Genomic DNA, 57,339 nt, shown 5'->3' with positions numbered 1-57,339 from the left:
CCCATACGGCACGCGCCGCGCCAGCAGGCGGGTATCGCCGGCCAGATGCACCAGCCCGCGCACCACCCGCCAGCGATGCAGCGAGGCGGGAAGCCGGTCCAGCTGGCTGATGAAGACGAGACCGGCGACACCGATCACGGACAGCAGGGGAAACACCCAGGTTCCGGGCACATCGGGCACCCGGGCCAGCAGAAGCGGCTCCATGGCGGCGACCAGCAGCACGAGGCCTAAGATGGTAACCAGACGCTCCAGCATCACGGAATTGACGCTGGTCTTGAGCGACAGCCCGGAATGATGGGCCTTCCACATGCGGACCGCGTCACCGAGAACCGGGGTGACGATGGAAAAGCAGACGCCGATATAAAAGACCGGAAGCGCCTGGATCGCCGAAAAGGTCGATTTGAGGGCGCGCAGGACCAGCCACCAGCGCCCCGCCCCGATGACCACTTGCGCGATTCCCAGAGCCAACGCCGCGCACAGCATCACCGGATCAATCGTCTTGGCGCGACTCCAGGCCTCGGCCAGATCGATATTCCTGAACGCGAACCAGATCAATGCGACCGACAGCCCCCCCTTGAGGACCCACGGCAACCAGCGCTTCACCATCTATCTCGGAATCCATCAGGTCGAGAGGCGGCAAGCTTTACCATATCCGGCGGGAAAGGGAATACCTCAGCGCTGGAACCTTACCGGCTGCCGCTTCCGCCCCCAGGTCCCGGGCGCCGCCTCGAAACGCCCGGGCAAGGGCGTGCCGCAGTGGCGGCAATGGCCCTCTGGCGTCAGCGCCCAGGTGGAAAGCTCGTACCAGTCGCGCCCGATCAGCAGCGCGCCGCAGCCCGAGCAATAGGTCCCGCCGCCGGCCGGATCGTGGACATTGCCGGTATAGACGTATTTCAGGCCGTTCCCCATGGCGATGTCGCGGGCCCGGGTGAGCGTCGCGGGCGGTGTGTGGGACTTGTCGGTCATCTTCCAGTCGGGATGGAAGGCGGAGAAGTGAAGCGGAACGTCGGGTCCCAAGGCCTCCATCATCCATCGGCTCTGGGCGTCGATCTCCTTTGGCGAATCGTTCTCGCCGGGAATCAGCAAGGTGGTGACCTCGAACCACACATCGGTCTCGTGCTTCAGGTAGACCAGGGTATCCTTGACCGCCTCCAGATGGGCACCGCACAGGCGATGGTAGAAATCCTCGGTGAAGGCCTTCAGGTCCACGTTGGCGGCGTCCATGTGGGCGTAGAACTCGGCCCTGGCCGCGGGCTTGATGTAGCCCGCCGTCACCGCCACGGTCTTCAATCCCCGCGCATGGCAGGCCTTGGCCACGTCCACGGCGTATTCCAGGAAGATGGTCGGATCGTTGTAGGTGAAGGCCACCGAGCGGCAGCCCAGCTGCAAAGCGGCGCGCGCGATCATGTCGGGATCGGCGTAATCGTTCAGCCGGTCGATCTCGCGCGCCTTGGAGATGTCCCAGTTCTGGCTATCCTTACATATTGTATCTATTTGATTTTGCGTGATATTTTCGCTCAATAACTGTGTGTAAACTGTGTGTGAATTCTGCGCTTCGCGGACAAGCGTTTTCAATAAGTTATCCTGGTCTTTTGAAATACTCCAATTTTGGCAAAATTTGCAGGTTAGATTGCAGCCGATGCTTCCTAAAGACAGGATCGGTGTTCCTGGTAGAAAATGATTTAAAGGCTTCTTTTCAATGGGATCGATGCAAAACCCACTGCTGCGTCCGTATGTCGTCAGAACAATTTCGTCGTGTATTGCCGCTCGGTTGAAGCAGAGACCAAGCTGCCCATTATGGAGCTTGCACTCTCGGGGACACACATCACACTGGATGCGACCGTCACCCAGCCTCGTCCAGTACTTGGTTCTGCGAAACATTTGGAGACAAGCTCCCGCTCGGAAAGAGAGGATTCGCCATCGCAAAAGTCTACCACATTCTGAATTCGCTCTGACCTTAAATCCGCTTTGAAAGCCCGCGATCAAATCCTCGAAAATTGATATCCTGCTCAAAATTCTGAAAATCACGACGCCATGAAAGCCAAGCTGGAAGCCAAATACACCATCATGATCGTGGCCGACAATTTTTTATGATTGGCGCTGTGTCCGTTTAACGGACAAATTCCGTCACCGCTTCCTGGCCAGCTTCTTTAATTCGTCAATGGACGGAATGGTTCCCCTGCTGGACCGCGAGCGCAACGATCCCGCATTCCATTCGGTGTAGTCGGTGCCGGTCAGGGCATATTTTTCGTCATTCAGTTTCTTGGCAATGTCCGTCCAGGTGATGGCGCGCGTGATTGTCCAAGCCGAGGCTATTGCGCCAAGCTTGGCGCCGAGTTCCGCCGAACGTTCAGCATGAAGTTGGGCGGTCTTTCTCGCCCCTTCCTCTCTGGCGTACTGCGGGAACCCCACCACATTCTCGACGTTTGCATTTCGGGCCAACTGCTTGCGCTGGCTTTTATGCAGCTTTCGCATTCGATTGCTTCGTTTGCGGTTGGATATCGCCTTTTGGTAAGCCTTTTCAATCTTCACCACCCAGGCTTCCGTATTGATCGTATCCGTGATGTCCATATTGTAGGAAACCGCTTGAGGCTTATCTTGAGGGGCCTCGGACCGACTTGGAAACAAGGTTGGATGAAGCTGTTTATAATGGGCGAACCGACATTTTGGTCGGGTCATTTTTCGCCATCGCCCAATATAGGAAAACGGCGACACGAAGATGTAGCGCCGAGAGCTGTCGGCCGACGCCTCCCGCACATAATGCTGGAACACCTCGTCCTGTAGGTCATCGTCCGCCCCTTCGCTATAGGCGTATTCAATCAGCGTATGCCCGCTTAGTTCATCAATCAGCCCGTTCCGCACCAATTTACGGACCAATGTGTCTGCCATGGCCTTCTGTGTGGTCATCACAAGGCTTTTGCTGATTGCAGCTTCAACGTCATCCCCAGGCCTAGCGCATACAGGCCTCTCCACTTCCTGCTTGGCGGTCCAATAGAAGGTGAACAGCATGACATGCATGAATTTTACCATTGCATTGCTATAGAGAGACGACACTATAGCAGTGCGTCACTCGCGTCACACCATTATGTTTTTATTGTATTAATTTAGTGTTTTGAGGCGTCAAAATTTCGTCAAGTCGATCTGCGTTGCTTAGAAAATCCCCTTCCGAAGGCGTACAAGTGGCGAAATTTCGGAGCCCACGCAAATGCACAAACGCCAATCCTGCACGCACTACACCGCACAACAAATTGCTGCTTACGCTAACGCTAATTGCAGCACCGAAGTTGCAGCTAACACTGCTGCTTATCACGCACAAAACAAGCGTAACACCCCTGTTAGCAACGCTCAGTATGTTGCTAAGCGCAACAAAGCCAACCAGCAAACCAACGCCGACCAGCAAGCGCAACGCACTGCTAATGCACAGCACTTGGCGCAGGTGCTTGCTGCACAGGAAATGCGCGTCAATGCACGCCTGCAGCAGCTTGCCACTCAGCGCAAAGCCGAACTTGCTGCAAAACGTAAAAAGCAGCGCACCCCGACCAAAACGCAAAAGCCTGTGGCCAAGCCCGCGCTAAGCAAGGTGTCCAAGGCCCGCCTGCAAAGCGTTGCCAAGCTGGTTAAAACGCCTCCGTCGGCGCACTACATGCAAACCCTTGCTGTCACCAACAAGCTCCGCGCTGCCATCGCTCTGCCGCCTATTGATGCTGACGATTTCGGCGCAACCTACGCTTGTTTTATGCTCAACCGCTTCAAGCAAGTCGCATCGCGCAGCACCGTTGTGTCGCTGTTCATGCAGGCTTTCACTCCGGCCCGCCACACCCTGGGCCTAGCCGCCTAATTCTCGATTTAGCAGTGCCGAAAAGCACTTCTATGCGCCCGGCAACGGGCGATCGGTCGAACACGCCCAAAAGCGTTCCGACCACCCTTGTCCGCAACGGTTATGTGCCGCGTCTGTTGCGAACAAGTCAAACCAAACGTGTGCACGAGAAGACATAACGAGGAGAAAATCTATGTCTAATTTTAATGAAACCGCCGCTGTCGGTGAAAACAGCACCATCATCACCACCGTCCAAACCGACTTGGACAAAACCGTTGCCGAACTCGATGCGGTTAAAGCCGCTTATGCGAGCGACACCAGCGCTTATCACCTCAAGGTCTACGCACATTTGGCTAAATGCTGGTCTATTTCCAACCGGATTACCGGCAACAAAAACCTCCGCATCGCATTCAACAATCTTTGCGACAAAGAGAATATCGCCGCTCAGAAAAGCAATCTTCTCACCAAGGTTGTGCGCTGGGTGTTGGGAAAGGACAGCAAACAAGCCAGCCCTTACGTAAAACTCATCAAAGCTGCGGATAAGGATGGGGTTCTTCCTTCCGGACTTTCTGATTGGGCGATTGCCAACGGCGGCATCGCCGGCGTTAACCGCAAGAAGACTTCGGAAAAGCCCAAAGTTACGAGCAATCAGCTGGAAAATGCGGCTACCAAGGCGATTTACAAACCCGCTAAGCCGATTACGACCATCAAGCACTCCGTGCCCGGTGCGTCGAAGGCTGGCGCCTATGTGGTTGGCTTCTTCAAAGTCGGCAACGCCGGTGAACTGGAACTGATGGTGCTTTCCGCCAACGATGAAATCGTCGGTGCGGCAGTGCAAGCCTTGGGAAAACAAGAGCTTAGCTCGGAAAGTTCTGCTGAGCAGAACTCTCAAGATCCAGAACAAATCATCAAAAACGATCTGGCCTCCGCCTGATCTTTGTGGGGGCGCATTTTTGCGCCCTCAACAACCCACCAACAAAAGGAAAAAGAAATGAACTTAACTGAAAAATACACACCTAAAACGTGGAGCGACATTGTCTACCCAAGCGATTTCACCAAGGCTTCAATCGAGAACTATGCACTCGGGAAGACATCCGCTCCACTGATTTTGTGGGGCAAACCGGGCAACGGAAAAACCACTTGCGCCAACCTCATTCCACTCGCAAGAGGCGACACCGGTCAAAGCATCGTGGATATCGACTGCACAGCCGAAATGACATCGACGAAATTCCAAAAGAAAATGGACGATGTCAGCCTTGTGTCGGGATTAGGTCCAAGAGGCGAGCGCTTCGTCATTCTTAATGAACTGGACGCATTGTCTAGACGAAACCAGATGATGCTGCGGGGAGTTATCGACAGAGCACCTCACTCAACGCTGTTTTTGGCGACGACGAACAACCCGCGAGAGCTCGATCCTCCTTTGAAAAATAGGTTTTCAACGGTTTGCTTCGATCATACGGACACATACACAATGGAGACGTATGCCCAGAGAATTTCTCTGATCGAGTGCCTTCCATTGTCGGCGGAGGTAATTAAAAACATCTGTGTGTCGGTGGACGGAAGCTTTCGAGAGATGCTGATTTTGTTGGAGCGCTATGGAAACAGCATTCGTTCTCAGAAGTCTGCAGAGCGGAATCCCCCTTAATTGGACGAAGCTACGGGTCGCGCGACACAAAGTCGCGCATTCGCATCCCCAAAATTCAAACGAGTAGCTATGCGGTCTTTCAGCAAGAGCGCGTGCATGGCCTTGGGCGCAATAAAGGAGCACATACATGTTAAGTGATCTATTACACGATGCCGAACGTTAAATTCGGCGATACCAGCTTGATTTCCCAGATACATACGGGGATGCTCGCGCTGAGATTGATGACCTTCGATGCCGCTTAAATCTACTGCGACTAAAGTACGATCTGCCGTTCGGAAATCTGGCGGACCATCCGTTTTACAAAGCCGCGTCGCGAGGTGATATCACGCCTCACGATAGATTTATGGCGGGTGAAAGCATGGAAGAAATCTTCAGCGACAAGGAGTTGAAGGAATGGAAGGAAAAATCCTTTCTAAGCTTGACGCCGGGAGCGGGTATTTCCAACATCATAGACTAAATTAAAGCGAGGTCCGTATGGGCCTCGCTTTTGTCTGTTTAACAGACATTTCAAGCCAACTCAGCCGCCTTCACCATCATCTCTTCGTTGACCGTGACGTAACGCTGGGTGGTTTGGATGCTCCGGTGTCCAGCAAGCTGTTGAAGCACGAACACGGATACGCCCTTGTTCGCCAGCGTCGTCAAATACGACCGACGCCCACTGTGTGAACGCGCATCCGTCAAACCAGCCTCGTCATAAATGCGGCGGAACAGCATGACCATAGTAGTCGGCGTGAAGTGTCCACCCTTTTGACTGCGGATCAGCGGCTTGCGCTCGTCGGTCCATTCACGTTGTTCAAGATAGCGAGCGATCTCGCGCTGGAGCTTGGTGTTGATGAACACCGTCCGCCCACGCTTGCCCTTGGTTTGGGTGGCTGCGAGGTGGACGCGATCACGGACAGCACCGCCTTCATTAACCACGTCCATAATTCTCAAGGCCGCGATTTCACCGGCCCGCATGCCAGCCCAGTGCGAAAGCAACACTGCAAGGCGATTACGGGTGGAAAGTACGCCTTGCTGGGCGACCACAGCCAGGACGCGCTTCATCTCGGCTTCGGACAGGACTTTGGCTTGCGACATGACGAACACCCATAATGTTATGTTTTCATCCTATGGGTAGTGTCACATCACCTTTTGCCGAGGTCTCCCCTATATCGGGCTTTGAAAATGGCAGAAATCCGCGCTTGGTTATGGTTTTGCTATTCCATAACTTTAAGGGCGCTGGTGTTCAGGCGCGAGGATGATGAGTTCCGATAAATTCTAACCTCGCCGCAGCAGTTCCAAAGATCACCTGTTCTGGATTCCGCCTCTAAGTCCGCTTCGCGCCCAACTTCGTCATCCAATCGCCTGAGCGTAGCGCTCGAAAGCGGCCATTGGGATGAATGCCACAGATGACTGATGCGTGCCACAAGTCGTCACTTACCAACCCTGTTGGGGGCTATCGGCTTTTGGCATGGGCGGTAATACCGGATGTGCTAAACTGAGTGGATATGGCCGTTAGCCATTTGGGGGGGATTATGCCGATACTTCTTATCGCTCTGTCAGCGTGTGGTTTTTTGGCCGTCATGGTTGGTGTGTCCAAACTGGCTGATCGCAACAAAACAAAACCAGTCCCCAAAGATAGCCGCACAATAAATTTTCAGGGTATCGATGACGCTGGGAAACTGGCCCGGCAGAAGGCCGAGCTTCAGCTTCGGGTGACTGCGCTTGCCGCAAGAGAAGGTACGCTTCTCGCCTCTATCCATGAATTTGAGCAGGAAGTGGATGCCCGTAAAGCCGAGAAGCTGGCTGCCGAGCAAGCAGAAATCAATGCTGCAATCACGACAAAGGTTGCGGCTGAAACCCGTGTGAGAGAGCTTCGCGAGGTTGAGCAGAAGCTGGTAGAGCAAGTCTCCGACCTTCAGGAGGAGGCCGACCGCAAGAGAACGCATGTGATTGAATTGTCCTCTGATGTCACTGACCTCACCCGAACAAAGGACGCTCTCGACGAGAGCATCACCACTCTCTTGGCTCGGCAGCGTGAGATTGAGGCTGAGATGGCCGAGTTGGATCGGGATATTGACCAGCGCCGCCGGGAAAAAGTAGCCGAGATGGAAGAGGCCGTCGCCGCACAGAAGGAACTGGCACTGTCCAAGATCATGGCGTGGACGGAGTCCGAGAAATCGCGGCTTCAGGAACGGTTTGAGAGCAGCTATCAGACCGAGGTCACTGACTTGCGGCGTCAGCTGATCGAGAAAGTTACAGCCGAATTTGACAGCATCCATGAATATTTCTCGACCTTCGCCTCGGAGCGGAAGCTCATGGCCGAGACCGAGATCAAGGACTTCCTTGCGGAGAAGCGTTCGACCATTCTGTCCAACCTAGAATAGACGGGAGGCGGACATGCTTGCTCGCATCATTCTGGCTGCCGCCCTGATTGCCAGTGTTGTTCTTGGCCCTATTCGCCCTGTTTCAGCCCAAGAGCAGCCGGACATTATCATCTTGTTCGATCAATCGGGATCGGTTGGAAAGCACGATCCAAAACTTGCCTCCAAGGCATGGCTGCTTACCTTCCTGAAGACCTTCGACAATCCCTATAAAATCGAAGTCGTCGGCTTTGCTGAAGCCCTATACCGCCATCTTGCCGTGGAGCGCGATACTGCCACCGACATCAAGGCCCTGAACCAGGCGATCGACGAAATCGAGATGGCTGGCAAGGCGACCGACCTGGAGATGCCCTTTCGATATCTTTTGAATTTTGCCAAACCCTCCACCAAACTGGCGATCATCATATCCGATGGCGAGCCGGAAATTTGGGATGCCAAGCTGGGCTATCTCAGCAAGGAGGTTCAAGCGGACACCCGCTATGAAGACCTGAACCGCCAGTATCAGCAGATGAAGGATGCCGGGGTCTCGAAGCGGAAGCGGTTTGAAAAACTCGGCGCTCTTTACCACGCCCGCAATATCGATCTGATCGAAGGCCAGATGCCGGGCATCGCCAAACTGATCGGTGATCGGCTGATCATCTGGGATTTGTCCGGAACCTCCTATTATCTAAAGACCTGGGCCAAGGCAGCAGGTGCCCAATATCTGCCGATGCGGGTGGCTGCTCAGGAAAATCCCGTTGAGCAATTGCAGAAGGCCATGACGGCCTTGCAACAGCATTCCAGTGCTATCGTCAAGGAAGCCCTACCGGACGACCACGAGCATCGAGCCGCCATAGCCCTTACCACGATTCCCGAGATCGCTACGAAGGTTCAGCCGAGGGAGCAACCCGCCCCCAAGCCGCTATCTCCTCCCGTCGAAATAAGGGCGGCTGAGCCAGTTACCCCCCAGCCCGTAGCTCTTGTGGAGACGCAAACCAGTCAGTCACCCATATGGGGGATTGTTCTTGTGTTGTTGGGCGGTGTTACTGGAGCTTTGATCGTCTATCGGCGACGAGCGGCTGCCAAGGCCGAACCAGCCGTTCCGGTGGACCTTGCCTCCCAATACATTGACGCCAAGGTCAAAGGTGCCCTTGATGATGCGGAGAAATTGCGGCGGAAGCTTCTTATAGCGGAAAGCGAAGCTGTCAAGGTCGAGCGACGGTTCTCATTGCGTGTTGCTGTGCCTTCCGGAGCCATGGAGATTCAATGGATTAGTGCTGATGGTGAGAAGCGGGAAACGCCAGCAATCGATATTTCCATGCACGGCGTCAAATTCGAAACTCATGGAGCCGAGGTCAAGGCCGTCACCAAGATTATCTGCCCGAATATGGATGTGGTTCTGGGGGTGAAGAAATCTCAGGAAATCCGTCGTGATGGTAGTCGCTCCGTTGCCCTTTTGATCGAGTTTGAAAACAATCTCGACGACTGGATGCGGTGGGTAGAAATCATCACTCGGATCGACCAGACGGCCACAAAGCCTTGAGCAAGGGACAGGAGGTTTCCATGAGCAATCTGATTGATGACACCCTGGACTTCGTGGGACACGAACTTCAGGTTGCTCGAGATAGGGTTGAGGACTTCGCACATGCTCTCAGTGCTTCCGTCCTCCCATCTGCCCCCGAACCGAAGCAGAAGCCACCGACAGTCAAGCAAGTTCATCAGCTTGAAAAACGCATCCATGAGCTTGAGGAGAAGCTTAAGACCACGCAGCGTGAGTTGGGGTTGAAGAAGGCTGCGAACGAGGGGCTTATGGCCCAAGCAAACGCTCTGAAGGCTGCCTTGAAAGCCGCATACCCCAAGTGTCCATTGTTGGGGCCAAGTGGCAAAGTTTGGAACAGCGGTCCGATGGCTGGGAAGCAAAAGTCCCGACTTCGTGTTGTCTGGGAACAAGCCTTCGACGTAGAGGCCAAGCGCCTTGGCGCAGTTGACCCGATGAAAATCCGCTTATCCTAATTGACGGTGCTGCTCATCTCTAGAGGAACAGAACCGCTTGTGGTGAAGTTCTGATGCCATGTTGCGGAAAATCTTTCCGCAGGAATCGCAAAAGAACAGATGGACGAGGGAGGGTAGTGACTCCCGGCATCTGATTTCACTGGGTGTGCTGCCACGAGCCGCAGCGACTTTCTTGGGATTTGGGTCGAGAATGTTACACATCGACTGCGTGATGACATCATTCAAATCGAGGAGATTATCGCCGGAAATCCCATTCCGGCGAGACCATGCAATCACTATTTTTGATGCAAGCCACGCCAATTCGTCCTCATCCATGGGACATTGCATCCTAGATGTGGAATGTGTGCGACATTATGTGATGGGTTCGGCCGCACCGGACAACTTGCGGCAGACATAGAAACCGCCCGCAGCGGTCGCCAGTGACAAGCCGATCAAGACCCCGACACCCATGCTGGCGCTCAAGATCAGGACGGCGACCTTACCCAAGCCAGGAGCACTGGCGGCAGCGATTTTCGATCCAGTCATGGTGCTTGTGATCATGATATCCTCCCAACCCTCTGATTTAGCGAAGAGCTTCCAAGATCGGATCATCTTCGCCGCGCGAGCGCCTAGCTTTTTTAGGGCGTTTGACCGTGCTGGTAGGCTTACTCGTTTTCACACTCGACCATGTCGCTGTTGTTCGTGACAAAACGCTCCAAAGCTTGAGAAATAGACTTTCCCGACCATCCCAAAGGGTGGCGGTTTGCTTGTGATACTGAACCTGGGACATCTGTGGGCTGGGGGGTAGATGGGCCGAGGAGCTTTCTACGCCAACGCTCATGCCCGATTGGTGTGGTGAGTTATCCGCCACCTTATCCACAATTTGGTCCAGCGGGCTGGCGGCGATCATCAGGTCTGCGACTAAATCAATGTCCCAATCGGAGTTCCAGGCCGCCCCGGCTTTAGCCACCTCCAGATGAAGCGACAGCATGGCGAAGCTCTTCTCGGAAACTTCGGTTAGACTGTCCGACCATCCCTCCGTTTCCCCATAAAGTAGGGCCGCTTCAAACGCCGTCGCAAAACATGCCAAATCCGTCAGGGTATGGGCAGTTGCACCATTGGCCATGAAACGAATGATGCTACTTGGGGGGCTTTCGGGATGGGCAATTGCTGATGATCGAAATGCACTCAGACCAGCTTCAACCTTGGGCATGAGGGCGAGGCATTCTTCAATGAATGTGCCTCGTTCTCCACGCTCTACGTCGTTGTCATTACGCTCCGATGGGGGCGTGACAATGCTTGAACACGCAGCAGCGCAGGGTGTTTCACCTGATGCATTGGAACAGAAACCTGCCCGCTTTCGGCCTTTTTTAGGGACATTAGTCACAGACCAACGCCCTCCTGTCCATGCCGAGCTTACACCGCACGAAGTGTGAACACGTAAGGGGCAAGCATATCGTCTTGCCTAAGCCGTCACTGCGTCCGAGATCGCGTCATCAACCTCGGATGCTGCCGAGGTGGTCCGGGCCTTGCGGTAGCGGTAAATGCCGTAGCCGGCTGCGGCGATGACGCCACCTAGGATGACAGGACCAGCCGCGCCGAGTCCCAAGCCAAGGCCCAAGCTCATGCCGGTACCAGTCCATAGAGTGCCGACAGCAGCGGCACCCTTGGTGGCGGCGCCCGCAGCGGCACCCTTGGCAACCGAACCCGCCACAGCAGTTTTACCGGCGGTCTGCAATGCCACAGTCTGCATGGCACCCTTGGCGGCGATTGCGGTTCCGGCCGCGCCCTTGGCGGCGACACCAGTCACAGGATTGAGAACCAGGAACTTGCTCGTCGTACCGGCCATCATCGGAGATTCGCCAATAGCGAAGGTCTTGCCGACCAGCCACGGCATCTGCCCAGCACCATGTTGAACCTTGAGGACCACCAGATCCTTCATGGTGGCAGCGGTTTCACCAACGGGCTGAAGGAAGAGCCAATTGGCGGCTCCATTCCCGGCGGCAGTGGTCTTCGCCACCATGAAAGTCTTGCCGGTCATCATCTGGACCTGCCCGGCCTGTCTTGCGCCTTCGAGCTTCATCATGATCATGCCGTTCCCGCCGCCCTGGGTGGCGGCAGCAGTCAGACCACCAGCACCGGCAGCGCCCGCAGCAACGGCAGCGCCCTTTGCCGCGATACCGGCTTTGGGGCACAGCACAAGCCATTTGCTCACGCCGTCTGCAACGAGGGGGGCTTTTCCGATGGTAACGGTCTTGCCCACCATCCCCGACAACTGTGCGACCTGACGGGCACCTTCAAGTTTGAGGGCGACGGCCCCTTTTCCAGCGGTAGCTCCTGCGGGGTTCAGGAACAACCAGTGTCCCATTCCATTTCCAGCCGCAGTAACTTGACCGACCGTGTAGGAATTTCCAGTCATCGACGACAGGAGAGCTGCCTGGGTGGTTCCCTCGACCTTGGCCATGATCATTTGGTCAAGCATGCTAACAGCTCCCTAAACAATGACGCAGAGCGACAAACCGTTCTGCTGAAGATACCCCGAGCCCCTTCGGAGAGATATAGGCTGGTATGCACATATGTCATAACACGCCTCATTCTCGCAAGCTGAGGCGAAATCTGTCCAGAGAAATTTATTGTGGATACTGATTTGCTCTAATAGTAAGAGGCGCTCGCAGCTAAGTACCGGGGGGGGGTCTGGCTGTGAGTTTTCTTATTTCTGAAAATAATGCTTCATGAAAATGGGCTACACGTTGGCGGCAGCTTCCTTCCGCTTTCGCGCCCGAGTAGCCGCCAGCTTGGATTCTGTTGAATGCTGAAGGTCCAAAGCAGCTTTTGCCCTCCGCTTGGCGGCGGCTGCTAACTTGATGGCCTGCTTGGCATTGGCACCAGCTGCTAATGCACGCTTCTCAGCTTCGTTGGCCTCGGCGATTAGCTTCTCGGCGGCTGCAATTTCGGCGGCAAGCTCCGCAGCAAGGGCCGCTTCGTCATCAGGTGAGGATACCAGCTTTCTAAATGCTCCGTATCCTGCGGCGAAAACAGCATCAGCCATTGACGCGACCTGGGAGACTAGTGTGGCGGTCTCTTGACCACTCTTGGTCCGAGAGCGGGGATTGCCCTTTGGGTTGGCAGCATACATCCGATAGGCCCCATACCCAGCAACGCATACGGTTCCCGCAAGCAATGCAGGACCCCAAGCGCCGAGACCCAAGCCGATGCCGAGGCTCAGCCCTTTTCCGGAAAATATGGATGAAACCAGCTTGGTCCCGTTCGCAATACCGGCTGAGGTCACGTTGATAGTTCCGGAGCCGACCCCAGTAAGGTGGGTGTAGGGGATGCTGATCTTGCCGAGAGCGATGCTGGTGGAGGAAGCCTTGGCAGCCCCCGAACTCATCCCGGAAAGTTTGGAAGTCGGGGTGGCCAGCTTTACAGCGGCAGTGCCTGCAGATTTGACTTTCGACGCACCTACGCCGCCCCCGCTGAGATGGCCGAGCTTGCCCATGGCGTCAGGTGAACTCATGCAGCATCCCCAATGCTTCGGACGGCTATAACGACGGTGCGGTTTGCGCAAAAAGTGCTAATAATTTAAAGGTTATCTTATCGAGACGCCGTCAACAAGACTCCTCCGTTGGAATCCGATTAGAATGGCAAATATGGGTCACAAGCAGCCGGATCACCGCTTGACGGCACCGTCCGCTTTACCTGTTCCACGCTAGAATGCCGGCCATCTGCTTCCGGCCCGATATTGTCCAAGCGAGTTGGCGCGCTCAAAGATAGTATATCTCTGGTTTTAAAAATGATGTTTACAGCAAACCAGATGGCTGTATCTGCATAAATACTCTCAAACCGAGGGTATCAACATGCGTCTTTATGAAATCATCCAAACACCACTGTCTGCCGATCTGTCCTATGACGTGAAATTCAACAGGCTGAAAGTCTGCAAGAAGCCAAGCCGGTCTGTCGATCACGAAAATGAACGTGTTGTGGCCATACCCAACCAGCCCCCAGCGCTGACATTGAAGCACCTCCACAGAATGAAGCTGTTGCGTCGTCGCTACCTGAAAGCGCAGCAAAAGCTGACAGCATTTCGTGGGTTGATGTATGGGGGAAATGGACAAGCCGAGCAACGTGATCTCGGTGACATGCAATCCCGCATATCTCGACATGAAAAGCTTCAGGCCAAGCTGGACGACATGGCTATTCGTTATGTGAAAAGGACGGTTTGAGGCCGTCCTTTTCGTTGCTTGTCAAACCGTTACGTCCACTCGCCAAATCCGCTTGATGCCCAAATGGCGCATTTTGAGGAGCAGGATGTTTTTCTCGGGCAAATGGCCCAAGTAATAGCTGCTGTTGGCATATTGGTCGGGGTCAACCTCATGACCGAACATCCCCATTAGCTCTCGCTTATAAATTGGACACCACGTTTTCTTGTATCCGCGAGGAACCACTTCATCCATGAACTCCTTGTGGAAGCGCACTGCGGTAAATTCAATGAGGTAGCCGTAACTTTCCTTGGATTTCATAGTGGCGACCTCCCATATGGTGCGGCTTGGGAGCCACGTTCCGCTTGAAATTTATTGGATACAATCCCATCAACCTGTGCACCCTGCTGCTTGCGAACGCCGCCGATTCCCAAAGCGTTGTAGTCGTCCTGCCAAACGTGGGTGTTGCGGCGATTGCCTCCTCGGTTGAGCTCCCGGCACATCAACCACTGAATGCTGAGTTCGTCGTCCCAGCTGACAAAGATCAGCTCAGGCAAACTGCCTGCCGGATCAAGCAAGCACGTCCATCGCGGTATGTGCTGGCCATACAGCTTGGGTTTGAAGTCAGCGAGCACCATGTAATCAGCGTCGCGCTCACCGTTGATTTGCGGGATTTTGTCCATCAGCTCGGCTGTGACGTGAGCCGGGGCGCTGGTTTGCAGGTACCAATGATCCGGAGTGTGGAAATTTAGATAAAAAGCTTCAACGGCATCAACCTCAACAGATATGCTGTAGCCTTTGTGGAATTTTGAGCCCTTTTTTGGATTGGCGTTATACCAAAGTTTGAATATTTGTTTCATTGAAATTGCCTCCTTGTAATTCAAACGTGGAAAAGGGCGACGCTGGAAACGTCGCCCTTGGTTTGATTAACTGGCAGGCAATGAAACTGGCCTTGCTGGCACTTGTATTTATCTGTGGATGCAATTCCGCATGCATGAAATCTGCGGGTTGAGCTGAAAATTTATCAACACCTAATTCCCCTACACATTCACGTCCTGTGTTCCCGTCGCGTGTTCCTGTCATGTGTTCCGAAGGAACATCCCGTAGGGAAGCGTCATGTGTTTGTCGTCGTGTGTTTATCCATGAGGCCCAGGCCTGCACCAAGGCAGAGTGGTGGGCTCCAAACACCCGACTTTGGGCTTCCGCCCTGTTCAACACATGACGAACACGCGACTGAACACCTGACGTAAATTGCTCTTTGAAATAAATTAAATTCATTTCCTTATCCAGTTAATCAAGCAGGTCAATGCGCTATATTCAACACTAGACATCCCATAAAGGCACGTCGACTGAACCACATTGACCTACATGTATATTTAGCTTTCGATGCGGGAATTAGGCCAATTGAATTCGCCATGATCAGCATTATTTTTTGATTTCGGGAAAATGGTGGCCAATTGGCCACCATTTAAACTCATGCTTGGAGCCGGTTAGGCTGATATCTCTAAAATTATCTTCACGCATGAAGGTAATTCCCTTTCAGGGGAGACCCATGAATCCAATTGGGTGACGTTAGCTCCAGTGCAATCACGCCCTGGAGGCAATCATGTCCATCAAGAACCTCGAATTTTCCACCATTGCTCCGCCCAAGGTTTCGCGGAATGCGATGAATACCAAGACCCGTGCCCGCTCCAAGTTCATCGCCGCCGTGGTCAATCAGATCGGTGCCGTTGAAGCGGCGATTTCGGGTAAGAGCTTCGCCGTCCAGAAGGTGCGTCGCATCACTGGTGAAGATGGATCGCACCGTCAGGTGAGCCATGATGTGCAGGTGCGTCCCTGGTGGTTCCTCCAGGGTGATGTTTTCTATCTGGCTCCCAAGTACGCCAATCAGCCGCTGACGCTCGGTGCGAACAAGTCCAAACCCACGGTGGTGTGCGGCAAGAGCCTGTCCGATGTGGCCGCCACGCTGAACACCGTCAAGGCCGCTGCCGAAGCGGGAGAGCTGGATGGTGTGCTGGAAGCTCAGGCAATCACCGCTCGCAAGCGAATGACTAAGAAGTAGAGGAACCATAGGGGGCTTCGGCCCCCTTTTCTTTTTGGAGCCATCGCATGCAACGCACCCGAATCATCCGCGAACTGAATGACCAGCTCCGACAGCACGGGATCGGCGGCAAGGTCTACATCACATCCGGCATACAGGCCCTTGAGGAGTGGCTGGGCCGCGCCATTATCACCGCCGTCCGTGAATTCGATCAATTCGATCAAAGTAACGATCCATATGGCGAGCATGACATGGGTACGGTGGATGTCGCAGGTACAAAGGCCATGTGGAAAATCGACTACTACGATGCGTCGATTGCCTACGCCAGCGATGATCCTGCTGATCCGCAAAAAACCGTTCGCGTACTCACGATCATGCTGGCCGATGAATATTGATTGGCGCCGAAAGAGCAGATCAGAAAATTTTAATACTTAAAATTCATGAAGCGCCGCTGTTGCGGCGTTTTGTGTTTTCACCGGACAGTGCATCCCCGCCGCACAGCCTCGCTCAAAAACGCGTTTTAACGCTCATACAACGCGATTTGCGAAGGGCCCGCCGCCAATCCATCTTCGATAGCCGATGTCGCTGTATGAGCGTTAAAACGCGCGAACTCGAAATCTGCGGGGCGCCCGCTAGCGATGAGGCATCAAGGCAAATGCCAGGCACTTGCAAAGCTGCTGCACTTATTTTCGGGTACGGACATCTGGAACGTCATTTTCGATTCGAATGAAGTATTCGCCATCCTTCGGTGAACCTCCAGCCTTCTTGTCCACCTTTTGCAGCCTGACTAGCACCGGTGCAGTTTTCTCTTTATTGACCCGTGTGATCATGCGTGCCTGGAAGCTATCCAAGCCTTCCGGGATATTCTTCCTTACGGAAGTGAGCACAGTGGCTTTTTGCATATTAGAGACATGACCATAGTGCTTCTCGATCATCTCCACGCTGGTTCCCATGTTTTTTGCCAGCGTGTAAGCATCCACATTATCCCCATACAATAGGCGGAAGGTCGCGTAGGTGTGCCTGAAGGAATAGGCTGAAAATTTCCTGCCGAATCTGTCATGGGTTATTTTCGAAAACTCAAAAGCTTTTTCGACAGGCCTCTCTATTGCGCCTAACTGGGTTCCGTTGAAATTGCAAAACACCCATGAATCTGGCTCACAAGGCAATTGATGTTTCTTTTGAAATCGGATCAATTCCTCAACCACACTCCAGCACACAGGCATTGGGACGGTATCCCTCTCACCGGTCTTTCTCGCGGGATTGACGTGTATGACAAGTTGATTTTGGCCGTTTTCGTCCTTAAATGCGGAAAAGTCCCTCCACCGCAAGGTCTTGGCCTCTAGCGGACGAAGCCCGCTATGCACTAGCAACTCACAAAAAAGGCGAGCCATCGTGCGGGGGACAAAGTGCTGTGGGCGAGGCGATTCCCGCTCCCATTCTTTGGCTTTCTTTAGAAATTTGACCCACTGCTGGTGTTCCAGAGCCGGGCGGCGATTTCTTTCCAGCTTTACCGGAACCTCAAGCTGTGGCTTGCGGGCAATAAACTTATTGCGCTCCGCCCACTTGAAAAATTGGGAAAGCGCATCTTTTTCGGCATACAGCAATGCCGAGGATGGCTCGACCGCAACCTTACCTGAAAGACGCTGAAGTTCGTCCGAATGACTGCGCCAGTAATTAATCCTCCAGCTCCAATATTTTTCCACATACAGGTCATCAATGAGATCGAATGCCCTTTCATCGAAATACTCGAAGAAATACCTCCGAGCAAATCCCTCGAATGTTTTAATCCTATTTTGCGTATAGTACACACCTCGCTCATCCAGCCATTTCCTCCAGATTCGGCTGAATTTGTGCCTCCCGTAAGGGATGCCATGTCTCTCTTTGATCTCCACTTCTCGCTTTAAGTCCCTTGCGGCACTTAAAGCCTCAGCCAGATCATTGTGGCGCGTACTTTTTACAAGCCAATCCCCTTTGGGAGTTTTAATCCGAGCTTGCCACGGCCCGTTCACCGTATCGGTGCGCCGGTAGAGCAGTATGTCGCCATTTTCGAATGAATGTTTTTCCGGGGATACGACTTGGTGCTCAGCCAGAACTTCAAAACTGTAAAGCTCAAGAGCGAATGCCTTGGCGGCGTCAAGGTCACTAGACTTGGTGGAGCGCCGCAATGAGGCCCCACCCTTTAAGCGAAGCTTGCACTGCCATACGCCGCGCTTGCTAGCATCCGGACGCCTGTAAAGCGTTATCTCACCATCGTTTAGAACGACCTGCTCCATCCCCGTCCCGCACACCTGTGTCAAAAACTGTGTTGGCGCAAAACGAGCATATTGGATCTGACTGAATTTGCAAAGATAAATCTGTGTGTAAAACTGTGTGTTGAAATTTTCATCCACACACAAAATTCATAACACACTGATATTAATAGATTTTATATGTCAATAATAATCTGCCAGGATTTTCTGGCAGAACTTGCAGGTCAGGTTGCAGCCCGCAGTGCCAAACGACAGGATCGGCGTGCCGGGCAGGAAGTGGTTGAGCGGCTTCTTCTCCACCGGGTCGACGCAGAACCCCGACGAGCGGCCATAGGTGGTCAGCACCATTTTGCCGCCGTCATTGGCGCGCACGAAGCACAGGCCCCGCTGCCCGTCGTTCAAGCGGCACTCGCGCGGGCAGACGTCGCACTGCACCCGCCCATCAGGCAGGCGCTGCCAGTAGCGTCCGGGAAAATGCGAACCCTGGATGGCGTCGTTCATGGGGGAAGAGTACCATATCCCCACCACGTTTTCGCGCCCGAGGCCGCCATGACCGCCATTCGCCCCACCGCCGTGGCCGGACAGTTCTATCCCGCCGATTTCGCCGAGGCCAACCGGCAGCTCACCGCCTTTCTCGACGGCGCCGTGCACGCGCCGTGCGCCGGGCGCAGGCCCAAGGCGCTGATCGCGCCCCATGCCGGCTGGGTCTATTCCGGCCCGGTGGCGGCCGCCGCCTATGCCCTGCTGCGGCCCTTCCGGGGCAGCTGGTCACGGGTGGTGCTGCTGGGCCCCAGCCATCGGGTCGCCTTCCAGGGCATGGCCCTGTCGTCCGCCGACCAGTGGGCCTCGCCCTTGGGCGCGGTGCCGCTGGACAAGGACTGGTCGCGGCTGGCGGGCGTCCATGGCGTCGGCGTGCTGGATCAGGCCCACGCCCAGGAGCATTCGCTCGAGGTGCATGTCCCCTTCCTGCAAGCCACCCTGGGCGAGTTCACCCTGCTGCCGGTGGTGATCGGCGATTCCAGCCCCGACATGGTGGCCGGGCTGCTGGACGCCCTGTGGGGCGGGGACGAGACGCTGATCGTCATCTCCACCGACCTGTCCCACTACTTGCCTTACGATCAGTGCAAGGGCACCGATTCCCGGACGGTGGCGGCCATCGAGCACATGGAGCCCACCGCCATTTCCCGCGAAGGGGCCTGCGGCCGCATTCCGGTGGGCGGGCTGCTGACCGCCGCCAAGCGCCGGAATCTGGAGATCGTCACCCTGGACGTGCGCAATTCCGGCGACACCGCCGGGCCGAAGAACCGGGTGGTGGGCTATGGGTCCTGGGCCATGTTCGAGACGGAGAAGAGCATGAGCGAAGCCGACGAGATCAAGACCGCCGGGCAGACGCTGGTGGAACTGGCCTGGGCCTCCATCCGCCACGGGCTGGAGACCGGCGCGCCCGCCGCCCCGCCTGCGGACCGGCCCGGCATCCTGGCCCGGCCCGGCGCGGTGTTCGTCACCCTGAACCGCCAGGGAGCCTTGCGCGGCTGCATCGGCTCGGTGATCGCCTGGCGGCCGCTGGCCGAGGACGTGGTGGACAACGCCTTCAAGTCGGCCTTCAAGGACCCGCGCTTTCCGCCCTTGCGTCCCGAGGAGCTGGAGGGCCTTTCCCTGTCGCTGTCGGTGTTAACGCCCCCCGTTCCCATGGCCTTCAGGGACCAGGAAGACATGCTGGAACAGCTTCGTCCCCGCATCGACGGCCTGGTCATCGAGGATGGGGCTAAGCGCGCCCTGTTCCTGCCCTCGGTGTGGGAACAACTGCCCGACAAGCACGCCTTCCTCGCCCATCTCAAGGCCAAGGCCGGCATGCCCAAGGATCACTGGTCGCCCGGCTTCAAGGCGTCCCGCTTCCAGGCGGTGGAGATCGGCAAGTGAAGCGCTTCGGCTTCGGACAATCGCGCACCCGGGTCGAGGATCAGCGCTTCCTCACCGGGCGGGGATGCTATGGCGACGACATAAACCTGACCGGTCAGTCATACGGCATGGTGGTACGCTCGCTGCTGCCCCATGCCGACATCACGGTGGATACGAGCACCGCACGCGAGATGCCCGGCGTGCTGCTGGTCCTCACCCATGCCGAGATGGCGGAGCAGGGCGTGGGCCCCATGGTCTGCGGCTTCCTGCCCGAAGGCGCCAAGCCGCCGCCGCCGCGCCCCGTCATCGCCGGTCCAAGGGTGCGCCATGCCGGCGAGCCGGTGGCCTTCGTGGTGGCCGAGACCCTGGCCCAGGCCCGCGACGCCGCCGAGGCGGTGCTGGTGGACTACCACACGCTGCCGGCCACGCCCCACGACGCCTTCGTCTGGGAGATGGGCGACGCGGCCGGCGTGGCCAAGGTCTTCGCCCGCGCCGCCCGGGTGGTGGAACTGGACCTGATCAACAACCGCCTGGCGCCAACCGCCATGGAGCCGCGCGCCTGCCTGGCCCGGCCGCTGCCCGGCGGACGGCTGGAGCTGACCTCCGGCAGTCAGGGGGTGCACGAGATCAGGGACCGCCTCACCCCGGTGCTGGGCATCGCGCCCGGAACCCTCGACGTCATCACCCCCGACGTGGGCGGCGGCTTCGGCCTGAAGATCAGCCCGTTCCCGGAACAGGCCATGGCGCTGGTGGCGGCGCGTATCCTCGACCGACCGGTCAAGTGGACCGCCGAGCGCACCGAAAGCTTCCTCACCGACACCCACGGGCGCGGCCATGTCAGCACCGCCCGCCTGGCCCTTGACGCGGATGGACGCTTCCTCGGCCTTCAGGTGGAGACCGTGGCCGACCTGGGGGCCTACATCTCCAATTACGGCGCCTTCGTCCCCACCCTGGCGGGGACCGGCATGCTGACCGGGGTCTACCACATCCCCGCCTTCCACGCCCGGGTGCGCTGCATTCACACCCATTCCACCCCGGTGGACGCCTATCGCGGCGCCGGGCGGCCCGAGGCCGCCTATCTGATCGAGCGGCTGGTGGACGCGGCGGCCCGCGATTCGGGCCTTTCGCCGGTGGAGATCAGAAAGCGCAACTTCATTCCGCCTGAATCCTTCCCCTACGCCACCGCCGGCCGCCACACCTATGATTCCGGCGAGTTCGCCCTTGTCATGGACCGGGCGCTGGAACGTTCGGACTGGGCGGACTTCCCGGCGCGGCAGGCGGAAAGCGAGGCGCGGGGAAGGCTTCGCGGCATCGGGCTGGCCACTTACATCGAGATCTGCGGCGGCACCTCGGGCGAGGACGTGACCCTGACGCTTGCCCCCGACGGAACGGCGGAAATCCTGGTCGGCACCCAATCCACCGGCCAGGGCCACGAGACCGCCTACGCCCAGATGGTGGCCGCCGAACTGGGCCTGGACATGGCGAACATCCGGGTCATCCAGGGCGACACCAGGCGCATCGCCGATGGCGGCGGCACCGGCGGCTCGCGCTCGCTGTCGCAACAGGGCGGCGCCATCGCCTCGGCGGTGGAATCCTTCATCGAGCATCTGCGGCCCAAAGCCGCCGGATTGCTGCAGGCCGAGCGGGCCGAGTTCGATTCGGGCCGGTACCGCTCGGCCGGGGGCTCCATCAGCTTCGCCCAGGTGCTGGCCGAGGCCGGAACGCCCCTTTCCGCCAGCTTGCGCTTTAAGCCCCCGGCCTCGACCTTTCCCAACGGCTGCCATGTCTGCGAGGTGGAGGTTGACCCCGAGACCGGCGAGACCGAAATCCTGCGCTATACCATCGTCGATGACGTGGGCACCGTGCTCAATCCCCTGCTGCTCAAGGGCCAGATCGTCGGCGGCGCGGTGCAGGGCATCGGCCAGGCGCTGCTGGAGCACGCCGTCTTCGACCCCGAAAGCGCCCAGCCGCTGACGTCGAGCCTGATCGACTACGCCCTGCCCAGGGCCGCGCACATCCCCGACATCGACTTCTCCACGGTGGAGGTGCCCTGCCGCACCCATCCCCTGGGCCTGAAGGGCGCCGGCGAGGCCGGCACCATCGGCGCGGCGCCCGCCGTGATCAACGCCCTATGCAACGCGCTCCATATCCGCCATATGGACATGCCCGCCACGCCGCTGGCGGTGTGGAACATCCTTGCCGGAAAGAGCGCATGAGCCTGCCCCAAGACCTGTCGCCCCTGCTTCGCCCTCTGGAAGACCTGGCCCGCCGGGCCGGCGTGGTGGTCATGGAGGTCTACCAGTCCGACTTCGCCGTCCGCGGCAAAAGCGATTCTTCCCCGGTCACCGAGGCCGACGAACGGGCCGAGGCCATCATCCTGCCCGGCCTGGCCCTGCTTACCCCCGGCATTCCCGTGGTGGCCGAGGAATCCGTGGCGGCCGGGCGCATCCCCGACATCGGGTCCGGCCCCTTCTGGCTGGTGGACCCGGTGGACGGCACCAAGGAATTCGTCAAGAGAAACGGCGAGTTCACCGTGAATGTCGGCCTGATCCGGGACGGCGTGCCGGTGCTGGGCGTGGTGCTGGCCCCGGCGCGCGGCGAGCTGTGGTCGGGGACCGGAACCACCGCCTTCAAGGAAGACGCCCAGGGCCGCCGCCCCATCGCCTGCCGCCCGATTCCCGCCTCGGGCGCCGTGGTGATGACGTCGCGCTCCCACCGCGAGCCCGAAGCCCTGGCCAAGTGGATGGAGCAGTTTCCCGGCGCTTCGCTGGATTTCGCCGGCTCGTCGCTGAAATTCTGTCTGGTGGCCGAGGGCGCCGCCGATCTTTACCCCCGCTTCGGCCCCACCAGCGAATGGGACATCGCGGCGGCCAGCGCCGTGCTGCTGGCGGCCGGCGGCAGCGTCACCGACTTCGACGGCCGCCCCATGGGCTATGGCAAGACGCCCACGTTCCGCAATCCCGACTTCATCGCCAGGGGAAAAGGCTAATTCCCCCAATGAGGGCGCGCACCCGACCATGGACATAGGGAAAAGACCTTGCTTTTTTGGCTGCTTTGCGCCATTCTTTTTGGGTGACGGGGGTTCCCGCCACCTAACAGCCGCCGTAATGCACGTACGGTGACTTGGAGATGGTTCACAACCCAAAGGGGTTGTGGCGGCGCGCGACGCCGCCCCTGGGACCGTCCCTGCAAGAAGCGTCAGAAAAGGCCGCCGGCTCGTCCGGCGGCCTTTTCGCTTAGGGCGATATTCAGCCGCCCCCCCACCGACGCGAGGGTAGGAAAAGACCACCAAGAGAACAGAGCAGGTCGCACCGTCCAACGTCCCCGTCATCACCGGGCATGCCCCGGTGATCCACGCGGTTCCGCCCGGACATCGCAAGAAGCAACGGACTTGGCGGAAACATGTGGATGCCCGGATCAAGTCCGGGCATGACGGCGCCTGAAACACCCTCTTGATGTCCTTGGCAGTGAATCAGCGCGTCCGCATGGCCCCATGCATCCCTGACACATAAGTTTATGTTGCGCTGCAGCATAAACTTCCCATCTCATGGTCAGACCATGTGATGGAGGTCGGCCATGCTGATCCGCAGACTCTATCTTCACGAACGCCCCACCTATGCCGCCCACCTGAAGCGGCTGTCGGCCGAGGACCGCCGCCTGCGCTTCGCCCGCTCCGGCGTGTGCGACCAGGTCATCGAGGATTATGTCGCCGCCATCGCGGTGGGCGACCTGATCCTGGCCGCCTTCGCCGAGGACGAAATGGTGGGCGCCGCCCACGTGGCGCTGAACGGTTCGCTGGCCGAAGTGGGGGTGAGCGTCGACGAGGGGCACCGAACCGACGGCATCGGCTCCAAGCTGCTGCGCCAGGCCGCCGCCTTCGCCCGCAACCGCCGGGCCGAGAAGCTTTACACCCTGTGCCTGTCGGACAACCGCTCCATGGTCGCCCTGGCGCGGCGCAGCGGCATGACGGTGCATTTCGAAGGCGGCGAGGCCGAGGCCTTCCTGGACCTGCCGCCGCCCGACCCGGTGACGGTGACCGAGGAAATCAGCACCGGCCTGTTCGCGGTGTTCCACGACTGGGCCGAGATGATGGATTCCTACAGCACCATGCTGGTGGGGCACTCGGCCGTCGAACCGCTGCTGGAAGCGACGGGGCTGGCGAAGAGCGCTTGACAGGGAGGCCGCCTCGGATACAAATTGCGAGTCATTCGCATTTGCATCTCAGGAGCCCGTCCCATGTGCGAGCAATGCCACCCCGCCCTGGCCGCCCCCGTCGACACCACCCGCCGCCGCGCCCGGCTGTGGGAAATCGACAGCCAGTGGCACTGCACCGTCATCGGCACCTGCCTCAGCCTGGGCGAGCTCAAAGGGGCGGCGACGCGGCTCAAGGTGCAGATGCGCTCGGCCAAGCCCAGCCCCTACGAGATCCATACCGGCATGATTCATCTGGCCTCGCGGGAAAGGCTGGTGGGCAAGGCGTTGACCAAGATGCTGGACCGCAAGCACGCCGCCGCCATCAACCGCGCCAAGCCGCTGGACGGCGAGGACGCGCTGGCCGAGTTGTGGGAGGAAGCCCTGGCCAAGGGTGACGTAGCCTCGGCCTGCTGGGCGGTGATGAGCCATCCCGACGCCACCGACGGCTTGCGCAGCCGCATCTTCGGCGACATCCACATGCTGTCCCATCAGGTGGGCGCGGCCGCCCGGGCCGACCTTAAATCCATCCACCAGTTGGAGCGCGAGAAGGCCGAACTGGAGGCCAAGGTCGCCCGCCAGCAGGAACGCATGAAGACCGAGATCGGCCGGCGCAACACTGAAATCCGCGAGCTGCGCCAGTTGCTCGACCAGGAGGCGTCGGAATCGCGCCGCCTCGCCCATGCCGCCAGCGCGGCGCGGGAAATGGAGCAGCTGCAGCGCGAGCTGGGCGAGCTGCGCCATCTGCTGGAGGTGGAAACCGCCTTCCGCCAGGTGGCCGAGGACGAGAGCCGCCGGCTGCAGGCCCAGGCCCGCGACCGGGAGCAGGAGACCGAACGCCTCGAGCGCGAGCTGCGCGACATGCAGGGCGAACTGGCCGCCTCGGAAGCCCGGCTGGCCGAGACCCTCTCTCCGCCTTCCGCCGCCGCCGACGGCCTTGGCCAATGCGACGAGGATTGCGCCCGGCTGGATCTGTGCGGCCGCTGCATCCTGTTCGTGGGCGGGCGCAACCAGCACCTGCCCCATTTCCGCCGGCTGGTGGAGGAGGCGGGCGGCACCTTCGCCCACCATGACGGCGGCTTCGAGGAAAGCATGGGCCGCCTGCATTCCCTGTTCGGCCGCGCCGACGCCGTGCTGTTCCCGGTGGACAGCGTCAGCCATTCCGCCCACGACGAGGTCAAGCGTTTGTGCCGCCGTTGGGAAAAACCCTTCGTCCCGGTGCGCCGCTCCGGCCTCGGCGCCTTCATCCGGGCGCTCAACACGGTGGCGGGAGCTCCTTGACAGTATGGGCACGTATATACATTATATAAATACAACCGCCAAGGAGGGCCTGATGAGAGGGGGGCGGAAACATGCTGGAATTCGATTGGGACGACGCCAAGAACGCGTCGAACCTGGAGAAGCACGGCATTAATTTCGAGGATGCCATCGCCATCTGGGAGGGACCTGTGCTGGTCAACCCCAGTCCTCGCGATGGCGTAGAGATCGCGGTGGTCTATACCGAGCGCGGAACAGCCAAGCGCTTGATCTCGGCGCGAAGGGCACGGACAAATGAGCGAAGAGCGTATCATCAGGCGCAGTCTCACTGAGCGCCGCAAGAGCAAGACCGACTGGGCGCGGGTCAAGGCGCTGCCCGATTCCGCCATCGACGCCGCCATCGCGGCCGACCCGGACGCCGCCCCCGTCCTGGACGAGGAATGGTTCCGCACCGCCGAACTGGTCATGCCCCAGCCCAAGGCCCCCATCTCCATCCGCGTCGACCGAGAGGTGCTGGACTGGTTCAAGAGCCAGGGGCCGGGCTATCAGTCGCGCATGAACGCGGTGCTGGCCGCCTATGTGAAGGCCCACGGCAAGAGGGACTGAGAGTGCTCCCCCCTTCCCCGCCGGACCGGGAATGGCTTATGGTCCGGGCATGAGCAAGCCCGTGCCCGTTTCCGTCCTGCCCGCCGATCCCGCCGCCATCGCCCGGGCCGGGCGCGTGCTGGCCGAGGGCGGGCTGGTGGCCTTTCCCACCGAGACGGTCTATGGGCTGGGCGGCGACGCCACCTCGGATTCGGCGGTGGCCGCCATCTTCAAGGCCAAGGGCCGCCCCAGCTTCAACCCGCTGATCGCCCATGTGAGCAGCCTGGACCAGGCCGCCGCCCTGGTCGAACTGTGCGACGACGCCCATCGTCTGGCCGAACGCTTCTGGCCCGGCCCGCTGACCCTGGTGCTGAAGCGCCGCGCCGATTCGCCGGTGTCGCTGCTGGCCTCGGCCGGGCTGGATTCGGTGGCGGTGCGCATGCCCGACCACCCCGTCGCCCTGGCCCTGATCAAGGCCGCCGGGCGCCCCCTGGCGGCGCCGTCGGCCAACCGTTCGGGCCGCGTCAGCCCCACAAGGCCCGAGCATGTGGCCCAATGCCTGGAAGGCCGCATCGCTATGGTGCTGGACGGCGGCCCCTGCCGGGTCGGGGTCGAATCCACCGTGCTGGACCTGTCGGAGCAGCCCCCCACCCTGCTGCGCCCCGGCGGCATCACCGCCGAGGAGTTGGAGGAGGTGCTGGGCCACCCCATCCGCCGCGCCCTGGAAACGCCGGACGCGCCGCGCTCGCCCGGCCAGCTGGAAAGCCACTACGCCCCCGCCTTGCCCGTCCGGCTCAACGCCCAGGGGGCCGAGCCCGGCGAGGCGCTGCTGGGCTTCGGCGCCGCCCCCGATTGCGTGCTGAACCTGTCGCCCAAGGGCGACCTCTCCGAGGCCGCCGCCCATCTGTTCGCCATGCTGCGCGCGCTCGACCGCCCCGATTACCGGGGCATCGCCGTGATGCCCATCCCGGAAAAAGGATTGGGCCTGGCCATCAACGACCGCCTGCGCCGCGCCGCCGCGCCACGGAGCCCATCGTGAGCATTCTTGACACTCTCGCCGCCATCGTCGGCCCCGGCAACGTCATCACCGAAGCAGCCGACCTCGCCCCCTATCTGGTGGAGGAGCGCGGCCTGTATCGCGGCGCGGCGCTGGCCGTGATCCGCCCCGGCTCCACCGCCGAGGTCGCCGAGGCGGTCAAGGCCTGCGCCCAAGCCGGCATCCCCATGGTGCCCCAGGGCGGCAACACGGGACTGTGCGGCGGCGGCGTGCCGTCCGAGGATGGGCGAAGCGTGGTGATCTCCACCGAGCGCCTCACCCGTATCCGCGCCGTCGATCCGGTGGACTTCACGCTCACCGCCGAGGCGGGCTGCGTGCTGGCCAGCCTGCAGCAGGCGGCGGAAGAAGCGGATTGCCTGTTCCCCTTGAGCCTGGGAGCGGAAGGATCGTGCCGCATCGGCGGCAACATCTCGACCAATGCGGGCGGCACCAATGTGCTGCGCTACGGCAACACCCGCGATCTGGTGCTGGGCCTGGAGGTGGTGCTGCCCGACGGGCGGATCTGGAACGGGCTGAAGCGGCTGCGCAAGGACAATACCGGCTACGCGCTGCAGCACATGTTCATCGGCGCCGAAGGCACGCTGGGCATCGTCACCGCCTGCGTGCTGAAGCTGTTCCCCCGCCCGCGCGAAGTGGCCACCGCCATGGTGGCGCTCGCCGACCTGGAAGCCGCCCTGCCCTTGTTCTCCCGGGCGCGCAAAGCCAGCGGCGATTCGGTCACCGCCTGCGAACTGGTGCCACGCATCGGCCTGGAACTGGGCATGCGCCATGTGCCGGGCGTGCGCGATCCCTTCGCCGCCCCCCATGACTGGATGCTGCTGCTGGAGCTGTCGTCTTCTCGGCCCGGCGGCCTGAGGGAGGCGTTGGAGGAGGTGCTGGCCCAGGCGGTCGAGGACGGGCTGGCCCTGGACGCGGTGATCGCCGAAAGCCAAAGCCAGCGCGCCGATTTCTGGCGCATCCGCGAGGCCATCCCCGAGGCCCAGAAGAAGGAAGGCGGCTCCATCAAGCACGACGTCTCGGTCGCCACGTCGCGCGTGCCCGAGATGATCCGCCGCTGCACGCACGCGGTGGAGGCCGCCATGCCCGGCGTGCGGGTGGTGCCCTTCGGCCATCTGGGCGACGGCAACACCCACTTCAACCTGACCCAGCCCCAAGACGCCGACAAGACCGCCTTCCTGGCCCGCTGGGAGGAGATGAACCGCATCGTCCACGACATCGTGGTGGGCATGGAGGGCTCCATCTCGGCCGAGCACGGCATCGGACGGCTGAAGGTCGAGGAACTGGCCCATTACAAGCCGGGCGTCGATCTGGACCTGATGGCCCGCGTCAAGGGGGCGCTCGACCCCAGGGGTCTGATGAACCCGGGCAAGATCCTGCGCTGAATCGTCGACAGGCCCTCACCTTTCGCTGTTCCGCCGCAGGCCACGTGTCTATAATCCCGCGCCATGTCGGGGATCACGCGATACATGATGCGCCAGATGCTGGTGGGGATGATTTTCGTCTCCGCCGCGCTGGCCTGCGTCCTGTGGCTGACCCAGTCGCTGCGCTTCGTCGAGATGATCGTCAACAAGGGACTGTCCATCGGCGCCTTCCTCAAGCTCACCATCTTGCTGATGCCGGGCTTCCTGGTGGTGATCATCCCGATTTCCCTTTTCGCCGTAGTGCTTTTCACCTACAACCGCCTGATTGCGGACCGGGAGCTGGTGGTCCTTCGCGCCGCGGGCCTAAGCCATCTGGCCCTGGCGCGGCCGGCGATCATCCTCGGACTGGCGGTGGGCGCCGTGGGCTATCTGCTCAGCTGCTGGATCATCCCGATCACGGTGCGCAGCTTCCACGAAATGCAGTGGACCATCCGCAACGACATCGGCAACGTGCTGCTGCAGGAAGGCATGTTCAACAAATTCGGCGAGGGTCTGACCATCTACGTCCGCTCGCGCACGCCCAACGGCGAGCTCACCGGCCTCTTGGTCCACGACAAGCGCCACCCGAACAAGCCGGTCACCCTGATGGCCGAGCGCGGCGCCATAGTCTACACCGAACAGGGCCCCCGGGTGCTGATGGTCAACGGCAACCGCCAGGAAGTGACGCCCGGCACCGGCAAGATGTCGCTGCTCTATTTCGACAACTACACCGTGGACTTCAACACCGCCACCGGCAACAAGCCCGACCGCTTCCGCGACGCGCGCGAACGCCCGACCCTGGAATTGCTGGCCATGGACGACAGCATGGAGAACAAGGGAGACCTGCGCCGGTTCAAGTCGGAGCTCCATTCCCGCCTCGCCTCTCCCCTTTACAGCCTGGCCTTTCCGTTGCTGGCCGCCGCCGTGCTGCTGACCTCGGGATTCGACCGGCGCGGCCAGACCATGCAGGTGATGGTCGCCACCGCCCTGATGGTCGCCGTCCAGGCCCTGGCGCTGGGCGCATCGAACCTGTCGGCCGGCAACCTGGCCTTCGTCCCGTTCATCTATATCAACGCCGCCCTTCCCATCACGCTTAGCCTGTGGGTCCTGGCGCGCCCGCCGTGGCCGCGCCGCCGGACCGCGCCGGTCCCCAGCGCCGCGTGACGGAACGAAAGAGTGACCATCGTGCCGTCGTCCCGCCACCTCCTCCTCATCACCTTGCTGTCGGCCACCACGGCGCTGACCGCACCGGCGCGCGCCGACGTGGTGACCGAGCAGAAGGCCTGGCCCGAAGCGGGAAGCTGGGGACAGGCCTGGGGCGACGACGACCCCGCCGCCGCGCCCTCGCGCCCCCGCGCCCCCGCGCCCCAGACGGCGCCCGGCTACGTCCCGCCGCCGCCCGCCGCCGCCCTGCCCAGCCGCCCGGCCACGGCCGCCGCCCCGGCCCCGGTCCCCGCCGCCCAGCCCTTGCCGGTCACCGAGATGGGCGCCGCCTATCCCGAAACCGGATCCTGGGGACAGGCCTGGGGCGACGACGAGCCCGCCGCGCCGCCACCGGTCCGCAGCCGCTCCATTCCTTCGACCATCGTTCAGCCCGAGCCCGTTACCGCCCAGGACGCGCCCCGGCCCGCCCCCGCCGCGACCCAGCCGGCCGCCCCCCAACCGGCCATCCGGGCTGACGCCACACCGGCGGCCAAGGTCCAGCGGTCGGCTTCGCGGGCCATGGAACGCGCCTCGGTGATCATGCGCGGCGAGGATGAAAGCGGCGACGCCGTCGGCCTGAAGCGGCCGCCCAGGGTCATCCCCCGGGCCATGCGCGGCCTGAAGACCACCGAGGACGGCGTCGAACCGGTCCACATGGTGGCCGACCAGGTGATCTACGACCGCGAATTCAACGTGGTCACCGCCAAGGGCCGCGTCGAGATGATGCATGACGGCCGGACCATTTCCGCCGACACCGTCAGCTACAACATGAAGCAGGACGTCATGGGCGCGTCCGGCAACGTGGTGCTGACCGAACCGTCGGGCGAGGTCACCCATGCCGACTATTTCGAGCTGACCGGCGATTTCAAGAACGGCGTGGCCAGGGACATCCGCACCATCCTGGCGGACAATTCCCGCGTGGCGGCGCAAAGCGCCCAGCGGGTGGGCGGCGACCGCACGGATTTCGACCGCGCCGTCTACACCGCCTGCGAGCCCTGCAAGGACAAGCCGGACGCCGAGCCGCTGTGGCAGGTCAAGGCCCAGCGGGTCACCCACAACCAGGCCGAGGCGCAGGTGGAGTACCGCGACGCCTGGCTGGAGATCAAGGGCGTCCCGGTCGCCTACACCCCCTACATGTCCCACCCCGACCCGACCATCAAGCGCCAGAGCGGCATGCTGGCGCCGGTGTTCGGCATGAACAGCACGCTCGGCGCGTCCATCGCCACCCCCTATTACCAGGTGGTTTCCGAGGGCGAGGATTTCACGCTGACGCCGCGCTTCATGCTCGACCAGATCAGCAAGATCGACTCTCCGGACAAGGATGTCCCCAGATCGGTGCTGCGACGGATGCAACTGTCGGGTCAGCACCGCTGGCGCGGCATCCACGGCGAGTCGGTCACCTCGGGCAGCATCACCGCCGACAAGACCACCGGCGACATCCGCGGACACCTGGAATCCAAGGGTCTGGTCGAACTGGACCGCACATGGCGGACCGGCTGGCAGATCCAGCACCAGTCGGATCTGAATTACCGCTCGCTTTACCGGGTCCGCACCGAGGAAGACCGCCCCTGGCTGATGAACCGCCCCTATGTGGAAGGGTTCAGCCGGCGCGGCTACGCCATGATGGAAGCCATGTCCTTCGAGGGCAAGCGGGTCGTCGAGGATTCCAGCAAGTCGCCGGTGGTCCTGCCGCACATGGTCTACAGCACCATCAGCGCGCCAGGCTGGGCGGGCAGCTATTGGTCCACGGAATCCGACGTCCTGGCCTATACCCGCGATGTGGGCACCCAGGCCCAGCGCCTGTCCACCAAGGTGGCCTGGAACCTGCCCCTCATCTCGCCCGATGGGCAAGTCTATGCCATTACCACCTCGGTGCGCGGCGACGGCTATCACGCCGACCATCTGACCAATACCAGCAAGAGTTCGAGCAGCAGCGGACGCGCCATTCCGGAAGTGGCCGTCAACTGGCGATACCCCTTCACCCGTCCGGGCCGTACCGTCACCCAGGTGGTCGAGCCCCTGGCCATGGTGGCGGTAAGTCCCAATGCCGGCACCGATGCCCGGATTCCCAACGAGGATTCCATCAGCTTTGAGTTGGACGAGACCAATGTGATGCGCCCCAACCGTCTGCCCGGCCTCGATCAGGTCGAGGGCGGCGTGCGCGGCGCCTACGGCCTGCGCTGGGCGGCCTATCCTGCCCGGGGCGGCGCCATCGTCGCCCAGGCGGCCCAGGGCTGGCGCCAGCACAAGACATCCACCTTCGGCACCGGCAGCGGTTTCGCCGACACCCTTTCCGATTACGTCGGCCGCGTGGACATCACGCCCATCGGCTATTTAATGCTGCGCGACCGGGTCCGTCTCGACAAGGACACGCTGGAAGTGCGCCGCAACGAAGCCGGCTTGTCGATCGGACCGCCATTGCTGACCTTCAGCGCCGATTACGGCATGATGTCGCCCAGCGCCAGCAACACCAGCGCCATTTACCCGAAGCGGCAATACGTCAATTACGGCCTGACGTCGACCACGACGCAGCATTGGCGGAATCAGTTGGCCCTGCAGCAGGATCTGGCCAGCAATGGCGGCACCGTCAGTTGGAGCGCCAATTCCATGTACAGCGACGAATGCATCGCGATCATCGGCGCATTCACCCGCTACCACTCGGACGTCAGCGGTCTGCTGTCCGGATATCACTTGAGTCTGACCGTGGTCCTGAAGTCGCTGGGCGAAGCGCCCGTCAGCGTCTTTTAGTGGGAGGTAACCCGAGAATGCTGGCCCGCGCTGCAATCGTCCTGACCTTAGTCCTGATCTCGCATCTCCCATTTGGCCAGGCCTCGGCCCAGGACGTGGACCGCATCGCCGCCGTGGTCAACGACGAGATCATCTCGCTCCGCGACCTTGACGCCCGGATGAAGCTGGCCATCACCGTCTCGGGCCTGCCCGACAATATCGAGAACCGGCGGCGCGCCGTGCCCCAGGTGCTGCGCAAGATGATCGACGAGCGCCTGCAGTCGCAGGAAGCCGCGCGCCTCAAGGTCTCGGTCGGCAGTGACGAGGTGATGCGCGGCCTGGCCAATATCGAGAACCAGAACCGCATGCCGCCGGGTTCGCTGCTGCCGTCGCTTATCAAGGCCGGCGTCGATCCCGACGCCGTCAAGGATCAGGTCAAGGCCGACATCACCTGGGTCAAGCTGATCATGCGTTCGCTTCAGCCCACCATCCGGGTCGGCGAGGACGAGATCACCGACCGCATCGAGGCCATCCGCCTGCAATTCGGCCAGCCGGAATTCATGCTGGCCGAAATCTTCCTGCCGGTGGAATCCCCGCGCCAGGAGGAAGAGTCGCGGCGCCTGGGCGAACGCCTGATCGAACAATTGCGCGCCGGCGCCCCCTTCCAGGCCCTGGCCCGCCAGTTCTCCCAAAGCGGCACGGCCGCCAATGGCGGCGTGCTGGGCTGGACGGCCCCCGCCGCGCTCGATGACGACATCCGCGACGTGGCCATGCGCCTGGACAAGGGACAGGTCAGCACCCTGGTCCGCACCGGTTCCGGCTACGCCATCCTGGCCATGATCGACAAGCGGGTGACCGGCGAGAGCACCACGTCCGAGCCCAAGTTCACCCTGGCCCAGGTCTTCTTCCCCGTGCCGCCCGGCGCCCCGCCGATCCAGCAACTGGCGGCCAAGGCGGCGGAACTGACCTCGCCGCTGAAATCCTGCACCGAGATGGAGGACATGGGGCGCAAGCTCAATTCCGAGCGCTCGGGCATACGCGAGGGCCTGACCCTGTCGGTCCTGCCGCAGGCCATGCGCCCCGTGGTGAGCGCCCTTGCCATCAACAAGGCCAGCGCCCCCATGAATATCGGCGACGCCCTGCTGGTTGTGATGGTCTGCGCCCGCGAGGAGGCCGTCACCAACAAGAGCGGCCTGCCCTCCCGCGAAGCCATAAAGCGCGCAATCGAGGACGAACGTCTCGACATGATGTCGCGCCGCTATCTCCGCGACCTGCGCCGCGCCGCCTTCATCGACTTCCGGCTGTGAGCATTCTCGCCCTGACCATGGGCGAGCCCGCCGGGATCGGAGGGGATATCGCGCTCAAGGCCTGGAGCCAGCGGACCGATGGCGGCACGCCGCCCTTTGTGGTGATCGACGATGCCGGACGGCTGCGGCAACTGGCGGCACGGCTGGGGATCGCCGTTCCCATTCAGGAGGTGTCGTCCCCCGCCCAGGCCGAAACCGTCTTCGCCGCGGCGCTTCCCGTCCTGCATCAGCCCCTGGCCGTTCCGGTCGAGCCGGGCAAGCCCGATCCGGCCAATGTGCCGGCGGTCAAGGCGGCCATCGAGCGGGCCGTCGCCCTGGCCCTGGCCGGCGAGGTGGCCGGGCTGGTCACCAATCCCATCCACAAGCACGTCATGTACCAGGGCGGCTTCGCCTTTCCCGGCCACACCGAGTTCCTGGCCGCCCTGCTGGGCCGCCCCGGCCTGCGCGAAGTGATGATGCTGGCCTGCCCCCAGTTGCGGGTGGTGCCGGTGACCATCCACCTGGGACTGGCCGAGGCCATCCGCACGCTGACCCGCGCCGACATCGTCGAAATCGGCCGCGTCACCGCCCGGGCGCTGGAAGTGGACTTCGCCATCCCTAAGCCCCGCCTCGCCGTGGCCGGGCTCAACCCCCATGCCGGCGAGGGCGGCGCCATGGGCCGCGAGGACGAGGACATGGTCGCCCCGGCCGTGGCCGAACTGCGGGCCTTAGGCATCGACGCCTTCGGCCCCCTGCCCTCGGACACCCTGTTCCACCCCAGGGCTCGGGCCGGCTACGACGCGGCGCTGTGCATGTATCACGACCAGGCGCTGATCCCCATCAAGACCATCGATTTCGATGGCGGCGTCAACGTCACCCTCGGCCTGCCGGTGGTGCGCACCTCGCCCGACCACGGCACCGCCTTCGATCTGGCGGGAACGGGCAAGGCCAATGCCGGCAGCCTGCTGGCCGCGCTATCCATGGCCGCCGCCATCGCCGCCAACCGCGCGGGGCACCATGGCTGAGCTGCCGCCGCTCAGGGAGGTCATCGCCCGCCACGGGCTCGACGCCCGCAAGTCGCTGGGCCAGCACTTCCTGTTCGACCTCAATCTGACGGGGCGCATCGCCCGGGCGGCGGGAGACCTCTCTGTCGGCTCGGTGATCGAGATCGGCCCGGGCCCCGGCGGCCTGACCCGCGCCCTGCTCGATGCCGGAGCCCGCCACGTCATCGCCATCGAACGCGACGACCGCGCCATCGCCATCCAGAACGAAATCGCCGAAGCCTTTCCCGGCCGCCTGGAGATCATGGCCGCCGACGCCATGGCCATCGACGCCGCCGGTCTGGGCGAGACGCCGCGCCGCATCGTCGCCAACCTGCCCTACAACATCTCCACCGCCCTGCTGCTGGGCTGGCTGAAGCGCGCCGAGGCGTTCGAACGCCTGATCCTGATGTTCCAGAAGGAAGTGGTGGACCGCCTGGCCGCGCCGCCCCGGTCAGACCATTACGGCCGCCTGTCGGTGATCACCCAGTGGCTGTGCGAGGTGCGCCCGCTGTTCAACGTCGACCGCCGCGCCTTCACGCCGCCGCCCGCCGTCACCTCGACGGTGGTGGAACTGGTGCCGCGGTCCGAGCCCCTGGCGCCGGCCCGGTTCGCCACCCTGGAACGGGTCACCGCCGCCGCCTTCGGCCAGCGGCGCAAGATGCTGCGCTCCAGCCTGAAATCCCTGGGCGACGCCGAGGAACTGCTGGAACGCACCGGCCTTGCCCCCACCGCCCGGGCCGAGGAGATTCCGGTGGAGGGATTCTGCGCCCTGGCCCGCGCTCTTGATGAGCGTCAGGGTTCCTGAACGCCGACCGTGCTATCGTGCCGTTCTTGCCAAGAGGAGGGCCACATGAGCGGATGGGGCTGCGCCCACGATGATCACGGCACCTGCACGCGGGTGGCCGGAAGGCCCTGCGATCCGGGCATGAAGGGCTGCGTGCTGGCCGGACGCTTCCGCTTTTCCAATCCGGCGAAGAACCGGCCTGTGAAATCGCAAGGTGAGTACACAACGGCCGAGCTCGCCGATGAGGATGGCGAACCCCCCGCTTAGCTCCCATATCTCAACCAAATGGCCTGCTGTCCTATGAACGCAGGCGTTGACGCATCCCCTGGCAATAGGTTTTAGTGAATCCCAACAAACGAAGGCGCCCAAAAGAGGTGCCGTAAAATGGGTGAATTGTACTCTGGGAGAAAGCGGAATGACGGCTGAGCGCGGCGGGGCCTCCCCGACGGCGGAGAGCGTTGACTCGTTCGCCACCGAGGTTTTGAAGCAAATCGACAGTCTCAGCCTCGAGGTCGCCGACATCGCCGGCACCATGGACGGCCTGACCCGCTTCGTGAAACACCAAGAAGAGCTGTTCGGCCATCTGAAGATGATCGCCCACACCATGGCCGACACCATCGGGCTGATCGACGCCGCCGGCCGCGAAACCCGCGACATGACCATCCAGGCCGGGCACCAATCCTCGGAATCGCTACGCACGGTGGAAGAGGCCCTGTCGGGCGTCAACCAGCTGGTCGGTGCCGTCCAGGGCATCGAGGAACGCCTGGAGGGCCTGGAGGGCGCGCTGGGCGAGGTCAGCACCATGTCGCGCAACATCCAGAAGATCGCGCGCCAGACCAACCTTCTGGCCTTGAACGCCACCATCGAGGCGGCCAGGGCCGGCGAGGCCGGAAAAGGGTTCGCCGTCGTCGCCACCGAGGTCAAGACCCTGGCGCGCCAGACCGCCGACGTCACCAGCGGCATCGACGACACCGTCCACAAGCTGTCCGGTTCGGTCACCGACCTGATCGAGACCTCCACCGACACCCTGAAGATGGCCGATTCGGTCGGTTCCGGCGTGGGCGTCATCAACGAGGCGGTTTCGGTGTTCGGCAACGTCATCGAATCGGTGGAAAGCAAGGTGGGCGACATCTCCCAGGCGGCGTCCGCCTCGCTCACCCAGTGCGGCGACGTGATCGGCGAGATCGACAAGTTCTTCGAAGGCATCGCCATGACCAGCGAAAGCCTGCGCAAGGCCGACGAGCGCATCGCCTCGCTCTTGGGCAGTTCGGAAGAACTGATGGGCTATATCGCCGCCTCGGGCTTCCGCACCGCCGACACGCCGTTCATCGAGGCCATCCAGGAGGCCGCCCGCAAGGTATCCGCCCTGTTCGAGCAGGGAATCACGTCCGGCCGCATCTCGGTCTCCGACCTGTTCGACGAGGCCTACCAGCCCATCGCCGGCACCAATCCGCAGCAGCACACCTCGCGCTATGTCGCCTTCACCGACCAGATGCTGCCCGACATCCAGGAACCGCTGCTCGGCCTCGATTCGCGCGTGGCCTTCTGCGTCACCATCGACCGCAACGGCTACATCGCCACCCACAACAAGAAGGTGTCGCACCCCCAGGGCGCCGACCCGGTGTGGAACAACGCCAATTGCCGCAACCGGCGCATGTTCAACGACCGCACCGGCCTGTCGGCGGGACGCAACACCAAGCCGTTCCTGCTGCAGACCTATCGCCGCGACATGGGCGGCGGGCAGTTCATCATGATGAAGGACGTCTCCGCCCCCATCACCGTGCAGGGCCGCCACTGGGGCGGCATCCGCCTGGGCTACCGGATTTAGTCATCGCCGATACGGTCACGGCCGGGCCCGCCCCGGCCGTGACGCGCAACCATTCGGCGGCACACCGTTGCCAAAGCCGCTTTTTTGCCGGGGCCGCATTCTCCACGCGGGGGATGGCGGCCTCTTCGTCTTGGGCGTATCATTGCCGATAGGTAGGCATTCCGCAGGGAGGCTTCCATGACGACCAATATCCTTTCCGTAATCTCCGCAATGGCCGAGGTAGCAACCGTTCCTCGTCAGGGAGAGCACTTGCGCCCCCGCCAACCGGTGATCACCTTGTCGCGCGATTTCGGCTCGGGCGGCGACGTCATCGCCACCCGGCTGTGCCAGCGCCTGAAACTGCCCCTTTACGACGAGGAATTGCTGCGCGAGGTGTCGGGCCGCCTGAACGACGACCCCGCCATCGTGCGGCTGCTGGACGAAGGCTTCGGCCGGGCCAAGGACATGTGGCTCTACCGCCTGTTCTCAGGCAAGGACATCAGCCCCGACGCCTATCGCGACACCCTGATCAAGGTGGTGATGAGCCTGGGCCGCCTGGGCGGCGTCATCGTCGGGCGCGGCGCCCACATCATCCTGGCGGGCGAATGCGCGTTGCGCGTCCGGGTGGCGGGCAGCCCCGAAGTCTGCGCCAAGCGCATGGCGGCGGCCGGTCACGGCAACGAGGCCGACCTGATGGCCCAGGCCCAGGAATTGAACCACCGCCGCGGCAAGTTCGTGTGGGAGGCCTTCGGCTCGCGCCTGTCCGACGCCAGCCAGTTCGACCTGACCATCAACACCGACCGTATGGATGATTTCGAAGACGTGGTGGAGACCATCATCGTGATGGCCGAAGCCGTCCATTCCGGCCGCGTGCTGCGCGGCGACCTGGTCCACGCCCAAGTGTAAGGTCCGGCGCCGGGGGGACGGCTAAACGCCCCCCCGGCTAAAGCTCACCGTCCCGGCAGCATGCGGGCCATGATATCGTCCTTGAGGATGAAGCGGTGGCGAAGCGCCGCCGCCACATGCCCGACCAGCACCGCCGCCAGGATCCAGCCGAGCGCCACGTGGCCGCCCTTCAGCACTTCCTTCAGGGCATCGTCCTTGCCCACCAGGACGGGCAGCGCCAGGCCGAACACCGACACCTCGCGGCCGGCGCTCTGGCTGAGCAGGATGCCGTCCAGCGGAATCAGCACCATCAGCAGATAGAGCCCCACATGTCCGGCCGAGGCCATCAGACGCTCGATGGCGGGCATGGACACGGGCAAGGCCGGCTGCGGCCGGGTCAGGCGCCAGGCCAGACGGGCCACCGCCATCACCAGCAGGATCACGCCGATGGCCTTGTGCAGGCCGATCACCTCGGACCGCACCGGCCCCTTGGGCAGGGCGTCGATCATGTGTCCAACCACCCACAGGGCCAGGATGGCCGCGGCCATCACCCAGTGAAGTATCCGCGCCACGGCGTCGTAGCGCGCGGGAACAGCTTCAGTCATGCCACTTCCCCAACTGAAATCAAAGCGTCCGCCACCCTAGCACGCCGTACCGGAGGTTGACATTGCCGACCGAGCGCATACCCTTCATGCATGGGATATCAAGGGGAACGGTAATGTCGCGTGGTGCATCGCGTATCGCTTCGCTTCTGGCGATGCTTTCGGCGCTGGCGGCATGCGGCGGCATCGTCGGCGTTCCGCCGCCCGCCGAATCCTGGCCGTCGCCACCCCAGGAAATGGCGCGCGAGCCCGTCCGCTATCCCGAAATCCGCCTCAACGTTCCCGCCTTCATCGCCTCCGACCCCGAGGCCCAGCGCTTCCTGCTGCTGCGCCAGCTGGTGGAGGCCGGGCTGGTCACCCCCGAGGAGGCCGGAACCCGGCGTGCCGCCAATATCGGCGCCCTGCTGCCCTTTTCCGCCCCGCCGCCCGCCGCCGGCCTGAGCCGACCGGTGGCGCTGCGCGACATCGCCGACCGGCTGTCCCGCCTGTCGGTGCCGGTTGCGGGGCAGCCGGCCTCGGTCCGCCAGGCCGAACGCGACTTCCTGATGGACACCCTGCTGCCCGCCGAGCCCCTCCTGCGGGCGCCGCCGGCGCGGCAGGAAAAGGAAGCCCTGGCCACCGGCCGGCGCCGCGCCGAGGATCTGGGCCGTCTGGGGCTGCTCGAACACGACGAGTTCCAGCGCGAGATGGCCGCCATCGTCGCCGCCGAACGGACTCTGGCCAACGCGCCGCCCCCACCTCCGCCGCCGCCCAAGAAAAAGCCGAGGAAGAAGCCGCCCGTCCCCGACGGCGGCGTCCCCGGCGCCACCAAGCCCGGCGACATCCCGGGCGGAGTGCAGCCGTTCAATCCCAAGGGAACGCTGGGGCTGCACCTGCTGTCCATGGCGTCGCCCACCACCACCGACAAGGCGGTCGAGGCCCTGAAGAAGGAATTTCCGGAACTGGCGCCCCTGGAGTTCAAGGCGGTCAAGACCGACATTCCCGACCTGGGAACGACCTACCGCCTGATGGCCGGCCCGCTGTCGGGGGCCGATGCCGAAACCCTGTGCCGGGCGCTGCGCGGCAAGGGCCAGTCCTGCGCCATCGCCAATTACTGACGACATCATCGTCATATTTCGTCCGACAGCCGCCCATTTCGCGACAACCCCGGCCGTTCGTACGTATATTCCCTTGCCCGCGTCAGGCACACACCTTATGCTTTCATCCAGACCTGTATGGCGTTTGGCATAATGTCACTCCGGCCCAAACAAAACCCTGGCGTTCATATTGCGCCGGAACAATCTCCCGGAACGCACGCGCCGCAGACAGGGAAGATCGCCTTTCGCCTGTTCGCAGCCGTTCTGGCCCTCAACCTCGCCATCGCCGCCGTCGTGGCGACCATCATCTCCATCGGGCAGGAGCAGCACCGGCAGATGGCCGACCAGCAGGTGGAGAACCTGTCCACCGTGCTGCGGACCAGCCTGCTGGGAACCATCACCAAGATCGACATCACCCTGCAGGCCGTGGCCGACGAGATCGGCCGTCAGGAGCGGACGGGCGGCATCGACACCCCCCAGTTGGAGGAGGTCCTGCGCCGCCACGACGCGCGCATGCCCGAGGCATTGGGATTGCGGGTGGTGGACGCGGCCGGGATCATCCGCCACGGCGTCACCGGCATCAAGGTGGCCCAGGCCAGCATCGCCGACCGGCCGCAATTCATCAAGATGCGCGACGATCCCAACGCCGGGCTGGTGATCTCCAAGCCGGTGCTGGGCCGCGCCGCCCAGACCTGGATGATCACGCTGAGCCGCCGTCTCGACCACCCGGACGGCTCCTTCGCCGGCGACGTGCATGTGGCGGTGCCGCTGGACCGGCTGACCGAAAGCTTCAACAGCGTCAATGTCGGCCCCCGCGGCGTGGTCAGCCTGTGGGACGACGGGCCGTCGGCCCTGGCCCGCGCCCCCGATATGGACGGTCCCGGCGGCGTGCTGGCCAAGGCGCCCAAGCCATCGGCGGAACTGCGCGCCGTGATCGAGTCCGGGGCGGACAATGCGGCCTATAGCGCCCATTCCGGCATCGACAACATCAAGCGGAGCGTCCACGTCAACCGCGTAGGCAAAATGCCCCTGTGGGTCGTCGTCGGCCTGGCCGAGGAAGACTATCTCGCCGACTGGAACCGGCAGGTCCGCATTCTGGTGATTCTGGCTTCCGCCTTTTCATTGCTCAGCCTGGCGATGGCGGCGATGTTCCTGCGCGGCTGGCAAAACCGCCACCGCACCGCCCTGGCCGTCGCGGAAGCCCATGCCCAGACCGAGGAGGCCCGCCGCCGCCTGGAGCTGATTCTCGGCTCGGCCGGCGAAGGTATCTGCGGCGTCGACACCGAGGGGCGGATCACCTTCATCAACCAGACGGCGCGCCGCCTGCTGGGTTGGGGCGAGACCGAGGGTATCGGCCTCAACCTGCATGAAGAGGTTCATCACCACCGCGCCGACGGCAGCGAATTTCCCGCCGTCGCCTGCCCGGTGTGGCAGACCCTGCACGACGGCAACACCCGCCACATTCCCCGCGACGTCCACTGGCGGCGCGACGGCACCTCCATCCCGGTGGAGTTCACCAGCGCCCCCATCATCCAAAACGGCCACATCACCGGCGCGGTGACCCTGTTCCGCGACATCGCCCGGCGCATTCGGGTGGAAAGCGAGGCGGCCCGCAGCCTGGCGGTCACCACCGCGCTGGGCGGCATTCTGCGGCATTCCCTCGAGGACCGGCCGCTGGCCGACATCCTCCATGATTCCCTGGTGGAAATCCTCAGCCTGCCCTGGCTCAACCTGGAAGAGCGGGGCAGCATCTTCCTGACCGAGCCCGGGGGACAGACCCTGCGGCTGGCGGCCGAGCACAATCTGGCGCCGAGCATCGCGCAGAGCTGTGCGACCATCCGCCTCGGCCAATGCCTGTGCGGCACCGCCGCCGAACGGCGCGAGGTGATCTTCGCCGCCCATGTGGACGAACGCCACCACATCCAGGTGGCGGACATGCATGCGCACGGTCACTACTGCGTCCCCATCATGAACGGCAGCGACTTGCTCGGCGTGCTCAACACCTATGTGGGCCACAATCACCAGTGGCTGGAAGAGGAGGAGCGTTTCCTCAAGATGGTCGCCGACACCCTGGCGGGCATCATCCGGCGCAAGCAGATCGAGCAGACCCTGAGGGACAGCGAGGAACTGTCCAAGACGCTGCTCAACGCCACCATCGACGGTGCCCTGGTGCTCACTCCCGAGGGGCGCATCCTGGCCGCCAACGAGTCCCTGGCCGCCCGCTTCGCCCGCACGCCCGCCGCCATGGCGGGAACCAGCTTCTTCGACTGGCTGCCGCCCGCCCTGGCCGAAGCCCGCCGCGCCCAGCTCAGCCAAGTGCTGGAGGCGAAGGCGCCGCTTCACACCCACGACGAACGGGACGGCGCCATCTTCGACAACCGCGTCTATCCCATCGGCGATGCGGACGGAACCATCGGCCGGATCGCCGTGTTCTCCCGCGACGTCACCTTGCAGCGCAATGCCCAGAAGACGGTGGAGAAGGCCCTGGCCGACCTGGCGCGCTCCAACGCCGAACTGGAGCAGTTCGCCTATGTGGCCTCCCACGACCTGCGCGAGCCGCTCCGGGCCATCACCGGGCATCTGCAACTGCTCGAGCGCCAGTTGAAGGACAAGCTGAACGACGACATCGCCGAATCCCTGCATTTCGCCGTGGATGGCGCCCGGCGCATGGACATCCTGATCCGCGACCTGCTGGACTATTCACGCATCGGCCACGCCGACCGCGAGATGGAGGACCTGGAACTGGGCGAGGTCATCGCCGACGCCCTGGCCAACCTGTCGGCCACCATCGCGGAAAGCCGCGCCTCGGTGAGTTGCGGCACCGCCATGCCCATCGCCCACGGCAACCGCATGGAACTGACCCGCCTGTTCCAGAACCTGATCGGCAACGCGCTGAAATACCGCTCCGCCGACCGCGCGCCGGTGGTGACCCTGAACGCCACACGCTCGGAAAACGTCTGGGACATCGCCATCCGCGACAACGGCATCGGCATCGAGCCGGAATATTTCGAACGCATCTTCATGATCTTCCAGCGCCTGCACGGACGCGGGCAGTACGAAGGCACCGGCATCGGCCTGGCGGTGTGCCGCAAGATCGTCGAGCGCCACGGCGGCTCGATCCGGGTGGCCTCCACCGCCGGCGAAGGCAGCACCTTCACCATCTCGCTGCCCGCCATCGGGACGTAGCCCCTTCCCTTCCCCCCCCTTGCGTCATGGCCGGGCTCGACCCGGCCATCCGCGCCGTCCGCACAGCAAAAAAGGCGGCCCCCGCAGGAGCCGCCTTTCTCTAACGTTCGGCCGAGACCGGTGGACTACACCGCCTTAACCCGGACATAGGAGCCCGGAGCGGCCTCGATGGCCTTGAGCTTGCCCGAGCCCGGCACGCGGGCGGGAACCTGCTTGCCGGCGAACTTCTCGACCCACTTCTGCCAGTCGGTCCACCACGAACCGTCCACCTGGGTGGCGCCGGCCAGCCAGACTTCCGGGTTCTTGGGCTTCTTGGTGTTGGTCCAGTAGCAGTACTTGTTGGCCGCCGGCGGGTTGACCACGCCGGCGATGTGGCCCGAGGCCGACAGCACGAACTTGATCGGCCCGGAAACATGCTGGGTGAGCGCGTAGGTGCTCTGCCACGGCGCGATGTGGTCCTCGCGCGTCGACAGCATGTAGATGGGGGTCTTGATGTTGCCGAGGTCGATCTTGACGCCGTTGAGCTCGATGCCGCCGGCCTCGATCAGCCGGTTCTCCTGGTACATCTTGCGCAGGTAGAAGCTGTGCATGGCGGCGGGCATGCGGGTGGAATCCGAGTTCCAGTACAAGAGGTCGAAGGGGAACGGATCCTTGCCCAGCAGGTAGTTGTTGACCACGAACGACCAGATCAGGTCGTTGGCGCGCATCATGTTGAAGGTGGTCGCCATGTCGCGGCCGTCCAGGTACCCCGCCTGGTTCATGCGGGTTTCCAGCGCCGAGAGCTGCTCCTCGTCGATGAACACCCCCAGCTCGCCCGGCTCCTTGAAGTCGGTCATGGTGGTGAAGAAGGTGGCCGAGGCGATGCGGTCCTCGCCCTTGGCGGCCAGATAGGCCAGGGTGCAGGCCAGCAGCGTGCCGCCCAGGCAGTAGCCGGCGGCGTTGACCTGCTTGGAGCCGGTGGCCTTCTCGATGGCGTCGATGGCAGCCAGCGGGCCTTCCAGCATGTAGTCGCCGAAGCCCTTGTGGGCCAGCTTCTCGTCCGGGTTGACCCAGGAAATGACGAACACCGTGTGGCCCTGGTCCACCGCCCACTTGATCAGCGAGTTCTTGGGCCGCAGATCCAGGATGTAGAACTTGTTGATCCACGGCGGCAGGATCAGCAGCGGCTTTTCCAGAACCTGTTCCGTGGTGGGATCGTACTGGATCAGCTGCATCAGGTCGGTCTGGAAGACCACCTTGCCCGGGGTGACGGCGATGTTGTCGCCCACCTTGAAGGCGTCGTAATCGGTCATCTTGATGGCCAGGTTGCCCTTGCCGCGCTCAAGATCGTCCAGCAGGTTGTTGAGGCCCTTCAGCAGGTTCTCGCCCCGGCTCTCCACGGTGGCGCGCAGCACCTCCGGGTTGGTCAGGACGAAATTGCTGGGCGCCATGGCGTCCACGAACTGGCGGGTATAGAAGTCCACCTTCTTGGCGGTGTGGTCGTCCAGGCCCTCGACGTTCTTCACCATGCCCTGCATCCAGCGGGCGGACAGCAGGTAGGACTGCTTGATGAAGTCGAAAATCTCGTTTTCCTGCCACATCTCGTCCTTGAAGCGGCGGTCGCCGGAATCGGGGGCAACCACCGGCTGGGTCTCCTCGCCCATCATGCGGCGCGCCGTGTTCTGCCACAGCGACATGTAGTCCTGCCACAGGTTGAGATTGGCCTCGACCAGCTTGGCCGGGTCGCTCATCAGCTTGGCCGTCATCTCCATGAAGGCGTTGCCGATGTTCAGCGGATCGGCCGTGGCCGCCGAGGGGTCCGCCGCCTGACGGGTGAGAAAGTCGGTCACGATGCGCTGGGACCGTTCGGCGATGTTGGTCATCGCCTTGGAGAGTTCCGCCGGATCGATCATCTTGGAATCGGCGCCCGTCTGCTCAGCCATCAGCTTCCCCTTAATTTACGGTGCATCCAGAGTGCAACCATACACGGCTATGGGGAGCTTGTCCCCTCGCCCGGCGGTCCGGCGGATGCACGCCCATCCTTTCCGCCCGTTCCATAGACCTATATACTTTCGAACCATGGCCTGATAAACGTGAACTTGCCGTAAAAATCGGTCCAGACAAAAATAGTTTCTCGATACCGGGGGCAGCAGTTCGTCCATGTTCGATTGCATCGAGGCTTGGCGCCGTCGTCATGAGCGCCGCACTCTGGCCGTTGGCCGGAGCGTCGCTATCGCCGCTCTGATTGCCGGCTGCTCTTACGTTCCCGACGCCCTTAATCCCGTCGAGTGGTACAAGGGCGTCGCCGGCGTGTTCGAAGGCGACGAGCCCCCCGTGGTGGCCGCGCCCCGCCGCCCCGAAGGCTCGTTCCCCAACGTCAACGAGGCCGGCGCCAAGACCGCCCCGTCGGGCAAGGGCCTGGCCGGAGACAAGGGCAACGCCAAATACGCCGAATCGGTGCGGCGCGAACCCGCGCCCACCAAGCAGCTTGCCAAGAAGACCCAGCCCACCCAGACCCAGGTGGCCGAAGCCCCCGCCCAGGCGCAGCCCCCCCAGGTGGCCCAGGCTCCCGCCGCCGCCCAGGACGCGTCGGGCAAGGGCTCCTACCAGCCGTCGCTCGACCGCCGCATGCAGGCCGCCCGCGACGAAGGCCCCAGCGCTCCGCCCCGGACCGCTCCCGGCGGCCCGCCGGCCCGCGCCGAAATTCCCGACAGCGTGCCCACCCGCCGTGGCCTGCTGGCCGAGCATTTCCAGAAGCGTCTGGCCGAATCCGCCGTCGCCACCAACAAGGGCGACCCCTTCACCGGCGTTCCGGCGCCCCGCACCCAGGCGTCGTACAACCAGCCGGCCCATACCTACGCCGTGCCGGCCCAGCCGCCGGTGGGCATGAGCCGTTCACCCCAGTTCGCCGCCGACACCGGCGAGCGGGCCGTCAACCTGACGCCCCCCAAGGGCCTGCGCGGCGCCAAGGGCATGGTGGCTCCCAAGGGCCCCGCCGCCCAGTTCGAGGTGGCCTCGCTGCAATTCGGCCCCAGCGGCGCGCTCACCGCCGCCGACGGCGCCCAGCTGCGCGAAGTGGCGTCCTTGCAGAAGCAGACGGGCGGCGTGGTCCGCATCGTCGGCTATCCCTCGCCGGGCGCCGTGTCCTTCGTCGGCCAGGACGACGCTTCCGTCGCCATGGGCCGCGCCAGGGCGGTGGCCAAGTCGCTGGCCAGCCTGGGCGTGCCCGCCCGCAAGATCATGGTGGCCGCCGACCCGGTGGCGCCGTCCGCCTTCGACGACAGCGGCGCCAAGGTCTCCATCGAATACTGATGGCCCGGCTGAATTGAACGGATTCCAGGCGTGCATGTCTGGGTCCGTTCAAATAGCCATCGATTCTTAACCGCTGCCGCATTAGGGTCCCCTTCGAGGGGGGCCTCGCAGCAGATTAGGTTCGGCCCATGAGCAGCCAGCAGCACGACTTCCATCGGATCAAGCGCCTTCCGCCCTATGTGTTCGCCGAGGTGAACGCCATGAAGGCCCGCGCCCGCGCCGCCGGCGAGGACATCATCGATTTCGGCATGGGCAACCCCGACCAGCCCACCCCCGCCCACATCGTCGACAAGCTGGTGGAAGCCGCCCGCAATCCCCGCGCCCACCGCTACTCCATGAGCCGCGGCATCCCCGGCCTGCGCAAGGCGCTGTCGGCCTATTACCAGCGCCGGTTCAACGTCGACATCGATCCCGAGGCCGAGTGCATCGTCACGCTGGGCTCCAAGGAGGGGCTGGCCAATCTGGCCAACGCCATCACCAGCCCCGGCGACATCGTGCTGGTACCCAATCCCAGCTATCCCATCCACCCTTACGGCTTCATCATCGCCGGCGGCTCGTGCCGCTTCGTGCCGGTGACCCCCGACGCCGAATTCCTGAAGGCGCTGGACCGCGCCGTGCGCCATTCGGTGCCCAAGCCCATCGCCCTGGTGCTGAACTATCCGTCCAACCCCACCGCGCTCTTGGCCGATCTCGACTTCTACGGCCAGGTGGTGGAGTTCTGCCGCCATCACGGCATCTGGATCCTGTCCGACCTGGCCTATTCCGAGATCTATTTCGACGTGGCCCCGCCGCCCTCGATCCTGCAGATTCCCGGCGCCAAGGACATCGCGGTCGAGTTCACCTCCATGAGCAAGACCTACAACATGCCGGGCTGGCGCATCGGCTTCGCCGCCGGCAACAAGACGCTGATCGCGGCACTCGGCCGCATCAAGAGCTATCTCGATTACGGCGCCTTCACCCCCATCCAGGTGGCGGCCACCGCCGCGTTGAACGGTCCGCAGGATTGCGTCGACGAGATCCGCGCGCTGTACAAAGGCCGCCGCGACGCCCTGATCGAGGGATTGAGCGCCGCCGGCTGGGACATCCCCAGCCCGCCCGCCACCATGTTCGCCTGGGCCCCCATCCCCAAGGCCTTCGCCCATCTCGGCTCGCTGGAATTCTCCAAGCTCCTGATGCGCGAGGCCCAGGTGGCGGTGGCGCCCGGCATCGGCTTCGGCGAATACGGCGATTCCCACGTCCGCATCGGACTGGTGGAAAACGTCCAGCGCACCCGTCAGGCGGTGCGCAACATCAAGACCTTCCTCGGCAACACCGGACAGGTGCTCGAGGCTTCCGAAAAACAGCGCATGGCAGGAACGGAACGATGACCAAAGCCAATCCCCTCAAAATCGCCATCGCCGGCTTGGGCACCGTCGGCGGCGGCACCGTGCAGCTGCTGCACGACCAGGCCGAATTGCTGGCCGCCCGCGCCGGGCGCCCGCTGGCCCTGGTGGGCGCCGCCGCTTTGGTCAAGCCGCCGGAGTTGCCGCTGGACGGCGTGGCCTTCTTCGCCGACGCCCGCGACATGGCCAAGACCTGCGATTACGACGTGCTGGTCGAGCTGATCGGCGGCGCCAAGGGCATCGCGCTCGACGTGGTCAGGACGGCGCTGGAACGGGGCAAGAGCGTGGTCACCGCCAACAAGGCGATGATCGCCCACCATGGGCTGGAACTGGCCCGGATCGCCGAGGCCAAGGGCGGCAATATCGGCTTCGAGGCCAGCGTCGGCGGCGGCATCCCGGTGATCAAGTCCCTGCGCGAAGGCCTGGCCGGCAACCGCGTCACCAAGGTGATGGGCATCCTCAACGGCACCTGCAACTACATCCTCACCACCATGCGCGAAACGGGGCGCGACTTCTCCGACGTGCTGGCCGAGGCCCAGGCGCTCGGCTATGCCGAGGCCGACCCCAGCTTCGACATCGACGGCACCGACACCGCCCACAAGCTGGCCATCCTGGCGTCGCTGGCCTTCGCCATGCCGACCAATATCGACGGCGTGTCGTGCGAGGGCATCCGCAACGTCAGCGCGCTGGACATCCGCTATGCCGACGAGTTGGGCTACCGCATCAAGCTCCTGGGCGTCGCCTCGGTCTCGGACCAGGGCGTCGAGACCCGCGTCTACCCCGCCATGGTGCCGCTGAGTTTCCCGCTGGCCCATGTGAGCGGCCCCTTCAACGCCATCGTCACCGAGGGCGATTTCGTCGGCCGCACCGTGCTGGAAGGAAGGGGCGCGGGTGCGCGCCCCACCGCCTCGGCCGTGGTCGCCGACCTGATGGACCTGGCCTCGGGCCGGACCATGCCCACCTTCGGCCTGAAGGTCGAGGCGCTGAAGCCCCGGCCCGCCGCCCCCTCGGGCGCCCATCGCAGCGCCTATTACATCCGCCTGATGGTCAGGGACGAGCCCGGCGTGTTCGCCGACGTGGCCGCCGCGCTCAAGCAGGAGAAGGTCTCCATGGAGCAGATCATCCAGCGCGGCCGCGCGCCGTCCGAGGTGGTCCCGGTGGTGATGACCGTGCACGAGACCGACGAGGCCTCCATGCTGCGCGCCGTCGAGCGCATCCGGGCGCTGGTCTCGGTCACCGACCTGCAGCTGATCCGTATCGAGTCCCTGTGAAGGCTTTGGGCTATGTCCATTTATTCCGCCACCCTGCCCGTCCTTGACCGCAACCTGGCGCTGGAGGTGGTGCGCGTCACCGAATCCAGCGCGCTGGCCGCCGCCCGCCAGACCGGACGTGGCGACGAACGCGCCGCCGACCAGGCCGCCTGCTCGGCCATGCAGCACGCCCTGAACGGCCTGGCCATGGAAGGCGTCATCGTCAACGGCGAAGGCGACGACCCCAGCCAGCCGCTGCACACCGGCGAGAAGGTGGGCAACGGCAAGGGCCCCAAGGTCGACATCGTGCTGACCGCGCTGGAGGGCCGCTCCATCTGCGCGCGCGGCGCCCACAACGCCCTGTCGGTAGTGGCCATGACCGAGGAAGGCAGCTTCCTCAAGGTGCCACAGCACTCCTACATGGAAAAGATCGTGGTCGGCGCCGGCCTGCCCGCCGGCCTGCTGGACCTGGATTCCACGCCCGAGGAGAACCTGTCGCGGCTGGCCGAGGCCAAGGGCCTGACCATCTCGGAACTGACCGTCAGCGTTCTCGACCGCCCCCGCCACGCAGAGCTGATCGAGCGCCTCTACGCCGCCGGCGTGCGGGTCACCCTGTTCGATGACGGCGACGTGTCCGGCGCGCTGGCCGCCGGCCTGCCCGGCTCGGGCGTCGACGTCTACATGGGCTCGGGCGGGGCCGCCCAGGGCGTGCTGGCCGCCGCCGGGCTGAAATGCCTGGGCGCCCAGATGCAGTGCCGCCTGCTGTGCCGCTCGGAAGCCGATCACGCCGCCGCCCGCCGGGTCGGCATCGGCGACACGCGGCGCAAGTGGAACATCGACGACATGGTGCGCGGCGAAGTGATGTTCGCCGCCACCGGCATCACCGACGGCCATGTGCTGAAGGGCGCCCGCCTGTTCCCCGGCAACCGGGCGGAAAGCCATTCCCTGGTCATGCGCTCGGCCACCGGCACCATCCGCCACTTAAGCGTCCAGCACGACCTCAGCCGGAGCCATCTGCCCGCATGAGCCATACCCAGCCCGCCTTCCTGGGGGTGGAGCGCTCGCTGTCCGGGCGGCGCTGGCTGGCGCGGCCCGGCGACGAACGCCTCGCCCTGGCGCTGTCCCAGCGCCTCGGCCTGCCGGAACTGGTGGGCCGCGTCCTGGCGTCGCGCGGCGTGGGCCTGGACGAAGCCGAGCGCTTCCTCAACCCGACGCTCAAGGACCTCCTGCCCGATCCCGGCCATCTGAAGGGCATGGAGCAGGCGGTGGAGCGGCTGGTCCGGGCGGTGACCCGGGCCGAGACCATCGGCATCTTCGGCGATTACGACGTGGACGGCGCCACCTCGTCGGCGCTGCTCAAAAACGCCATGGACGGCATGGGCGCCCGCACGCGGGTCTACATCCCCGACCGCATCAAGGAGGGCTACGGCCCCAACGCCCCCGCTTTGCTCCGCCTCAAGGACGAGGGGGTCGGCGTGGTGGTCACGGTGGATTGCGGCACCACCGCCTTCGACGCCCTGGAGACCGCGACCCAGGCCGGCCTCGACATGATCGTCGTCGATCACCATGTGGGAGAGACGGCGTTGCCCGCCGCCCTGGCGGTGATCAACCCCAACCGCCTGGACGAGACCAGCCCCCATGGACACATGGCGGCGGTGGGCGTCGCCTTCCTGCTGGCGGTGGGGCTCAACCGCGGCCTCAAGCAGGCCGGCTGGTACGCGTCGCGCCCCGCCCCCGACCTGATGCGCTGGCTCGACCTGGTGGCGCTGGGCACCGTCTGCGACGTGGTGCCCCTGGTGGGCGTCAACCGCGCCCTGGTGGTCCAGGGACTCAAGGTGATGGCACGGCGGGGCAATGTGGGCCTCGCCGCCCTGGCCGACGTGGCCGGGGTCAAGGAGCGCCCCGATTCCTATACGCTCGGCTACGTGCTGGGGCCGCGGGTCAATGCCGGCGGCCGGGTGGGCGAGGCCGAGCTGGGCACCCGGCTGATGTCCACCGACAATCCGGCCGAGGCCGCCGAGATCGCCCGCCAGCTGGACGGCTACAACAAGGACCGCCAGGAGATCGAGGCCGCCGTGCTGTACGACGCCATCGAACAGGTGGAAGGCCGCCCCGACGACGGCCGTCCCCTTCTGATCGCGGCGGGCGAGAACTGGCATCCCGGCGTCATCGGCATCGTCGCCGGCCGGCTCAAGGAGCGCTATGGCCGCGTCGCGTGTGTGGTGGCGCTGGAAGGCGACCAGGGCAAGGGCTCGGGCCGCTCGGTGTCCGGCCTCGATCTGGGCTCGGCCATCATCGCGGCGCGCCAGGCCGGGCTGCTTCGGGCCGGCGGCGGCCACGCCATGGCGGCCGGCTTCACCGTGGCCTGCGACAAGCTGGACGCGCTGTCCGACTTCCTGGCCGAACGCCTCCAGGCCCAGTTGGAAGGCGAGCTGGTGCCGCTGCTGGAACTGGACGGCGCGCTCGACGCCGGCGCGGCAGGCATCGAACTGGTGGAAACCCTCTCCCAGGTCGGCCCCTTCGGCTCGGGCAACCCGGAACCGCGCTTCGCCATCTCGGGCGCCCGCATCGCCAGGGCCGATGTGGTGGGCTCGGGCCATGTGCGCCTGATGCTGGCCGGCGCCGGCGGCAAGCGCCTGAAGGCCATCGCCTTCCGCGCCGCCGATTCCGAGATGGGCCACGCCCTGCTGTCCTCGGCGGGCGCCGCCTTCCACCTAGCCGGAACCCTGCGCGTCGACACCTGGCAGGGCAATTCGTCGGTCCAATTGATCGTCGACGACGCGGCAATCGCACGCTGATACGAAAAAGTCCGAATACGGCCTTGATTTTCCCCGCCGGGGCGGCTATCAAGTCGCCCTCGCGCCTCGACGTCCCCTTCGTCTAGAGGCCTAGGACACCGCCCTTTCACGGCGGCGACACGGGTTCGAATCCCGTAGGGGACGCCACGCGAATTTCTCAGCGAGCCAAGAACTGCCAAGAGCGGTTCTACGTCCAGGTTGGGCCCTCCGGCGGTCCGCTCCGACGGTCCCTGGCAAACTCGCGAGAACGATCCAGCCTCCCACCATAGCGCTCCGCCCGGCCCGGATTACGGCGAGGTGAGCATTCGCGAGCGTTTACAAGGGCCTTGAGCCCCAATCGGAACGGCGGACAGGCATCGCCCAAGAGTTGATTCAGCCCTGGGGCTGAGGCATCATTCACAATCCAGACATGATACGCGGCAAATTCATTTACCACCATCTGTTGTCGCGTTTATATTCCTTTGGTATTAATACGATGATTGCGAGGTCTGCGACTTAGGATAGGAGCGCCTGGGTCCAGACTCCGCTCCGAACCAAAGGAGCCAGCCAGGGATGGCTTGCCTCATGCGAAGTATGTGAGATGCCGTCATGATGCCCTCTCGTACCCGCTTCGTGGTCGTCACGGTCCTGGCTTACGCAATCGGGGCGTCGGTTTGGATTCTCGTGTCGGACTCGGTCATGGCGCTGTTGCTGGACCCCGAGACCATGACCCGATTCGCCAAGATCAAGGGCCTGGCCTTCGTCACCGTTACCGCGGCTCTTCTTGGCATGGCCATGTTCCGCATTCCCGCCAGGGGGATGAATACGGACGGTGCGCCGCACATATCCTCCTTGTCTTCGACCGTCGGTGGAATGGTCAAGGGAATGAGGCTGCGAAATTACCTGGTCAGGCTGATCCTGCTGAGCGGCGCCCCCTTGCTGGCCCTGGCGGTCGTCCTGGGCGCCCTCACCATCCGGGACCGGGAGGCCGAGAGCGAGGCACAGGCCGAGTCCATAGTCCGGGACGTGATGGCCGAGATCGATCAGAAGCTGTCCTCGCGCCTGGGGGCGCTGGGCATGCTGGCCAATTCCCCGCTGCTCGACGAGCCGGCGTTGTGGCCGCAATTCTATCGGCTGGCCCAGGAGTTCAAGGCCGGCTTCGGCAGCCATGTGATTTTGGCCGAGACGGGCGATCCCATGCGCATGGTGATGAACACCCGCGAACCGTTGGGCACGCCGCTGCCGCCATTGCCGCGCCCTCAAGGCAGGGCCGCCGCCCCGGAGGCCCTGGCCACCGGCAAGCCGGTCGTCGGGGACTCCTTCATGGGGCCGGTATCGAAAAGCCCCCTGATCGCCATCGCCGTCCCGGCCGTGAGAGCGGGCGCCGCGACCCGACACATCGTTCTGACCACCATCGAGACGGGGCAGTTCCAGCAGCACCTCGACCGGCTGCGGCTGCCGGCCGGGTGGTCGCTCGCCGTGCGGGACGGCCGGGGCTCGACAATCGCCTCGCGCGGCCGCGGCGGGGACGACGTGGCGGACGGCCGCAATCACCTTTCGGCGCCATCCTCGGTCGCCGGATGGACGGTGGCGCTGACCATTCCCCGGGACGTCCGCAATGCACCGGCGATTGCCGCCTCGATCCTTTTGGGGCTGGGCCTGCTGCTGGCCGGAGGCGGCAGCGTTCTGGGCGGCCTGTGGGCCAGCCGCACCATCGATCGCCAGATCTCGAGCCTGGCCGACGGAGAGGAAAACGCGGCGGCCCCGACCATCGCCGAAATCGTCCGGGTCCGTCAGCGTCTCGACCTGGCGGCCGAGCAGATCCGCGACAACCAGGAGCGCTTCGCCCGCCTGTTCGAGGCGGTGCCCGTGGCCCTCGGCTTCTCGACCTTTGACGGCCGGATTCTGGCCCGCAATCGCCATTTCGATTCGGTGTTCAGCCGTACGGCGACGGAGCTTGCCACCATCGACGACTGGTGGCGCCAGTCCTATCCCGATCCCGAATACCGGGAGCAGGCGAAGGCCTCGTGGAGCGAAAGGCTTGCCCAAGCCATCGCTGAACGGGGCCCCATCGCGCCAGCCGAGGTCTGGATCGTCTGCGGCGACGGGCGCCGGCGCCTTTTCGAGGTCTCGGGCATTGCCGTCGATGACGGCGCGCTGGCCATTTTCGTCGATGTCACCGAACGGCGGCAGGCGGAGGAGGCTCTGCGCCACAGGGCGGAAGAGATGGAGCTCCTCCTCCATCAGGTGAGCGATTCCGAGGAGAAATTCCGCCTGCTGGCCGAAAACGCCATCGATGTCATTTTCTGGGCCGATCCACAGCAGCGCCTGCGCTACCTCTCGCCGGCCTGCCGGCACGTATTCGGGCGTGCGGTGGAAGATTTCCTGGCGGACCCGAACCTGATGACCGCCATCATCCATCCCGACGACCGGGACGCCTATGTCAGGCATCTGGCCGAAGCGGACAACCATGTGGGGGAGATGGAATTCCGCGTCGTCCATCCCGACGGCGCCATACATTGGGTGGCCCACCGCTGCTGGCCGGTCCATGCCGCCGATGGCGCCCATCTGGGACGGCACGGGATCAACCACGACATCACCGACCGCAAACAGGCCGGTGTCGCCCTTCGTGAGGGCGAGGAGCGTTTCCGGCAGTTGTTCGAGCACGCGCCGATCGCCCTGTCGACCAGCGACCGGGACGGGCGCATCGCGCTGATGAATTCGTCCTTCATCAACTTGTTCGGCTACACACCCGCCGAAATGCAGACGGTCGAGGACTGGCGGCGACTGGTCCTGGTCGATCCGCAGCAGCGTGAATTCGAATCCCTTGACCGGGCCAATAACTGGAAAGGCGAATCCGGCCATTCGTCATCCATGGAGTTTCACGAGCAAACCGTGCGATGCCGCGACGGTTCAACCAAGACAGTGCTCCTGAGCAGGCGGAATCTGGGCGCCGACATGCTGCTGGTTGTCGTTGACGTCACCGAGCGCAAGTCCATCGAAGCGAACCTCATGGCGCGCAACGAGGATCTGAGGCGTTTCAACAGCGCCATGGTCGGCCGGGAGATCGACATCCTCGCCATGAAGAAGACCATCAACGCCCTCTCGGCGGAACTCGGCCGCGCCCCGCCCTATCCGCTGTCCTTTCTGCAAGACGAGCACGGAAGGCCGACGTCATGACGCCCCGCCTGCTGCTTGCCCTGCTGCTTCCTTTCGCCGCCTGCGGCTTGCAGTTGCTGCTGTGGGATGACCTGATCAAACCCTATGTGTGGTTCCTGTTCTTCCCCACCGCCTTCGGTTCCGCCTGGCTTGGCGGCAAGCGAGGCGGCATCGGCGGCACGCTGATCAGCGCGCTGCTGGTCTGGTCCGTGTTCATGCCGCCGCGCTTTTCCCTTGCGCTGGAACAGGCGTCGTCGATCTTCGCCATCGTTATCTTCGTCCTCCAGGGCTGCCTTCTGTCCTGGTTCTTCGAGCGCTTGCGCAAGACACAGGAGCTTGCCCGCGCGGGCTACGACGCCACCTTCGACCAGGCGGCGGTGGGCATCGCCCTGGTGGCCCCCGATGGCCGGTGGCTGCGCGTCAACCGGAAACTCTGCGCCATCATCGGATACAGCCGGGAAGAGCTGCTGGCCAAAACCTTTCAGGACATCACGCACCCCGACGATCTCGATGCCGACCTCGAACTGGTTCGTCGCATGCTGGCGAAAGAGATCGACACCTACACCATGGAGAAGCGCTATCTCCACAAGGATGGCGACGTCATCTGGGCCAATCTGACCGTCTCGCTGGTTCGCACGCCCGATGGCGTCCCGGACCACTTCATCTCGGTGATCGAGGACATCTCGAAGCGCAAGGCGGCGGAGGCGGCGTTGCGCGAAAGCGAGGCGCAATTACGTCAGGCCGAGGCCCTGGCCAGCCTGGGGCATTGGAGTTGCGACCCGCATTCGGGCGCACAGACGTGGTCGGAGGAAATCCATACGTATTTTGGGCGAGATCCGGCGCTGCCGCCAGTCGCCTTGCCCGAAATGGAGCCGTACTTCGTGGCGGAAAGCTGGGCAAGGCTTTCCGCCATGGTGAAAAGAGCCGTGACCGACGGATTGCCATACGAATGCGATGCCGAACTGGTGCGCCCGGACGGCACGCACCACTGGGTCACCGTGCGTGGACAGGCCATCCGCGACGCCGCCGGGCAGGTTGTCGCCCTGCGTGGCACCATGCAGGACATCACCGCGCGCAAGCGCGTCGAGGACGACCTGCGGCATCGCAACGAGGAGCTGGAACATTTCGATCAGCTGACGGTCGGCCGCGAGCTGCGAATGATCGAACTCAAGCGCGAGGTGAATGCGCTGGCCCAGGAACTGGGCCGCGCACCACCCTATGCCATGGGCTTCACGGACGAGGTGCCCGAGTGACCGCCCCCTCCGATACGGCGTCCTTGGCCGCGCTCGAGTCGGCGGAGCCCCCGTGCCTGGCCACCATCCCCCCCGAACCGGGGGAGCGCCGCATCGCCCTGGCGGTCCTTGCCGCGGCGGCCGCCGGCTTTCTCGCCGCCGCGCCCTTCGCCAAGGTGCAATGGCCGCAGTACTGGGCCTTTCTGCCCCTCTACCAATCCGCCTACATCGTAATCTCGCTGATCACGGCCGTGTTGCTGCTCGGCCAGTTCCGCTTGCTGCGCTCGCGCGCATTGCTGGTGCTCGCCGGCGCCTATTTCTTCGACGTGCTGATGGCGATCGCCCATGCCTTGAGCTTTCCCGGCCTGTTCGCCCCGACCGGGCTGCTCGGGGCCGGGGTACAGACCACGGCCTGGCTGTACTTCCTTTGGCACGGCGGGTTCCCCCTGGGCATCGCGGCTTACGCGTTGCTCCGTGGCGGCCGGCACGATGCGCTGCCGCCAACGGCCAATATCTCCACCGCCATCGGGACGATGGCTCTGACGACCTCAGCGCTGGCCGGGGGGCTGACGCTGCTGGCTACGGCGGGCCACGACTGGCTGCCCCGGATCATGGTCGGTGACCTGGACGCCTCGAACAAGCAGGTTGTCGCCAATCTCACCTGGCTGCTGAGTCTGGCCGCCGCGACGGCGTTGTGGCGCCGCCGGCTGGGCACGCTTCTGGATCTGTGGCTGACCGTGACGGTCTGCATCTGGATCTTCGACAGCGCCCTGGCCGCCGTGCTCAATCACAGCCGTTTCGACATCGGCTGGTATCTGGGACGCGCCGAGGGGCTGGTTGCGGGCAGCCTGGTCTTCTTCATGTTGCTGCAGGAGAATGGGGCGCTCTACGCCAGGCTGGCGCAGCTGCGCCTCGCCGAGAACCGGGAAAACCGCGAGCGGCTTGCGGACAGCGAGGAGCGGTTCCGGCGCCTGT

Annotated in this window: 51 protein-coding genes, 1 tRNA gene and 1 pseudogene (2 of these 53 only partly in view); 37 read left to right on the top strand and 16 right to left on the bottom strand. The window is 63.3% G+C overall.

The annotated features are described in order from the left end of the window. The 3 genes from XM1_RS07640 to XM1_RS07630 all read right to left on the bottom strand — a co-directional run. Positions 1-606 carry the 5' portion of a lysylphosphatidylglycerol synthase transmembrane domain-containing protein gene (locus tag XM1_RS07640; protein WP_068432198.1) on the bottom strand. 384 nt of this gene lie to the left of the window's left edge, so 606 of the gene's 990 nt are visible here — the first part of the coding sequence; its start codon is at positions 604-606; its stop codon lies beyond the left edge, outside the window. 66 nt (positions 607-672) lie between these two features. Beyond that, complete coding sequence (amrS, locus tag XM1_RS07635) at positions 673-1,881, bottom strand: AmmeMemoRadiSam system radical SAM enzyme (RefSeq protein WP_068432196.1); 1,209 nt, start codon at positions 1,879-1,881, stop codon at positions 673-675. A gap of 246 nt (positions 1,882-2,127) precedes the next feature. Then, the gene (locus XM1_RS07630; RefSeq protein ID WP_156428670.1) at positions 2,128-3,018 is read right to left on the bottom strand and encodes a hypothetical protein; all 891 of its coding nucleotides are present in this window, start codon (positions 3,016-3,018) and stop codon (positions 2,128-2,130) included. 187 nt (positions 3,019-3,205) lie between these two features. Here XM1_RS07630 and XM1_RS23915 point away from each other — a divergent pair, with 187 nt between their 5' ends. The 3 genes from XM1_RS23915 to XM1_RS23140 all read left to right on the top strand — a co-directional run bounded on the left by XM1_RS23915 (position 3,206) and on the right by XM1_RS23140 (position 5,462). Beyond that, positions 3,206-3,838: a hypothetical protein gene (locus XM1_RS23915; RefSeq protein WP_156428669.1), complete on the top strand. Its 633-nt coding sequence runs from the start codon at positions 3,206-3,208 to the stop codon at positions 3,836-3,838. Between the two features lie 172 nt (positions 3,839-4,010). Further along, on the top strand, positions 4,011-4,751 hold the full coding sequence (locus XM1_RS07620; RefSeq protein ID WP_068432186.1) for a hypothetical protein: 741 nt from the start codon (positions 4,011-4,013) through the stop codon (positions 4,749-4,751). A 57-nt stretch (positions 4,752-4,808) separates the two neighbouring features. Then, positions 4,809-5,462, top strand: a complete 654-nt coding sequence (locus XM1_RS23140; RefSeq protein ID WP_082700416.1) for an ATP-binding protein — start codon at positions 4,809-4,811, stop codon at positions 5,460-5,462. 507 nt (positions 5,463-5,969) lie between these two features. On the opposite strand, the gene XM1_RS07615 is transcribed toward XM1_RS23140, so the two are convergent. Next, entirely contained in the window at positions 5,970-6,539 is a 570-nt protein-coding gene (locus XM1_RS07615; RefSeq protein ID WP_068432183.1) for a site-specific integrase, read from the bottom strand. 437 nt (positions 6,540-6,976) lie between these two features. Between XM1_RS07615 and XM1_RS23910 the strand changes: the two genes are divergently transcribed. Genes XM1_RS23910 through XM1_RS07595 form a run of 3 tightly spaced genes read left to right on the top strand, consistent with a single transcriptional unit; the run spans position 6,977 to position 9,817 of the window. Next, positions 6,977-7,828, top strand: a complete 852-nt coding sequence (locus tag XM1_RS23910; protein ID WP_156428668.1) for a hypothetical protein — start codon at positions 6,977-6,979, stop codon at positions 7,826-7,828. Positions 7,829-7,841: 13 nt separating this feature from the next. Continuing rightward, positions 7,842-9,347, top strand: a complete 1,506-nt coding sequence (locus XM1_RS07600) for a vWA domain-containing protein (protein ID WP_068432174.1) — start codon at positions 7,842-7,844, stop codon at positions 9,345-9,347. 20 nt (positions 9,348-9,367) lie between these two features. After that, positions 9,368-9,817 carry a hypothetical protein gene (locus tag XM1_RS07595; protein ID WP_068432171.1) on the top strand — a complete coding sequence of 150 codons (450 nt, stop codon included), beginning with the start codon at positions 9,368-9,370 and terminating at the stop codon, positions 9,815-9,817. On the opposite strand, the gene XM1_RS23905 is transcribed toward XM1_RS07595, so the two are convergent. From XM1_RS23905 to XM1_RS24870, 5 genes are all read right to left on the bottom strand, one after another. Continuing rightward, entirely contained in the window at positions 9,809-10,132 is a 324-nt protein-coding gene (locus tag XM1_RS23905; RefSeq protein WP_156428667.1) for a hypothetical protein, read from the bottom strand. The genes XM1_RS07595 and XM1_RS23905 overlap by 9 nt on opposite strands. Positions 10,133-10,168: 36 nt before the next feature. After that, the gene (locus XM1_RS07590; protein ID WP_068432168.1) at positions 10,169-10,357 is read right to left on the bottom strand and encodes a hypothetical protein; all 189 of its coding nucleotides are present in this window, start codon (positions 10,355-10,357) and stop codon (positions 10,169-10,171) included. Positions 10,358-10,379: 22 nt separating this feature from the next. After that, positions 10,380-11,009: a hypothetical protein gene (locus XM1_RS23900; protein WP_156428666.1), complete on the bottom strand. Its 630-nt coding sequence runs from the start codon at positions 11,007-11,009 to the stop codon at positions 10,380-10,382. Between the two features lie 252 nt (positions 11,010-11,261). Then, the gene (mamD, locus tag XM1_RS07585) at positions 11,262-12,278 is read right to left on the bottom strand and encodes a magnetosome protein MamD (RefSeq protein WP_068432164.1); all 1,017 of its coding nucleotides are present in this window, start codon (positions 12,276-12,278) and stop codon (positions 11,262-11,264) included. A 261-nt stretch (positions 12,279-12,539) separates the two neighbouring features. After that, positions 12,540-13,313: a hypothetical protein gene (locus tag XM1_RS24870; RefSeq protein WP_231920724.1), complete on the bottom strand. Its 774-nt coding sequence runs from the start codon at positions 13,311-13,313 to the stop codon at positions 12,540-12,542. Between the two features lie 340 nt (positions 13,314-13,653). Between XM1_RS24870 and XM1_RS23895 the strand changes: the two genes are divergently transcribed. Next, positions 13,654-14,019, top strand: coding sequence for a hypothetical protein (locus XM1_RS23895; RefSeq protein ID WP_156428665.1), 366 nt, complete (start codon positions 13,654-13,656; stop codon positions 14,017-14,019). A 21-nt stretch (positions 14,020-14,040) separates the two neighbouring features. On the opposite strand, the gene XM1_RS07575 is transcribed toward XM1_RS23895, so the two are convergent. From XM1_RS07575 to XM1_RS23890, 3 genes are read right to left on the bottom strand one after another with little or no spacing between them, the layout of a single operon-like run. After that, positions 14,041-14,316 (bottom strand): hypothetical protein, encoded by a 276-nt coding sequence (locus tag XM1_RS07575; RefSeq protein ID WP_068432158.1) that lies wholly within the window; start codon positions 14,314-14,316, stop codon positions 14,041-14,043. Further along, a complete protein-coding gene (locus tag XM1_RS07570; protein WP_068432155.1) occupies positions 14,313-14,855 on the bottom strand; it encodes a hypothetical protein in 543 nt (180 codons plus the stop codon). The genes XM1_RS07575 and XM1_RS07570 overlap by 4 nt, the downstream gene beginning before the upstream one ends. Further along, complete coding sequence (locus tag XM1_RS23890; RefSeq protein WP_156428664.1) at positions 14,827-15,273, bottom strand: hypothetical protein; 447 nt, start codon at positions 15,271-15,273, stop codon at positions 14,827-14,829. The genes XM1_RS07570 and XM1_RS23890 overlap by 29 nt, the downstream gene beginning before the upstream one ends. Positions 15,274-15,601: 328 nt before the next feature. On the opposite strand from XM1_RS23890, the gene XM1_RS07565 reads away from it, so the two are divergent. Then, on the top strand, positions 15,602-16,057 hold the full coding sequence (locus XM1_RS07565; protein ID WP_068432152.1) for a hypothetical protein: 456 nt from the start codon (positions 15,602-15,604) through the stop codon (positions 16,055-16,057). Between the two features lie 47 nt (positions 16,058-16,104). Further along, positions 16,105-16,431 carry a DUF3768 domain-containing protein gene (locus tag XM1_RS07560; RefSeq protein WP_068432149.1) on the top strand — a complete coding sequence of 109 codons (327 nt, stop codon included), beginning with the start codon at positions 16,105-16,107 and terminating at the stop codon, positions 16,429-16,431. A 288-nt stretch (positions 16,432-16,719) separates the two neighbouring features. On the opposite strand, the gene XM1_RS07555 is transcribed toward XM1_RS07560, so the two are convergent. Beyond that, the gene (locus XM1_RS07555; protein WP_068432146.1) at positions 16,720-18,426 is read right to left on the bottom strand and encodes a tyrosine-type recombinase/integrase; all 1,707 of its coding nucleotides are present in this window, start codon (positions 18,424-18,426) and stop codon (positions 16,720-16,722) included. 66 nt (positions 18,427-18,492) lie between these two features. Beyond that, positions 18,493-18,786, bottom strand: a pseudogene (locus XM1_RS07550) (AmmeMemoRadiSam system radical SAM enzyme); the annotation flags it as partial. Between the two features lie 48 nt (positions 18,787-18,834). On the opposite strand from XM1_RS07550, the gene amrB reads away from it, so the two are divergent. The 17 genes from amrB (at position 18,835) to XM1_RS07470 (ending at position 38,430) form a co-directional block, all read left to right on the top strand. Further along, positions 18,835-20,205, top strand: coding sequence for an AmmeMemoRadiSam system protein B (gene amrB, locus XM1_RS07545; protein WP_068432140.1), 1,371 nt, complete (start codon positions 18,835-18,837; stop codon positions 20,203-20,205). Beyond that, positions 20,202-22,400 carry a xanthine dehydrogenase family protein molybdopterin-binding subunit gene (locus XM1_RS07540; protein ID WP_068432137.1) on the top strand — a complete coding sequence of 733 codons (2,199 nt, stop codon included), beginning with the start codon at positions 20,202-20,204 and terminating at the stop codon, positions 22,398-22,400. The genes amrB and XM1_RS07540 overlap by 4 nt, the downstream gene beginning before the upstream one ends. Beyond that, positions 22,397-23,173: a 3'(2'),5'-bisphosphate nucleotidase CysQ gene (gene cysQ, locus XM1_RS07535; protein ID WP_068432133.1), complete on the top strand. Its 777-nt coding sequence runs from the start codon at positions 22,397-22,399 to the stop codon at positions 23,171-23,173. Before XM1_RS07540 ends, cysQ begins: the two co-directional genes overlap by 4 nt. A gap of 587 nt (positions 23,174-23,760) precedes the next feature. Further along, the gene (locus XM1_RS07530; RefSeq protein ID WP_068432130.1) at positions 23,761-24,357 is read left to right on the top strand and encodes a GNAT family N-acetyltransferase; all 597 of its coding nucleotides are present in this window, start codon (positions 23,761-23,763) and stop codon (positions 24,355-24,357) included. Positions 24,358-24,420: 63 nt separating this feature from the next. Then, positions 24,421-25,656 carry a DUF2325 domain-containing protein gene (locus XM1_RS07525; protein WP_068432127.1) on the top strand — a complete coding sequence of 412 codons (1,236 nt, stop codon included), beginning with the start codon at positions 24,421-24,423 and terminating at the stop codon, positions 25,654-25,656. Positions 25,657-25,727: 71 nt separating this feature from the next. Then, the gene (locus XM1_RS23130; RefSeq protein ID WP_172821894.1) at positions 25,728-25,964 is read left to right on the top strand and encodes a BrnT family toxin; all 237 of its coding nucleotides are present in this window, start codon (positions 25,728-25,730) and stop codon (positions 25,962-25,964) included. Beyond that, a complete protein-coding gene (locus XM1_RS07520) occupies positions 25,927-26,238 on the top strand; it encodes a BrnA antitoxin family protein (RefSeq protein WP_068432124.1) in 312 nt (103 codons plus the stop codon). Before XM1_RS23130 ends, XM1_RS07520 begins: the two co-directional genes overlap by 38 nt. A 49-nt stretch (positions 26,239-26,287) precedes the next feature. Then, entirely contained in the window at positions 26,288-27,256 is a 969-nt protein-coding gene (locus tag XM1_RS07515) for an L-threonylcarbamoyladenylate synthase (RefSeq protein ID WP_068432121.1), read from the top strand. Next, complete coding sequence (locus tag XM1_RS07510; RefSeq protein WP_082700415.1) at positions 27,253-28,656, top strand: FAD-binding oxidoreductase; 1,404 nt, start codon at positions 27,253-27,255, stop codon at positions 28,654-28,656. The genes XM1_RS07515 and XM1_RS07510 overlap by 4 nt, the downstream gene beginning before the upstream one ends. Positions 28,657-28,740: 84 nt before the next feature. Then, complete coding sequence (gene lptF, locus XM1_RS07505; RefSeq protein WP_068432118.1) at positions 28,741-29,838, top strand: LPS export ABC transporter permease LptF; 1,098 nt, start codon at positions 28,741-28,743, stop codon at positions 29,836-29,838. A 12-nt stretch (positions 29,839-29,850) separates the two neighbouring features. Next, entirely contained in the window at positions 29,851-32,625 is a 2,775-nt protein-coding gene (locus tag XM1_RS07500; protein WP_068432115.1) for an LPS-assembly protein LptD, read from the top strand. Between the two features lie 17 nt (positions 32,626-32,642). Next, positions 32,643-33,911 (top strand): peptidylprolyl isomerase, encoded by a 1,269-nt coding sequence (locus tag XM1_RS07495; RefSeq protein ID WP_068432111.1) that lies wholly within the window; start codon positions 32,643-32,645, stop codon positions 33,909-33,911. Next, the gene (pdxA, locus tag XM1_RS07490) at positions 33,908-34,915 is read left to right on the top strand and encodes a 4-hydroxythreonine-4-phosphate dehydrogenase PdxA (protein WP_082700414.1); all 1,008 of its coding nucleotides are present in this window, start codon (positions 33,908-33,910) and stop codon (positions 34,913-34,915) included. Before XM1_RS07495 ends, pdxA begins: the two co-directional genes overlap by 4 nt. Then, the gene (gene rsmA, locus XM1_RS07485; protein WP_068432108.1) at positions 34,908-35,738 is read left to right on the top strand and encodes a 16S rRNA (adenine(1518)-N(6)/adenine(1519)-N(6))-dimethyltransferase RsmA; all 831 of its coding nucleotides are present in this window, start codon (positions 34,908-34,910) and stop codon (positions 35,736-35,738) included. The genes pdxA and rsmA overlap by 8 nt, the downstream gene beginning before the upstream one ends. 45 nt (positions 35,739-35,783) lie before the next feature. Continuing rightward, entirely contained in the window at positions 35,784-35,984 is a 201-nt protein-coding gene (locus XM1_RS07480; RefSeq protein WP_068432105.1) for a hypothetical protein, read from the top strand. 148 nt (positions 35,985-36,132) lie between these two features. Continuing rightward, positions 36,133-37,545: a methyl-accepting chemotaxis protein gene (locus XM1_RS07475; protein ID WP_068432102.1), complete on the top strand. Its 1,413-nt coding sequence runs from the start codon at positions 36,133-36,135 to the stop codon at positions 37,543-37,545. 177 nt (positions 37,546-37,722) lie between these two features. Continuing rightward, positions 37,723-38,430 (top strand): cytidylate kinase-like family protein, encoded by a 708-nt coding sequence (locus tag XM1_RS07470; RefSeq protein ID WP_068432100.1) that lies wholly within the window; start codon positions 37,723-37,725, stop codon positions 38,428-38,430. A gap of 44 nt (positions 38,431-38,474) precedes the next feature. Here the strand turns inward: XM1_RS07470 and XM1_RS07465 are convergent, their stop codons facing one another. Then, a complete protein-coding gene (locus XM1_RS07465; protein ID WP_068432098.1) occupies positions 38,475-39,014 on the bottom strand; it encodes a cytochrome b in 540 nt (179 codons plus the stop codon). Positions 39,015-39,127: 113 nt separating this feature from the next. Here XM1_RS07465 and XM1_RS07460 point away from each other — a divergent pair, with 113 nt between their 5' ends. Next, complete coding sequence (locus tag XM1_RS07460; RefSeq protein ID WP_231920723.1) at positions 39,128-40,108, top strand: SPOR domain-containing protein; 981 nt, start codon at positions 39,128-39,130, stop codon at positions 40,106-40,108. 273 nt (positions 40,109-40,381) lie between these two features. Next, positions 40,382-43,273: a PAS domain-containing protein gene (locus XM1_RS07455; protein WP_231920722.1), complete on the top strand. Its 2,892-nt coding sequence runs from the start codon at positions 40,382-40,384 to the stop codon at positions 43,271-43,273. Between the two features lie 125 nt (positions 43,274-43,398). Here XM1_RS07455 and XM1_RS07450 read toward each other — a convergent pair whose 3' ends face one another. After that, complete coding sequence (locus XM1_RS07450) at positions 43,399-45,195, bottom strand: alpha/beta hydrolase (protein WP_068432095.1); 1,797 nt, start codon at positions 45,193-45,195, stop codon at positions 43,399-43,401. A 217-nt stretch (positions 45,196-45,412) separates the two neighbouring features. On the opposite strand from XM1_RS07450, the gene XM1_RS07445 reads away from it, so the two are divergent. The 9 genes from XM1_RS07445 to XM1_RS07405 all read left to right on the top strand — a co-directional run. Beyond that, positions 45,413-46,564 (top strand): hypothetical protein, encoded by a 1,152-nt coding sequence (locus XM1_RS07445; RefSeq protein ID WP_068432092.1) that lies wholly within the window; start codon positions 45,413-45,415, stop codon positions 46,562-46,564. A gap of 128 nt (positions 46,565-46,692) precedes the next feature. Beyond that, positions 46,693-47,931: an LL-diaminopimelate aminotransferase gene (locus XM1_RS07440; protein WP_068432089.1), complete on the top strand. Its 1,239-nt coding sequence runs from the start codon at positions 46,693-46,695 to the stop codon at positions 47,929-47,931. Then, entirely contained in the window at positions 47,928-49,217 is a 1,290-nt protein-coding gene (locus XM1_RS07435) for a homoserine dehydrogenase (RefSeq protein ID WP_068432086.1), read from the top strand. Before XM1_RS07440 ends, XM1_RS07435 begins: the two co-directional genes overlap by 4 nt. A 12-nt stretch (positions 49,218-49,229) precedes the next feature. Then, a complete protein-coding gene (gene glpX, locus XM1_RS07430) occupies positions 49,230-50,222 on the top strand; it encodes a class II fructose-bisphosphatase (protein ID WP_068432083.1) in 993 nt (330 codons plus the stop codon). Next, positions 50,219-51,994: a single-stranded-DNA-specific exonuclease RecJ gene (gene recJ / locus XM1_RS07425; protein WP_068432080.1), complete on the top strand. Its 1,776-nt coding sequence runs from the start codon at positions 50,219-50,221 to the stop codon at positions 51,992-51,994. Before glpX ends, recJ begins: the two co-directional genes overlap by 4 nt. 71 nt (positions 51,995-52,065) lie before the next feature. Next, positions 52,066-52,141, top strand: a tRNA-Glu gene (locus tag XM1_RS07420). Positions 52,142-52,582: 441 nt separating this feature from the next. Next, positions 52,583-55,153 (top strand): PAS domain S-box protein, encoded by a 2,571-nt coding sequence (locus tag XM1_RS07415; RefSeq protein WP_068432077.1) that lies wholly within the window; start codon positions 52,583-52,585, stop codon positions 55,151-55,153. Continuing rightward, positions 55,150-56,385, top strand: a complete 1,236-nt coding sequence (locus XM1_RS07410) for a PAS domain S-box protein (protein ID WP_068432075.1) — start codon at positions 55,150-55,152, stop codon at positions 56,383-56,385. Before XM1_RS07415 ends, XM1_RS07410 begins: the two co-directional genes overlap by 4 nt. Beyond that, a protein-coding gene (locus XM1_RS07405) for a PAS domain S-box protein (RefSeq protein ID WP_068432073.1) crosses the window boundary here: on the top strand, positions 56,382-57,339 show its 5' end (the start). It continues 3,557 nt past the right edge of the window; only the first 958 of its 4,515 coding nucleotides appear in the window; its start codon is at positions 56,382-56,384; the stop codon falls past the right edge of the window. The genes XM1_RS07410 and XM1_RS07405 overlap by 4 nt, the downstream gene beginning before the upstream one ends.

It is taken from the genome of Magnetospirillum sp. XM-1, assembly GCF_001511835.1.
Taxonomy (GTDB): domain Bacteria; phylum Pseudomonadota; class Alphaproteobacteria; order Rhodospirillales; family Magnetospirillaceae; genus Phaeospirillum.
The sequence above is the reverse complement of the archived record's forward strand: the minus strand, read 5'-3'. Positions and strand labels throughout refer to the sequence as shown.

What these genes read in the sequence shown, in the direction of transcription:
- amrS (WP_068432196.1), bottom strand. Translation starts at nt 1,881, where the DNA reads ATGTTTCGCAGAACCAAGTACTGGACGAGGCTGGGTGACGGTCGCATC.
- XM1_RS07630 (WP_156428670.1), bottom strand. Translation starts at nt 3,018, where the DNA reads ATGCATGTCATGCTGTTCACCTTCTATTGGACCGCCAAGCAGGAAGTG.
- XM1_RS23915 (WP_156428669.1), top strand. Translation starts at nt 3,206, where the DNA reads ATGCACAAACGCCAATCCTGCACGCACTACACCGCACAACAAATTGCT.
- XM1_RS07620 (WP_068432186.1), top strand. Translation starts at nt 4,011, where the DNA reads ATGTCTAATTTTAATGAAACCGCCGCTGTCGGTGAAAACAGCACCATC.
- XM1_RS23140 (WP_082700416.1), top strand. Translation starts at nt 4,809, where the DNA reads ATGAACTTAACTGAAAAATACACACCTAAAACGTGGAGCGACATTGTC.
- XM1_RS07615 (WP_068432183.1), bottom strand. Translation starts at nt 6,539, where the DNA reads ATGTCGCAAGCCAAAGTCCTGTCCGAAGCCGAGATGAAGCGCGTCCTG.
- XM1_RS23910 (WP_156428668.1), top strand. Translation starts at nt 6,977, where the DNA reads ATGCCGATACTTCTTATCGCTCTGTCAGCGTGTGGTTTTTTGGCCGTC.
- XM1_RS07600 (WP_068432174.1), top strand. Translation starts at nt 7,842, where the DNA reads ATGCTTGCTCGCATCATTCTGGCTGCCGCCCTGATTGCCAGTGTTGTT.
- XM1_RS07595 (WP_068432171.1), top strand. Translation starts at nt 9,368, where the DNA reads ATGAGCAATCTGATTGATGACACCCTGGACTTCGTGGGACACGAACTT.
- XM1_RS23905 (WP_156428667.1), bottom strand. Translation starts at nt 10,132, where the DNA reads ATGGATGAGGACGAATTGGCGTGGCTTGCATCAAAAATAGTGATTGCA.
- XM1_RS07590 (WP_068432168.1), bottom strand. Translation starts at nt 10,357, where the DNA reads ATGATCACAAGCACCATGACTGGATCGAAAATCGCTGCCGCCAGTGCT.
- XM1_RS23900 (WP_156428666.1), bottom strand. Translation starts at nt 11,009, where the DNA reads ATGCCCAAGGTTGAAGCTGGTCTGAGTGCATTTCGATCATCAGCAATT.
- mamD (WP_068432164.1), bottom strand. Translation starts at nt 12,278, where the DNA reads ATGCTTGACCAAATGATCATGGCCAAGGTCGAGGGAACCACCCAGGCA.
- XM1_RS24870 (WP_231920724.1), bottom strand. Translation starts at nt 13,313, where the DNA reads ATGAGTTCACCTGACGCCATGGGCAAGCTCGGCCATCTCAGCGGGGGC.
- XM1_RS23895 (WP_156428665.1), top strand. Translation starts at nt 13,654, where the DNA reads ATGCGTCTTTATGAAATCATCCAAACACCACTGTCTGCCGATCTGTCC.
- XM1_RS07575 (WP_068432158.1), bottom strand. Translation starts at nt 14,316, where the DNA reads ATGAAATCCAAGGAAAGTTACGGCTACCTCATTGAATTTACCGCAGTG.
- XM1_RS07570 (WP_068432155.1), bottom strand. Translation starts at nt 14,855, where the DNA reads ATGAAACAAATATTCAAACTTTGGTATAACGCCAATCCAAAAAAGGGC.
- XM1_RS23890 (WP_156428664.1), bottom strand. Translation starts at nt 15,273, where the DNA reads ATGAATTTAATTTATTTCAAAGAGCAATTTACGTCAGGTGTTCAGTCG.
- XM1_RS07565 (WP_068432152.1), top strand. Translation starts at nt 15,602, where the DNA reads ATGTCCATCAAGAACCTCGAATTTTCCACCATTGCTCCGCCCAAGGTT.
- XM1_RS07560 (WP_068432149.1), top strand. Translation starts at nt 16,105, where the DNA reads ATGCAACGCACCCGAATCATCCGCGAACTGAATGACCAGCTCCGACAG.
- amrB (WP_068432140.1), top strand. Translation starts at nt 18,835, where the DNA reads ATGACCGCCATTCGCCCCACCGCCGTGGCCGGACAGTTCTATCCCGCC.
- cysQ (WP_068432133.1), top strand. Translation starts at nt 22,397, where the DNA reads ATGAGCCTGCCCCAAGACCTGTCGCCCCTGCTTCGCCCTCTGGAAGAC.
- XM1_RS07530 (WP_068432130.1), top strand. Translation starts at nt 23,761, where the DNA reads ATGCTGATCCGCAGACTCTATCTTCACGAACGCCCCACCTATGCCGCC.
- XM1_RS07525 (WP_068432127.1), top strand. Translation starts at nt 24,421, where the DNA reads ATGTGCGAGCAATGCCACCCCGCCCTGGCCGCCCCCGTCGACACCACC.
- XM1_RS23130 (WP_172821894.1), top strand. Translation starts at nt 25,728, where the DNA reads ATGCTGGAATTCGATTGGGACGACGCCAAGAACGCGTCGAACCTGGAG.
- XM1_RS07520 (WP_068432124.1), top strand. Translation starts at nt 25,927, where the DNA reads ATGAGCGAAGAGCGTATCATCAGGCGCAGTCTCACTGAGCGCCGCAAG.
- XM1_RS07515 (WP_068432121.1), top strand. Translation starts at nt 26,288, where the DNA reads ATGAGCAAGCCCGTGCCCGTTTCCGTCCTGCCCGCCGATCCCGCCGCC.
- lptF (WP_068432118.1), top strand. Translation starts at nt 28,741, where the DNA reads ATGATGCGCCAGATGCTGGTGGGGATGATTTTCGTCTCCGCCGCGCTG.
- XM1_RS07495 (WP_068432111.1), top strand. Translation starts at nt 32,643, where the DNA reads ATGCTGGCCCGCGCTGCAATCGTCCTGACCTTAGTCCTGATCTCGCAT.
- rsmA (WP_068432108.1), top strand. Translation starts at nt 34,908, where the DNA reads ATGGCTGAGCTGCCGCCGCTCAGGGAGGTCATCGCCCGCCACGGGCTC.
- XM1_RS07480 (WP_068432105.1), top strand. Translation starts at nt 35,784, where the DNA reads ATGAGCGGATGGGGCTGCGCCCACGATGATCACGGCACCTGCACGCGG.
- XM1_RS07475 (WP_068432102.1), top strand. Translation starts at nt 36,133, where the DNA reads ATGACGGCTGAGCGCGGCGGGGCCTCCCCGACGGCGGAGAGCGTTGAC.
- XM1_RS07470 (WP_068432100.1), top strand. Translation starts at nt 37,723, where the DNA reads ATGACGACCAATATCCTTTCCGTAATCTCCGCAATGGCCGAGGTAGCA.
- XM1_RS07465 (WP_068432098.1), bottom strand. Translation starts at nt 39,014, where the DNA reads ATGACTGAAGCTGTTCCCGCGCGCTACGACGCCGTGGCGCGGATACTT.
- XM1_RS07460 (WP_231920723.1), top strand. Translation starts at nt 39,128, where the DNA reads ATGTCGCGTGGTGCATCGCGTATCGCTTCGCTTCTGGCGATGCTTTCG.
- XM1_RS07450 (WP_068432095.1), bottom strand. Translation starts at nt 45,195, where the DNA reads ATGGCTGAGCAGACGGGCGCCGATTCCAAGATGATCGATCCGGCGGAA.
- XM1_RS07445 (WP_068432092.1), top strand. Translation starts at nt 45,413, where the DNA reads ATGTTCGATTGCATCGAGGCTTGGCGCCGTCGTCATGAGCGCCGCACT.
- XM1_RS07440 (WP_068432089.1), top strand. Translation starts at nt 46,693, where the DNA reads ATGAGCAGCCAGCAGCACGACTTCCATCGGATCAAGCGCCTTCCGCCC.
- XM1_RS07435 (WP_068432086.1), top strand. Translation starts at nt 47,928, where the DNA reads ATGACCAAAGCCAATCCCCTCAAAATCGCCATCGCCGGCTTGGGCACC.
- glpX (WP_068432083.1), top strand. Translation starts at nt 49,230, where the DNA reads ATGTCCATTTATTCCGCCACCCTGCCCGTCCTTGACCGCAACCTGGCG.
- recJ (WP_068432080.1), top strand. Translation starts at nt 50,219, where the DNA reads ATGAGCCATACCCAGCCCGCCTTCCTGGGGGTGGAGCGCTCGCTGTCC.
- XM1_RS07415 (WP_068432077.1), top strand. Translation starts at nt 52,583, where the DNA reads ATGATGCCCTCTCGTACCCGCTTCGTGGTCGTCACGGTCCTGGCTTAC.
- XM1_RS07410 (WP_068432075.1), top strand. Translation starts at nt 55,150, where the DNA reads ATGACGCCCCGCCTGCTGCTTGCCCTGCTGCTTCCTTTCGCCGCCTGC.